The sequence below is a fragment of the Intestinibacillus sp. Marseille-P6563 genome (genome assembly GCF_900604335.1).
GTDB lineage: Bacteria > Bacillota > Clostridia > Oscillospirales > Butyricicoccaceae > Butyricicoccus_B.
This window is the reverse complement of record NZ_UWOD01000002.1, coordinates 1-57,671: the sequence shown is the minus strand read 5'-3', so window position 1 is coordinate 57,671 and position 57,671 is coordinate 1. Positions and strand designations below refer to the sequence as shown.

The window sequence follows — 57,671 nt, the reverse complement described above, 5'->3', positions numbered from 1 at the left end:
GTACGCGCTGGCGAAATTATCTATAAACGATATGAACGCCACTTTTCAAAGGTACGCGAAAAAGCATGCGAAATGTTGCGTGATGCCGCAGGCGTGATTGGGAAGGATACCTTGAAAGCAGCGATCACCGGTTCGGCTGGATTGGGTGTTGCCAAGGCCAGCGGCGTGGATTTTGTGCAGGAAGTTTACGCGACACGCAAGGCGGTCGGTACGCATGTTCCGAAGGCCGATGTCGTCATTGAATTGGGCGGTGAAGATGCAAAGATCGTATTCTTGACAGGTCAGCTGGAAGAGCGTATGAACGGCTCTTGCGCAGGTGGTACTGGCGCATTTATTGACCAGATGGCTGTGCTGCTCAATGTCACCCCGGCACAATTGGACGAACTGAGCTTGGATGCAGAACGTATCTATACGATTGCTTCTCGCTGTGGTGTATTTGCAAAATCGGATATTCAGCCCCTGCTCAATGAAGGTGCACGCAAAGAGGACGTAGCCGCTTCGATTTTCCAGGCTGTCGTCAATCAGACGATCTCGGGCCTTGCACAAGGCCGTGCGATCGAGGGCGACGTTTTGTTCTTGGGCGGTCCGCTCTTTTTCTTTATGGGTTTGCAGCGCCGGTTCCAGGAAACGTTGGGACTGGATAAAGAGCATGCTCATTTTCCGGAGCTAGCGCCATATGCCATTGCGGCGGGTGCAGCGGAGTATGCCAGTGATACCACGAAAGAATATGGGTTTGAACAGCTTTTGGATATTTTAGAGAAAGCAGCTGGCGAACCAGTCATTTCGCAGTATTTGAATCCGCTGTTTACTTCTCAGGAAGAGTATCGGGAATTTACGCAGCGTCATGGCAAACATGATGTGATGACTGAAAATGTAACCGTATATGAAGGCGACGCATTTTTAGGGATCGACTGTGGCTCGACGACGACTAAAATCGTTCTGATTGGTCGTGACCATCAGATTTTGTTCCACCATTATGCACCCAATAAGGGCAATCCGGTGGATGTCATCCATGAGCAGATGCAAAAACTGTATGAGCTATGTGGGGATCGGGTACATATTGTGTCTTCGGCAGTCACCGGCTATGGTGAGGCACTGATCAAGAGCGCTTTTGGTATCGATCATGGCCTAGTAGAAACGGTAGCACATTTCCGTGCCGCGCGGCATTTCTGCCCGGATGTTGACTTTATTATCGACATCGGTGGCCAGGATATCAAATGTTTTAAAATCCGCAATCACTGCATCGATAATATTTTCCTGAACGAAGCCTGTTCTTCGGGCTGTGGTTCCTTTATCGAAACCTTTGCCCGTTCGATGGGCTATTCGATCGAAGAATTTTGTAAGCTGGGTCTGTTTTCACAGCATCCCATCGATTTGGGTTCCCGCTGCACGGTATTCATGAACTCTTCGGTCAAACAGGCGCAAAAGGATGGCGCGGGAATCGATGCGATTTCGGCCGGCCTTTCGGTTTCGGTCGTCAAGAATGCGCTATATAAAGTTATTCGTGCAACATCGCCCGACGATCTGGGTCAGCACATCGTAGTCCAAGGCGGTACCTTCCTGAACGATGCCATTTTACGGTCGTTTGAGCAGGAAATCGGCCGGGAAGTGACACGTCCGGCGATTTCGGGACTGATGGGGGCATATGGCGCGGCTTTGCACGCCATGGACCATCGTCCGGAACAGACCGAGTTGATTTCCGCAGAGGAACTGGCTGGTTTCCAGCACGAATCGCGGAGTGTACGCTGCGGTTTGTGCACCAACCATTGTAACTTGACCGTCAATACTTTTTCGGGTGGCCGCCGGTTTGTTTCCGGTAACCGCTGCGAACGGCCGCTGGGCAAGGGCGAAAGCGAAAAACTTCCGGATCTGTATGCCTGGAAGTTGGAAAAACTTAAAAGTTATGATACTTTGGCTCCCAAGGGCAATGTAAGACTTGGAAAGGTCGGCTTGCCATTTGGACTGAATATTTTCGAACTGTATCCGTTCTGGACGACATTCCTGACAGAGCTTGGATTCGAAGTGGTACGAAGCGATGTGTCCACGCGGGATATGTACCAAAAGGGACAGCACTCCATCCCGTCGGATACAGTCTGCTATCCGGCGAAACTCATGCACGGACATATCGATAATCTGCTGAGCAAGGGTGTAGACGCGATTTTCTATCCGTGCATGACCTATAATCTGAATGAGCATCGCGGCGATAACTGCTACAACTGCCCTGTGGTTGCTTATTATCCTGAACTGCTCGCAGCCAATGTCGCAGAGTTGCAGGATTTCGATTTCATGATGCCGTATTTTGAACTGTCTGACCATAAGGAGTTCATCAAGCAGGCACATCGTTTCTTTGGCAAGAAGTATCCCGCGCTGCACAAAAAACAGATTGCAGCTGCGGCAGAGGCGGCATATCAGGCGCTCGATGATTACTATGCAGCGATTCAGGAAGAAGGTCGCAAGGCTATTGCCTATGCCGATAAGCATGGCTTACAGATTGCGGTGGTCGTAGGCCGTCCGTATCACATCGATCCGGAGATCAACCATGGCCTCAATCAGTTGATTTCTTCGTATGGCATGGTTGTTGTTTCCGAGGATGCAGTCTGGCAGCTGGCAGAAGCGCCCAAGGTACGCGTCCTGAACCAGTGGACGTATCATTCGCGTATGTATTCTGCGGCCAACTATGTCGTTCATAAGGAAAATGCGCAGCTGATTCAGCTGGTATCGTTTGGCTGCGGCATTGATGCGATTACCACCGATGAGATCCGCTCGATCGTAGAGGCGGGTGATAAGATCTATACACAGCTCAAAATCGATGAGATCAATAATCTTGGCGCGGCAAAGATTCGTATTCGCAGTATGATCGCCGCGGTAGAGGAGGGCAAAAAGCTTGCAAAACAGCAATAATCGAGTGGCCTTTACCGAGGATATGAAGAAGGATTATACCATCCTCGTGCCCAATATGCTCCCTATTCAGTTCGGGCTGGCCCTTCAGATCATGAAAAACTATGGCTACAATATGGAACTGCTGACAACCGATGGGCAAGCGATTGTGGAGACTGGTCTGAAAAACGTGCACAATGATACCTGTTATCCTGCGTTGCTGTCCATTGGCCAGTTGATTCATGCCATTGAAAGTGGAAAATACGATACGCATAAAATTGCGCTAATTATGAGTCAGACGGGCGGCGGCTGCCGTGCATCGAACTACATCCATCTATTGCGTAAAGCGCTTGAGAAAAACGGGTATGACTATATCCCGGTCATTTCGCTCAATTTCTCCGGCTTGGAGGACAATCCGGGCTTTAAGCTGACCCCACAAATGATGGTGCAGATTGCCTATGGTCTGCTGATCGGCGACCTGATCATGATGCTACATAATCAGGTGCGGCCCTATGAAAAGATGAAGGGTGCCTCGCAAAAGGCAGTGGACATCTGTATCCGTACCGTTTCCGAGCGCTTTACAGGCAATCGGCTCATTCGTTATGGAGAAGTCAAGCGTCTGTATCAGTTCGTATTGGAGGCGTTCTCAAAGGTACCGGTAGATACTTCGGTGAAAAAGAAAAAAGTGGGTATTGTCGGAGAGATTTACGTGAAATTCTCTCCACTGGGCAATAATCATTTGGAAGACTTCTTGGTGTCCGAAGGCTGTGAACCGGTCTTGCCAGGCTTGTTGGATTTCTGTCTGTACTGCATTTACAATGGCATCATTGACCATAAACTTTATGGGCGTTCGATGAAAACCGCACTAACGAACCAGGGTATCTATAAATTGGTTTTAAGCAAACAGAAAGATTTGATTGCTGCGATTGAAAAGCATGGACGATTCCGTCCGCCGCAGTATTTTGACCATGTGCGAAAATTGTCACAGAATATCATCGGAGAAGGCGTGAAAATGGGCGAAGGATGGCTGCTCCCGGCAGAAATGGTAGAACTCATTACCGAGGGCGTGAAAAACATCGTATGTACCCAGCCGTTCGGGTGCCTACCGAATCATATTGCCGGTAAGGGTATGGTCCGTAAAATTCGAGAGAAATATCCAGATGCCAACATTGTTTCGGTCGATTATGACCCGGGTGCTTCCAAAATCAATCAGGAAAACCGTATCAAGTTGATGCTTTCCACAGCAGAATAAAAGGAAAAGAGCTGGTCGTAGGACCAGCTCTTTTGTTACATAAGTTGCGAAATCAATCTTAAAGAAACCTTAAATGGTTGCGTACTTTATTTTTAAATCATGCCCTGCCATAATGAAGAAAAAGGAGGGGATGATGATGAAAAAACAAATCTCACGTAATACCTTACAAATCATCGCGATGATTGCTATGCTGATCGATCATTTCAACTCAGTCCTAGGTCTGTTTCAGGTGATCTATTTTCGTACGGACAATATCATGTTGGCAGCCCGATGTACCGATTTGCTGTATGGCATAGGGAGAATGGCCTTTCCTATATTTGCTTTTCTCATCGTGGATGGATGCATCCATACAAGAGATATTCGAAAATACGCATTCCGTTTGGGAATTGCCGCGTTTGTATCGGAATTTTGTTTTGATTTTGCATTTGTCGGGTGGAGTTGGACGACGCCGCTGGAAAGCTTCCGTGCGTTTATCGCGCAGTTCAATGCAGGAATACATAATCAGAATAATGTGATTTGGAGCCTTTTTGCTAGTGTGCTGTTGATTTGGGCGATACAGAATTTTCAGAGAAAGACAAAGCATCGAGTGCTGTATGCAATCCGAGTATTTTTGATTTTTATCATTTTGTATCTGGCGTGTATGGTGTTTGGTGCAGAATATTGGGAGATTTGTCTTCCCATGACAGCACTCGTGTATCTTTGCAAGCAGAGATGGGCCAAGGTATCAATTTTAGGCGCTTTCATGTATTTTTTCTATGGTCTGTGGCCCATTTTGCAATCGCTGAGGTGGGAGTCTTTGCAGAGTGCATGGGAAACTTCGTGGCTTGCGAATCCCGATATCGGAGATATTTTTTGGATAGCCGGCGTGGCGATTGCGCTCATACTCATTGCCCATTATCAATATGACGCAACGAGCAGGCCACGCAAGAGCCGACTGATCTATGCTTTCTACCCGGGGCACCTGCTGGTGCTTGGTTTGATTCGAGATTTTATCCGGGCCTTTGTGATTTGAGTAGAATAGGCTGTCTTTTTGTCTGATTTTATGATATACTACGATTTGAGTAGGAATCATAAATCACAAGGAGGAGTCTATGGAGCTGGTACTTTCAGATTTTTCCCATGCGGAAGTGTTACAATATCTGGGCTGGCGAGGAAGTGACATCCCAACAGATGTCGATAAACAAATACAGGTTTGTATGACAGATACCCTGCGCATCGTACAGCCGCGCTTTACCTATCGAGTTCTTGACTTGGTACGGCAGGAAGATCAAATCATGCTGAAGGGAACAGAGATCCCGCTGCCAGGGAAGGATCTTGCAGCGCTGTTGCAAGATTGTAAGCAGTGCGTTCTCATGGCAGCAACCCTGGGAATGCCGTTGGAGGCAGCTATCCATCGGGCTGAAATCGCAGATATGACGCGGGCATTGATTTTGGATTGCTGCGGATCTTCCGCAATCGAAGCGGTCTGTGATCAGGTCGAGCAGATTATTTTACAGCAGCTGTCAGGGACGATTTACCCAACCGACCGGTTTAGCCCTGGGTATGGAGATATGCCACTGGCATTTCAAAAGCAGATGGTTGCTCTTTTGGATACGGCAAGACAGATTGGTTTGTCGATGACCGAATCCTATATCCTCACACCGCGAAAATCGGTGACGGCAATCTTTGGACTGGCACACAAGCCGCAGACCAAACGCTTCCGTGGCTGTGCATATTGTTCGATGTTTGTAAATTGTACCTTCAGAAAGGCAGGAAAGACCTGTGGACGATAAAATTTTATATTTAGATGGTGCGATGGGCACCATGTTGCAAAAAAACGGCTTACTACCGGGACATAATCCCGAGCTTCTGTGCTTGACGGACCCGGACCAGATTACAGCGATTCATACAGCTTATGTGCAGGCTGGTGCTGATGTGGTGTATGCCAATACATTCAGCGCCAACCGATACAAATTGCCGGACGATCAACCGGTGGAACCGGTCATCCAGGCGGCGATTGCCTGCGCCAAAAAGGCGACAGCAGGTACAAGCGTTCGCGTTGCGCTGGACATTGGTCCGATTGGGCAATTGCTCGAACCTTACGGCACGCTCAAATTTGAGGATGCCTATGCAATGTTCCAGCAAATGATGGTAGCCGGAGCGCAGGCTGGTGCGGATTTGATCGTCATCGAAACCATGACCGATCTTTACGAAGTAAAGGCAGCCGTATTAGCAGCCAAAGAAAACACCGACTTGCCGGTATTTGTCACCATGACCTTTGAAGCCAGCGGCCGCACGTTTACCGGATGCTCGGTAGAAGCTATGGCCGCTACTTTGGAAGGTCTCGGCGTAGATGCAATGGGCGTCAACTGCTCTTTGGGGCCGCGGGAGCTGCAGCCGATTGTCCAGCGCTTGTGCGCGGCAACAGCACTGCCGATCATTGTCAAAGCCAATGCCGGTCTGCCCGATCCTGCGACTGGCGCATACAGCATTCAGGCGGATGAATTTGCAGCTTTGATGCAGGACTATTTGGCGATGGGCGTATCCATCTTGGGAGGATGCTGTGGCACAACGCCGGAGTACATTCAAAAAATTTGCGAAATGACGCAGGGCAAGCAGCCAGCAATGCGGTCGGTTGCGCGGCATACCCGTGTATGCAGTCCAACTTGCGTGGTCGATGTGGATGGCGTGCGAGTCATTGGTGAGCGCATCAATCCGACGGGTAAAAAGCGTTTTCAGCAGGCTCTGCGGGATGGGGATATGGATTATATCCTGCATCAAGCGGTGGAGCAGGCAGACGCAGGGGCGGATATTCTGGATGTCAATGTAGGTCTGCCGGGAATCAACGAAGCCGAAATGATGGTACGAGTGGTCAAAGCGATCCAAAGTGTGACCGACTTGCCGCTGCAAATCGATTCCTCCGACCCAGAAGCGATCGAAGCGGGTCTGCGCGTTGTCAATGGTAAGGCAATCGTGAACTCGGTCAATGGTGAGGCCGGTGTGTTGCAACGCGTACTGCCGATTGCTAAAAAATATGGTGCAGCGGTCATTGGTCTGGCAATGGATGAAAACGGAATCCCGGCCACGGCAGAAGAGCGGTTTGCGATTGCCGAACGAATTTTAAAGGCAGCGCAGTCGTATGGAATCGCCAAGGAAGATGTGTTCATTGACTGTCTGACCCTGACCGTATCAGCCGAACAGGATAAAGCCGTGGAAACCCTGCGGGCAATGCAGATGGTACGCGACCGTTTGGGTCTGCACTGTGTACTGGGCGTATCCAACATTTCGTTTGGTTTGCCGTGCCGCGATTTGATTACGACTGGCTTTTTGACCCTGGCCATGGCGCATGGACTCGATTTGCCAATCATCAATCCCAACAGTGCCGCTGTGATGCAGGCCATTCGGGTGTTCCGGGTGCTCTACAACCAGGATAAAAATGCGCAGGATTATATCGAAGCCTGTGCCCATATGCCGCAGGTGCAGACAAGCCAGGCACCCGTAGCACAGGTCGTGTCCGGGGAGGAAGAACTTCCCCCGCTGATTCGCGCGGTGGCCAAAGGCTTGAAAGATGACGCTCGCCGTTTGACCGAGCAGATGCTGGAACAAGGGGAGAGCGAACTGAATATCGTCAATACCTGGCTCATTCCAGCGTTGGATTTGGTCGGGGAGCGCTTTGAACGTGGAGAGATCTTTTTGCCGCAGCTGATCAACTCAGCCGGCGCTGCCCAAGAAGCATTTGAAAAAATCAAAGCATCGATTGCAGCGCATGGCGCTGAGTCGGTATCCAAAGGCAAAATCATTGTAGCAACGGTCAAGGGCGATATCCATGATATCGGCAAAAATATCGTGAAAACGATTTTGGAAAACTATGGGTACCAGGTGCTCGATTTGGGCCGGGATGTGGCGATTGACCGCGTCGTCGAAACGGCAATCGAGCAGGATGTTCACCTGATTGGCTTGTCCGCCTTGATGACAACAACGCTGGGCAGCATGGAGAAGACCATCCAGGCGCTGCGGGAATCCGGACATGACTGCAAAGTCTGGGTCGGCGGTGCCGTCTTGACGCCGGAATATGCGCAAAAGATGGGTGCTGATTTCTACGCACGGGATGCCAAGGAATCGGTGGATATTGCACGGTCGGTTTTGGGCTGATTCGGAGGAACAAATGGACGTAAAAGAGTATATCAAAAATCATGTTTTGCTGTTTGATGGTGCCATGGGCACCTACTATGCGACCCAATATCCAGAGGATACTGCAAAATGCGAATGGGCCAATCTGCGTCACCCAGAACGGATTGAAGCCATTCATCGTGCATATATCGAAGCAGGGGCAAAGGCAATCAAAACCAACACCTTTGGAGCCAATACCCAGGTGTGCGAATGTACCTGGGATGAAGTGAGCCAAGTCATTACAGCAGGGTGGGAGATTGCCAAGCGCACGGCAGGGAATGCCGAGGTTTTTGCCGATATTGGTCCTTTACCGGAGTCCACCGCAGAATACCAGGACATCGTGAAACAGTTTCTGTCATTGGGTGCAACGCGGTTTTTGTTTGAAACCTTTGCGGATGACGAACCGCTTCACGATTTGGCAGCTTATATCAAAAAGCAGAATCCGGACGCGTATGTCATGGTTTCGTTCGCAGCAACACCGGATGGATTTACCCGGCAGGGACTGTCGGTGCGCACGATTTTATCACGGGTCCGGGCTGATCAGAATATCGATGCAGCGGGTCTGAACTGCGTATCGGGCCCTCTTCATCTGTTTACTTTGGCAAAGGAATTGGTGCCCGACTTTGCGGATGGGGAAACGGCGCTTTCGATTATGCCAAATGCAGGGTATCCGACGGTCCAAAATGGCCGTACGGTTTTTGACGGTAGCCCGGCCTATTTTGCAGCCCGTTGCGAGGATTTGATTGCATCTGGCGTACAGATATTAGGCGGCTGTTGCGGAACGACCCCGGAACATATTCGGCAAACAGCGGGCATCTTACAGGGAAAACATCTGCGGAAGACAGACGCCATTCGCAAACCGGCAAAATCGATTTCCACAACGGTACGAAATCGGTTTGCAGAAAAAATGCAGGCAGGCAAACGTGTCATTGCGATGGAATTAGACCCACCCGCAGATGCGAATATCGATAAATTTATGACCGGAGCACGTCATTTAAAAGCTGCAGGTGTCGATGCGATTACAATTGCAGATTGCCCGGTTGCCCGGGTGCGAGTGGACTCTTCCTTGCTCGCGGCCAAATTGCGGCGTGAACTGGATATCGATCCTATTCCACACATGACTTGCCGGGATCGCAACATCAATGCAACCAAGGCATTGCTGCTGGGACTTTCAGCCGAACAGGTACATAATGTGTTGGTTGTGACGGGAGATCCCATTCCGTCCGCTGCACGGGATGAGGTGAAAGGAGTATTCTCCTTTAATTCCGTTGTTTTGGCAGGGTATATTCGGCAATTGTCCGAGGAGGGGCTGGCCGCTCCGTTCCATGTGTATGGTGCATTGAATGTCAATGCCCGCAATTTTGACGCGGAACTGAAAAAGGCTGTTCGCAAGCAAGAAGCTGGCGTCTGTGCCTTTTTGACGCAGCCAGTGTTTACGGACCGTGCATTTGAAAATTTGGCACGTGCCCATGAAACACTGCAAGCAGCTATTTTGGGTGGTGTCATCCCGATTGTCAGTCACCGTAATGCCTTGTTTATGAGCCAGGAGATGGCAGGTATCGACATTCCGGAAGAGATTGTAGAGCAATATCGGGATTTGGATCGTGATGCTGCCGAGGATTTAGCGGTCGAACTGTCGGTGCAGCTTGCACGGCGTATGGAATCCGTCACCGAGGGCTGGTACCTTATTACTCCTTTTCAGCGGGTATCGCTCATGGAACGGATTCTAAATGCTCTACGATAATTTACGATTTTGTGAAAATAATGTACAGTTTGTTAAATATCTTTGGTATCTCTTGCAAGCTTTCTAAGCATTTGGTACAATACAGATAAATCAAAACCACCTTTCCGCTATGAAAACAGAAAGAAGATGCCATATGAATATTATGTTGTTTTTGACGCATAAAAGTGATGTTACATATTTGTATAACGACCAGACGATTGCCGAAGGCCTGGAAATTTTGCGATCGACCAGCTATACTGCCGTACCGCTGATTACGCGGGAAGGGCAGTATGTCGGCACAGTGACCGAAGGGGACTTCCTTTGGGCGCTGAATGAGCCGGAAATCTGGAAAGAACGAGAAACCTTACGCATGGATGCGGTCAAGCGCCACATTTGCAACAAACCGGTGCGTGCAGAGGCACAGATCTATGATTTAATGCATACGGCTTTGCATCAAAACTTTGTCCCTGTAATTGACGACCGGGATTGCTTTGTAGGCATTGTGACGCGCCAACGTATTCTGGGATATTGTCTGAACGAACTGGAGCATTGCCAGAAGGAAAGCGCGAAGGCAAGCAGTCCGATGAAAATGGCGGCAGCAGTTGTATAAAGAAGAACAGAACAAAACCGGCTAGGAAACTAGCCGGTTTTACATTTAATCTTCTATGGGGAGCATCAAATCTGTTTTCGGATACGTTCCAAAGCACCCTTTTCCAATCGGCTGACTTGCGCCTGTGAAATGTGTATTTCATCGGCGACCTCCATTTGCGTGCGTCCTTCAAAAAAACGCATTTGTACGATGCGTTGCTCTCGTTTGCTAAGAGAACGGATGGCCTCACGCAAAGCAATCTGTTCCAGCCAATGTTCATCGGTGTTTTTATGATCGCCTACTTGGTCCATCACGCAAATCGCATCACCTCCATCCGAAAAAACAGGCTCAAAAAGCGAAATGGGCTCGACGATGGCATCTAAGGCAAAGACGACATCTTCTTCTTTCATATCCAGTGCTTTAGCCAGTTCGGTAATGGTTGGTTCCCGCTGGTGCTCTCGAATGAAGGTTTCTTTGGCTTGTAAGGCCTTATAAGCGGTATCTCGCATCGAACGAGACACACGGATCGTGCTGTTGTCCCGTAAATATCGACGGATTTCTCCGATAATCATTGGAACAGCATAGGTGGAAAATTTTACATTCAAATCGCAGTTGAAATTGTCAATCGCTTTGATTAAACCAATGCACCCTACCTGAAAAAGATCATCCACCGATTCTCCGCGGCCGTTAAATCGCTGTATTACCGATAGTACCAGCCGCAGATTCCCGTTGATGAGTCGTTCCCGTGCGTTTGTATCACCTGCAGTGGCCCGGCGTAACAGATGTTCCATTTGATCTGATGGGATCACAGATAACTGAGATGTGTTTACCCCACAGATCTCAACCTTTGTTTGCATCCTGTTTGCCTCCGTTCCAATCGCGTTTTGTAAAAGCATTTTGCCCCAATGCAGGACAAACATACTCGGCGAGGAACGGTATATTTTTAAAAATACGACGATATTCGCGTGCTTTTTTTGAAGGTATGAATAAGTATGCAAAAGGAAAGGGTGCAGCTGCTCGGGATTTGTCATCTTATGCAGTGCATGTTATAATAAAGAATAAACGCAAGACGCTTCAAAAGGAGGGCGCATATGTTATTTGAACATATTGATTTTTTAGATGAACATTTTCAGGTGCAGAAAGATCAGTTCGTTGGCGTGAAAGATGGCAAGATCACCTATGTGGGTGCACAAAAGCCGGAAGGGAATTGGGGGAATCATTATGTAGGCCGGCATCGTTTGCTCATGCCGGGTTTTGTCAATGCGCATTCGCATGCACCCATGGTGATGCTGCGTGGATATGCGGAGAATTTACCGCTCGATCGTTGGCTCAATGAAAAGGTATTTCCCTTTGAAGATTGTTTCACCGATCCAGCGATTCATGCAGCAACGACGCTGGCATGCGCGGAAATGCTGCGATTTGGTACGGTGTCTTTCTCAGATATGTATTTTTATTGCCAAACTATGGCAGACGCGATTTTGAAAAGCGGTATGAAATGCAACCTGAGCCGAGGCCTTACGGTTTTTAGCGATCAGGACTATAAAGATTTGGAAGCATATCGGGATAATGTCGATTTGCTGAAAAACTATCACAATGCAGGAAATGGTCGACTTAAAATCGATCTCTGTATCCATGGGGAATATACCACAACGCCCAAAGTGGTGGAAGCGGTTGCAAGACATGCCAAGGAAGCGGGTGCAAGAGTACATGTCCACCTTTCAGAAACCCAAAAGGAGCATGAAGAGTGCAAGGCAAGACATGGGATGACGCCCGCAGCCTATTTTGAATCGCTGGGCTTGCTGGATCAGCCGACCTTGGCTGCACATTGCGTGTGGGTAGAAGATGCAGATTTGGACATCTTCAAGCGGAAAGATGTTACAGTTGCTTGCAATCCGGTCAGCAATATGAAACTGGCATCTGGATTTGCGCCTGTACCCAAAATGCTCGAGTGCGGCATCCGTATTGCCTTGGGAACCGACGGATGTGCTTCCAATAATAATCTGAACCTGATGCAGGATCTGTATCTGTTTGGCTTGCTGTATAAGGGAGTAACGCACGACCCAACCGTAGTAACTCCGCAGCAGGCATTGGCAGCTGCTACTCTCCATGGCTTCCAGGCACAAGGCCGGGAAGACAGTGGCAAGATTGCTGTCGGACAAAAAGCCGATTTGATTGTACTAGATACCGATGTGCCGTGGATGTATCCGGCAACCGACGTACCCTGCAATCTTGTATTTGCAGCGCAGGGATGTGATGTGAAGCTAACGATGGTAGATGGTGAGGTCTTGTATCAGGATGGGGAATACCGCACTATTGATATTGAACGCGCACAAGCAGAGACGCAGAAGTATACCGATGCCATTATCAAACAAGTGCGGAGTTAAGGGGGCAGACAATGTATCAGAAAATCAAAGAAGCTGCCAACTACATGCAGAGAATTTTGCCGTTTACGCCTAAAATCGGATTGGTTTTGGGTTCGGGCTTACAGCCGCTGGCGCAAGAGATTCAGAATGCTGTAATCGCGGAATATCATCAGGTGCCATATATGCCGCATGCGACCGCGCCGGGTCATGTTGGACAGTTTGTGTGCGGATATATTGAAGAACAACCTGTCATTTGCATGCAGGGGCGGCTGCATGGATACGAAGGGCATACGCCGGAGAGTATCGTATTTCCTATTCGGGTGATGCGAGCCATGGGTGTACAAACGCTTTTGCTGACCAATGCCGCAGGCGGAATCAACACCAGCTTTTCGGTTGGAGATTTTATGCTGATTGAGGATCAAATCAATTTTACAGGGAAAAGTCCGCTGATTGGGCCAAACGATGAAGCGATCGGCCCGAGATTTAATGATATGACATTTGCCTTTGCGCCGGATTTACGAGAGAAGGCCAAGCAGGCAGCACATACTTGCGGGATACCGCTAAAGCAAGGTGTTTATATTGGCGTCAACGGTCCGCAATTTGAAACACCAGCTGAGATCCGGGCTTTCCGTACGCTGGGTGCTGATGCAGTGGGCATGTCTACGGTATTTGAAGTGATTGCGGCGGCGCATTGTGGACTTCCTGTGCTGGCGATTTCCATGATTACCAACATGGCGGCCGGCGTACAGATGCAGGCGCTGTCGGGCGCAGAAGTGAATGCGACGGCAGAAGAACGCAGCCAAGATTTTCGGAAACTGGTACGAGAGATTATTAAGATGCTGTAAGGAGCATAAAAAAATCGGACGATTCTATCGTCCGATTTTTTTATTACTTTGTAGTATCTGGAGTGCTCGAAGGGGGCAGAACAACATTAAGAATAATCGCAATGACGGCTGCCGGTACAATACCCGAGCCGCCGAAGATCAAGCTGACCCATTCAGGCAATCCGCTCAGTGCCTGGCTGTTGGAACCCAAACCAAAACCAAGACCCAATGCGATGGAAATAATCGTAATCGCACGTGCATCAATGGTGTGCTTGGTAATCAGCTGAATACCCGAAACAGCAATGGAAGCGAACATCATAACAGCCGCACCACCCAGTACGCTCTGCGGCATGATCTGCACGAGTGCTGCCAACTTGGGGGATAGACCGCAAAGAATGAGGAAAATCGCGCCACAGGCCAAAGCAAAGCGATTTACAACTTTGGTCATCGTTACCAGACCGACGTTCTGCGAAAACGAAGTGTTGGGAAGCACACCGAATACTGTTGCAAACGAAGAACCCAGACCGTCACAGATAACACCGCCGGACAGTTCCTTGTCGGTTGCTTCGCGGCCAACGCCGCCTTCCATACAGCCCGAAATATCGCCAACCGTTTCTACGGCAGTGACGATAAACATGATCATAATGGGAGCAATCGCCCGAATATCAAAAACTGGCTTGATCGGCATAATCTGCGGGATCGCAAACCAATCGGCCTGTGCGACTTGGCTCCAATTCAATACCCATGCCTTGGTGAATTCAACTGTTTCTCCATCTACAACTACGCTGCCCGTGGTCGGCAGGAAAAGACTCATCAGAAAGGCGACAACATAGCCAACAATAATGCCAAACAGGATACATGCTGTGGAAGCAGTGCCCTTGAAGAAATGCTTAAATACAACGATGGAAATCAAAACAATCGTGGCCAATGCCAGGTTTTCTGCAGAACCGAAGTCATGTACGCTGGTTCCACCGCCGCCAAACGAATTGATACCAACACCAATGAGCGACAGGCCAATCGCCAGAACAACCGTACCGGTTACAATCGGAGGGAAGAACCGGCGCAGTGGTTTTAAGAAAAAGCCAAGCACGGTTTCGAATAAGCCGCCAATCAGCGATGCGCCCATAATGGCACCATAAGCCAAAACGCCGCCGCCCATTTGTGCTACGACGCTATTAAAGACACCCAGGAAACCCGAACTGGTGCCCATGATGATCGGAACCTTACCGCCGCAAGGGCCAATCGAGTAAAGCTGAACTAATGTGACGATGCCGGCAACCAGCATCGCATTTTGAAGGAGGCTGGTCAAAAGCTGAGGATCATCTGATGAGATACCGCATGCACCGCAGATAATCAACAGTGGAGTTAAATTGCCTACGAACATGGCCAACACATGTTGCAGACCCAATGGAATGGCTTGCCGCAAGGGGATGCGTCCCTCAAACGATTGCGGACTTGTGTACTTCTTTTGGTCTTTCATGAGATCCTCCTTCAACCATCTTACCCAATGAGGACAGAAAAGGCGCCATAGCAAAAGCCTTGGTGCCTTTTTTATTATTATAGGGAATTTGGAAAAGTCTTGTCAAGCATTGCAGCGATTTTTAATATAAGAAAATGCAGACTGGTTCCAGAACATGTGAAAACTTTTGAGAATAGAAGTTTTCTCGAAAGCATAATAAAGGATGGAGTGAAAACCGGAAAATGGAATTCTATAAAAATTTTATAAAAATTTAACAATTAATTAACGAAAGCGGGATTGACTCTTGTGCAGGAAAGAAGTATAATGAAGTCAAATAAGGATTGTTCTGGTGACGTGAAAATCGCAATTGTGCTCCCATCTAGAGATTTTATTTCATTGACAGAAAGCGAGGGAAGCCAGATGTTATATTATACGGTTACCGAACAAAAGGCAGATAATTCTTACCAGAAGTCACAAGAACAAATCCTTACCACATTGTTAACGCAAGTTGGCTCAGGATACACAGCAGCGCGTTTGCAAATTATGCTGCGCCATACAAGGGCTTCTATGCCTGCGGCTGCGGTATCAACACGTCCGGTTGGAATGTTCTAAAATATAGGGAAAACGCTTCCGGATCGGGGGCGTTTTGTTTTGAAAAGAATAAAACCCGGCCAAAGCCGGGTTTTACCCTTCGAGCGGACAGTCCTCTTAAAAATCCTGCGTAGTAGCGGAAGTTGTGGCAGAAGTGCGGGTCTTCTTTGATTTGTATGATAAGAAGTGCATATATTCTGCCAGGTTCTGTTGCGCTGCAAACGGGAGATTTTTGAACTCGGCACAGAAAGCCTTTAAAGAGGCTTCGGTTCGTATCTCGGAGTAATCCAACAGGAAATCCGTGGATACCTCGAAATAGTCTGCCAGCTGATGAAGAATTTTTTCATCACGCGGAAAGTGCGCGCCGCTTTCATAGAAGCTGACCATGCGAGGCGATACGCCAATGATGGAACCGAGTTGCTTTTGAGTGATATTCCGCTCTTCGCGCAAAAGTCGAAGACGGCTTCCGAAAGACATGACTAAACCACCTCTATTCATATTATATAGGGGATTCGTTGCAAAAGTATGAAATAGTAGTATTATTGCCCTGCATAATTGAATAAATTTAGTCGCCACTTTTTGTGCAAAAAAATCAAAAAATTTGCACGATTTGAGGTAGAAATACTACGCTATATCATGTTTCGGAATGCTGGCTTCTAAAATCTTGACACAAAAACAGAAATATTTTTACTTTTCTCGCCTTTAATTTTACAAATCTGCTCTGCATCACTGCAAATGATGTGGTAGAAAGTAAAAAAACGCCATAAATGGTGTGAAATCCTCTGTTTTATTCGAAAAAAGCGTCCACAGAACTTTTGCCTGTGGACGCTTTTTTTTAATCGATGACCGAAATTGTTTCGATAATAGGCTGATCTGCGGAGGCAACCGTACCGTTGCCATCCTGTACCGGGGTATTTTCACAGATGGCATCTACAATCTCCATACCTTCTGTTACATACCCGAACGCAGCATAGTCACCATTGAGGTGCGGGGAGTCCTGCTGTACAATAAAAAATTGGCTGCTCGCGCTGTCGTAATTATCCATTTGCCGGGCCATGGACAGTACACCGCGTACATGGTCGATATTATTTTCGGCCCCATTGGCAGAAAACTCACCTTTGATTGTCTGCTCAGAGCCGCCGGTACCATCGCCGTTCGGGTCGCCCCCTTGAATCATAAATCCGGAAATGACACGGTGAAAAGTCAGCCCATCATAAAACCCGTCTTGGGCCAGATTGATAAAATTGGTTACCGTGATCGGCGCGACATCTGCATCCAGTTCGGCTTGGATGGTCCCGTAATCCTTGACTTGAATTTCAATATGATGCTTTCCACTCAAAAGATCGGTGGGAGTAGCTTGCGCACTGGAAGATGAAGCTGCGCCGTCTTCCGCTGTTTTATTTTGGCAGCCAGTCATGGCAGTGGAAAGAAGCAGACAGGACAAAATAAGACAAAGTATTTTTCGCATGAATAAACCTCCAACGTAAGTCGGTATGACTCAAAATTGTTATTATCATAGCACAAACTGCGCAAAAGGAAAACAGAATTTTTGTGTTTTTTTCAAGGATTTTGCTTTCTAAATGGGGAAAGTATGATATACTTACCGTAGGTATTCCGAGAAAGGAGACAGATTATGATTAAGATTATTGCAAAGCAGATTATCAAAAAAGAATGCCTGGATGCTTATCATGCACTGGCCGATGAATTGGTTGCAGCATCCCGTCAGGAAGAAGGATGCATCGCATACAGCAGCAACCAGAGTTTAGCCGATGAACGGGTGCACTGCTTTATGGAGATTTGGAAAGATCAAGCAGCCATCGACAGCCACAATGCAACCGAACATTTTACCCGTATCATTCCGCAATTTGCAGATATGTTTGACGGACCGGAAACCGTTGATCTCTATGTAGAACGTTAAAACGCCCGAAAGGGCGTTTTTTTATGCATCAACAGGACAGGAGAATAAAAGCTCAAATATCTGTCTTTTGGTTTGGATATCACAGACTCCATGGTACTCCTGGGCGATGGACTGCATATTGCGTAGACCAAAGCCATGGGTTTTGGTATCGGTTTTGCTGGTGCGTAAATTGCCCTGCGAGTCGGTTTCAATGGATCGATAGGTATTGGTGACACGCAGCATAAATTGACCATGGCAAACGCGAGCCTGCAAAGAGATTGCGCGCGTTTGGGAAGATGGGATCTTGCAGCAGGCTTCATAAGCATTATCCAGCGCATTGGCAAGCAGAGAGCACAACGCCGGAGCGGAAAATGGCAGCTTCGATGGCAAGGCCAAATCGAGATGCAATTGAATATTCGCTGCCTGAATTTCTGGAACTTTGCTGGACAATACGATATTGACCGTTTCATTATCGCAAAAATGCTGCCCTGATAACATGCCGGGCGCTTCGGTCAGGTCTTCCAAATATGTTTGCGCCTGAATAGTGTCGCCGCGCAGCAGGAAGCCCTGGAGAGCGGCAAAGTGGTTGCGCAAATCGTGACGTAGCCGGCGAAGCTGTAATTGTTCTTCCTCCAGATGGGACCAGTAAATGGAACGAAGCTGATAAAGCTGGTTTTCCTGCGCAATATATTCCTGTTTGGTGAAAATCGCCACAGACAGCAGCAAGACCACCGAAGAAAAGACCGCAAATGGTAAAATGGCAATAGACAGCATGAGGTCTTCCGATTGGTTTAAAATGACCGAGGCCAGTGTTGCCGCCATTGGCAGAATAGAAAGCATGCTCATCAGCATCCAGGTCTGGTGAGACAACGTGTAGTGCGCATCTGGCAGCACTTTGCGGATCAGTAGCCATAAGATACCCCAAAACAAAAACGTTAAAAGGTTTTGGAATACAAAAGGAATCAGGATACAGAGGCAATACCAGAGTGCATTGCTGGCCATCATCATTGGATATAAAACCAGAATCATGGTGCATTTGACATCGAGCGCACCCTGATACAAAAAAAGAATGCTCAAACAGAAAAAGGGAAGCGTGTACAAGATATTGACCGGGTCGGAGATTTGAATGATCATATTGACCGAAACCCAGGCGATGATCACACGCAGTCCCTGCGCCAGTTTTCCGGGACGGGGAACCAAAAATTTTTCTATGAGCTTTAAGATGAAAAATGGGGACAGGAAGAAAGGAAGATAAACGACAATCGCTTGAAAGAGGATATGGACTAACATGGAATATGATCCTCCGGGGAGGAAAATTGTGATAACAAGACACGGGTGAGTGTGAGCAGTGCTTGCTTTTTATAATTGCGGGAAATGGGCAGCGTCTGCGAGCCAATTTGTACATCATGGTCACCGATGCGTGTTACTGCAGGCGCATGAATCAAATACCGCTGATGAATCCGTACAAATTGATCGTCCAGCCCATTTTGCACATCGTCCAGCTTTGCATAAAACGTATACGATCGTTGCGTGGTGACACAGGTGATGAGCCGCTTTTCGGAGAAAAAATATAAGATATCTTTGCGCGGAATGCGATAGAGTCCCTCTGCATTCCGGCATACGTATACCGAGTCGCTGGTTTTTTGCAAAGTAGCAAATACCCGAGTCAGCAGTTGATGGATGTGCTCGGCTGTGGCAGGCTTTAACAGATAATCCAGCGCTCCAACCGTATAACCTTCAAACACATAACGGTCGTAGCCGGTGACGAATACAATTTGTAGGTTTTCGCTTTGGGAACGTAAGCGGTGCGCGGTATCCATGCCATGGATGCCCTGCATTTCAATATCCAAAAAGAGCACGTCGATTTCTCCAATGTGCTTTTCAAACCAATGCAAGAGCCCTTCACCCGAGGAAAACTCAAAAATACAATATGTGGAACCCCGCTCGGTTAAATCACGTTCCAAGAGCGAACGGAGGGCTGTGCGGGAAGCGACTTGATCGTCGCAAATACCGAGATGTAAGATGGGGCATCTCCCTTTCTGCAATCGTTTTCTTTATTATAGCATACGCCGGAAGCCCCCAAATACCGAACTTTACAAAATTCAGACCAAAAATAACAAGAAGTTTCGAAACTTTACAACCGGACTGTCAGATTTGACAGTCCGGTTTGTTTTTGATGTCAGGGATCAGTACACTGAAATCAAGGAAAGACATTTTAGAAAGGATGTATGGATATGTTGCAAGTAAACAATCTCTATAAATCGTATCAAGTGGGGAAGAACACCTATGATGTTTTGAAAGGGGTCTCCTTTCAGGTTGAGCCCAGCGAGTTTGTCGCTGTGATGGGACCGTCCGGCTCGGGCAAGACAACGCTTCTTAACTGCATTTCCTGTTATATTCCAGCTGACCACGGGGAGATCGAACTGGGTGGAGAAAGAATCGCAGCACTGGAAGAACAGGAACTGGCGGTGATCCGCAATCAGAAATTGGGGTTCGTCTTTCAGGACTTTTTGTTGCTCGATGGTCTGACCGTGCGGGAAAATATTTTGCTGCCGCGCATCATTGCCGGAAAGGTCGATGCAGATATGGAGGAATCTGCGGACCATTTATGCGATATTTTCGGCATTGCACATATCAAGAAAAAATATCCGGCCGAAATCTCGGGCGGTGAGAAGCAGAGAACGGCGGTCGCCCGTGCGCTGATCAACCACCCATTGCTGATTTTAGCTGATGAACCGACCGGCAATTTGGATTCCAAATCTTCGCGGGCGGTGATTCAGAGTTTTATGCAGGCACGGGACAGTTTGGGCGCTACCATTTTTATGGTGACGCACGATAGTTTTGCCGCGTCCTTTTGTGACCGCGTGATTATCTTGCGAGACGGGGTCGTTCATCAGACCCTTAAAAATCATGGAGACCGTGGACAGTTCCAGGATGATCTGCTGGATGCCATTCGTGAAATGAGCAAGGAGTGAGTCGCGATGAAAACCTTTTCCGAAGTTTATGCCTGTCTTCGCAGGAAAAACCGTAAGAATTATCTGCTTTTGATGGGCTGCTGCTTTTTTTCCGTTCTATTGATTACTGCGTATGTCTCGATGATGCGTTCTCCAACGGTTTTGACGGTTTTGCCCGAAGGCGGCGATTCCCGCAAGCAGGTAATGATGATTTTTGTTTTGGCGGTTATCGGATGCGCGGTGTTTACCGCTTATGCGTCCGGACTGTTCTTCCGTTCAAAATCCCGTGAAACCGGCGTTTTTCTTGCACTGGGAGCTACCAAGGCGCAGATACGGCGGCTGCTCTTTGCAGACCTGGCCAAAGCATCTTTGAGTTCCTGCGTGGCCGGGACTCTTTGCGGGGTACCACTGGCCTGGGGGATTTGGAAAATATTTCGTCTGGTTGTTGTCGACAGCGAAGAGATGGTGTTACATTTTGACCCAAACGCAATTGGGTTTGCACTGGTGTTTTCCATCTTTGTAATCGCCATGCTTTTTGGAATGGGCATTCGGTTTATCCGGCGGACCAACATTATCGATATCGTCAACGAATCCCGCAAATCGGAACCCATCCGCGCAGTGCCGAATTGGTATGGTCGTGTGGGAATCCTGCTGATGGTGGTCGGCGCCTTTGTGGGATATGAGCTCCCAACATTTTTTGTCCGGATCTTGCACTGGTACGTCCCTGAAGGGCTAAGCGCGATCGGATATGCTCCGCTGTTTGTGGGCTTGTATATGATTTTGCTGCATACAGTCGTCAATGGCTGGGGTAAGCGGAAAAAATATTATCAGAACCTGATTTCCACCAGTATGATGAAATTTCAAGGCCGCCAAACGGTACGTAATATGTTGGTCATCACGGTCTTGCTGGCAGGCGCTTATTTTGGGATGTTTTATGCCCCTATGCTCGGAACCAGTGCAATGGTCAGCTATGCCCAACGTCCGGTGGATTATGTCTATCATTTTCGAAACGATCAGCAAATCCCGCTGGAAGATGAGGTGCGCCAAATGGCGCAGGAAGAGAGTGTAACGCTAACAAGCTGGACGCAGGCACCGATTGCAGTCCTTGGGGTCGATGGGGAGAAACAAATCGAAACCGAAGGAGCAATGGGTGTCACCTGGCATACCGAGTATCGGGAGGTTCTGGAGTGCAATTCGTTTTTGTCGGAAAGTGCATGGAATCAGCTGACAGGCCAGTCCATCGATCTCGCACCCGGTACGGTAGCATCTGTGTTTGACACGAATGGCTCATCGGCATCTAGGACGTCGAACGAGCTTTCCCTGGTGACCAACCCGGTGACCGGAGAACAATTGCAGGTTATACCACAAACGGAAGTCTTAAAATCCGATCTGCTGTTTGGATATAAAGTTTTGGATGATACCGATTATGCTGCAATCACCCAGGGACTGACCGACGAATGGCAGGAAACCATGGTCTTTTTCAATGTAGAGAGCTGCGGGGATACGTACCCGTTCGCTAAACGGCTGTTTCATACCATTGTAGACCGCTCTGGACCAGAGGTAGAAGTTGTGGATGCTTATGATCCCATTCTGCATGCCCAGGAAGGGGATGCGTATCTATTTGCCGCGGAAAACCTCGCGCAATTTGGAGAGACCATCGATTATGACCAGCGGGACAGTTCAAACTTCCGGTTGTATTGGAAATACATGCCGCAATTTCGAGTACTCGATCAAACGGAATTCATTCGGACCATGGCAGTATTTTTGATGTTATTTATTTTCGTGGCAATCGTATGCTTTGCAGCGGTTATCGTCATAGCCTATACACGGTGTATGACCATTGCGCTGACCAATCGGCAAGTGTATGAAGATTTGCGGCATCTGGGGGCGTCGAGGGCGTATCTGCAAAGATCGGTGCGCGGACAAGTCAGCCGGGTGTTCTTTGTACCAGGTTTAGTTGGGACCCTGGCGATCTATGCCCTGTATGCGATGATCATGTATTTCAATGGAGATCCGTTGAGGTATACCATGGATGAACTGGCAGGAATGGCTGCCTGTCTGATTCTGGTTCTGCTGTGCTCAGGTCTTCTGTATCTGACGTATCGGCGAACACTCCACAAAGTTTGGTGCACACTGCAAATCGAATAAAACAGAAAAGGGACGGTGTTTTTACCGTCTCTTTGAGTTGTGTTGCATAAAGATTGTACAGGATAGCCACAATGGATGTATCTGTTAAAAGGGGGGAACCACTTTGGAAACAAAAATCCGAATCACATTAGCAGCTACAGCCATTATCTTAACGCTGTTATGGATTGGCCGGCTTGGAATGCTTCCAGACCGAACGGCCATACCTGATCACCGCATTTCCCTTATGGAGTATCGTCCGGAGGGGATGCTTTGCGTCTGACCGAAGCCAATGGATTGTTTTGCGCCGCCGCGCGGACATTTTCATCCTGGATGTGAGTGTAAATCATAGTGGTATCCACGTTGGTATGGCCCAAGACCGTTTGCAGGGTGCGAATGTCGACGCCGTTTTGATACATGAGCGTAGCCGCGGTGTGACGCAGTTTGTGAGCCGAATATTTTTGTGCATCCAATCCTGCGGCAGTGAGATATTTTTTAACCAGCCATTTGATAGTCGGAATGCTCAGGCGGTTCCGGTTGCGGCTGGTAAAAAAGGCGTTTTGGTCAGCCGGATGCGGAACAATGCGCTCGGGAAGATAGGCTGCAATGGCCTCCAGACAGGCGTCATTGAGATAGATCGTGCGTTCCTTGTTGCCTTTACCGAGTACGCGCAGGGTATCATTTTGGATATCCTGCAAGTTCATGCCCGCCAGTTCAGAAACACGCATGCCACAGTTTAAAAATAGAGTCAAAATGCAGTAATCCCGGGCCGCATACGGGCCGCTCACGCTTTCCAGCAGGGTTTTGGAATCTTCCAGCGTCAAATACCGCGGCAGCTTTTTGGGCAGGGAAGGCGAGTCCAGTTCTGAGACCGGATTGACTTCCAGCACACCAGCTTTGACGGTCAGATATTTAAAAAATGCCCGTAGAGAAGCCACTTTGCGGGCACGGGAGGTAGCACAGAGGCCGTATTCCGTGTGGGGGCTGTTTTGCTGGCGGGGGCGTTCCTGTGCGATATAGCCCAAATAATCATACACATCGGATAACGTGATGGTTTTGAGAAAGTCTACGTCTACGGCTTGAAGGGGGATTTCTTCAAAGGGCATGTCCAGCGGCACAAATTTGCGGCTGTGCAAAAGATACCGCAGGAAAAAACGAAGATCCAAAAAATATTCATAAGCGGTACGCTCGGATTTGCCTTTGATGGTCGAGATATAGACCAGGAAATCGCGCAAAAGCGGAGGTGCATCATGGGCATATTCAGAAATAATGTATCGCTTCATAAGAATTCCTCCTGTTTATTCACAATAGCACATTTTGCAAAGGGCGTCAAACAAACATTGCATTCTAAAAAGGAATCCAGTATAATGCACTCATAAAAGATTGGAGTGTGAAAAACAATGCGCATTGCAACAAGCGTAGTGGATTTGATTGGAAATACCCCTTTGCTGGAGCTGAGACGTGTCGCACAGGCACACAACTTAAAGGCAAAGCTACTTGCCAAAGTGGAAGCCATGAATCCGGCGGGAAGTGCGAAAGACCGGGTGGGTCGTGCGATGATTTTGGATGCCGAACAGCGCGGCATTTTAAAGCCTGGGGCAACGATCCTGGAACCAACGTCGGGCAATACCGGCATTGGCCTGGCTGCCGTAGCAGCCGCGCGGGGGTATCGGGTCATTTTGACCATGCCAGAAACCATGAGCGTGGAGCGGCGCAATTTACTGAAGGCCTACGGCGCTGAGTTGGTGCTTACGGAAGGTGCCAAGGGCATGCAAGGGGCTGTCGATAAGGCGGAAGAGCTTGCAAAAGAAATTCCAGGCAGCTTTTTGGCCGGACAATTTGTCAATCCGGTCAACCCGCAGGCGCATTATGACACCACCGGCCCCGAGATTTGGAACGATACCGATGGCCAGGTGGATGTTTTGGTCGCCACCTTTGGCACAGGCGGTACGATTTCTGGTGCCGGTCGATACTTAAAGGAAAAGAATCCGGCATTACATATTGTGGCAGTGGAACCCGCCGATTCTCCGCTTCTATCCAAAGGCGTGGCAGGCCCGCATAAAATTCAAGGGATTGGCGCGAATTTTGTTCCGAAAACGATGGACACGACCATTTTTGATGAGTTGCAGACCGTTACCACCGAAGAAGCTTTTTCGTTTGGCAAGGAGATCGCACGGCTCGAAGAGTTGCTGGTCGGTATTTCATCTGGAGCAGCTGTCAGCATTGCTGCAAAAATTGCAGCCCGTCCCGAATTTGAAGGGAAGAATATTGTGGTTGTTTTGCCGGATACTGGTGAACGCTATCTTTCTACCCCCATGTTTGATTAAAGGAGGCATGGACCAATGCTAAAAATCGAACGCGGTGATATTACAACTTACTCGGTCGACGCGATCGTCAATGCAGCCAATACTTCCCTGCTGGGCGGCGGTGGAGTCGATGGAGCGATCCATCGAGCGGCTGGACCGGAGCTATTACAAGAATGCCGGCTGCTGCATGGCTGCAAAACAGGGGAGGCCAAGATCACCAAGGGATATAAGCTGCCGGCTAAATACGTCATTCATACTCCAGGCCCTATTTGGTGTGGCGGACAACAGAGAGAAGCCGAACTGTTGGCAAGCTGCTATACCCATAGCTTGCAGCTTGCACTCGAAAACGGATGCAAAACCGTAGCGTTTCCTTCGATTAGCACCGGCGTCTATCATTTTCCACTGGAACAGGCAGCTGCGATTGCGGTCAAGACCATTCATACCTATTGCGATGCACATTCGCAGTTCGATGCCATTTATATGGTTTGCTTTGATGAGCACACCCTGAAAGCCTATCAGAACGCAGAAAAGGATTTCGCATGAATTGGGAAGCCTATGCGCAGTGCAGGTTGTGTCCACGGGCTTGTGGTGTCAATCGGCTGCAAGGAGAACGGGGGTATTGCGGTGCTTCGGCACAGGTCGAGCTGGGACGCGCGGCGCTGCATGCTTGGGAAGAACCGTCCATTTCTGGCGTGCACGGTTCGGGAACGGTATTTTTTGTACATTGTACGTTAGGCTGTATCTACTGTCAAAATCGGCAGATCAGCACACAGCGGGCGAACGGCATTACAGTTGATGCAAGCCGGTTGGCCGAAATCTTTTTAGAACTGCAAGACCAAAAGGCACAAAATATCAATTTGGTCACAGCGACCCATTATGCACCCCACGTGGCAGCTGCTGTGACAGAAGCGAAGCGCCAGGGGCTGAAGATCCCAGTCTTGCTCAACTGTGGCGGCTTTGAGTCCCTTGAAACCCTTCAAATGTTGGAAGGTATCGTTGACATCTATCTGCCGGATTTGAAGTATTACAGCAGTTATTATGCGCAAATGTATTCGCAGGCTGCAGACTATTTTGAAATCGCAGACGCAGCGATCGATGCGATGGTTCGCCAGACCGGAGCGCCGATCTTTAATGCACAGGGGAATATGAAGCGTGGGACACTGATTCGCCATTTGATGTTGCCCGGCCTTGCAGGCGATACCCGGCAGATTCTGCGCCATATTGCAGAGCGATGGGGAGATCGTGTTTTGGTCAGTTTGATGCGGCAGTATACCCCGATTGGGATGGAGAAGTATCCAGAACTGAATCGTGCGATTACAGAAGAGGAATATCAAGAAGCAGTCACTTATTTTACCGATTTGGGGCTGGCTGGATATCTGCAGGAAGGAGAAGCCGCCCAGGAAAGTTTTATTCCTGCTTTTTGCGGCGAAGGGGTAAAAAAGGATTGACGCTATCAAAAGCAAGTGCTATAATCTAGTTAAATTCAGATGGAAAAGACGATGAAAAGAAGAGTAAGCGGTGTTCGAATGCCACAGAGAGCCTTTGTTTGGTGAAAGAAGGCGCAGAGCGGAATCGCTGAAAATGGCCTTGGAGTTGCGTACCGACGTTGCTGTGCAGCTTAGGATACGATGGGTGTGCCCATTATAGCACTAGAGTATCGGGTAAATTCCCTGTACTTGATGAGGTTTGCGCTGTGAAGTGCAAACGAACAAAGGTGGTACCACGAAGCTTTCTGCTCTCGTCCTTTACGAAAGAAGGACGAGAGTTTTTTTATTTTGCGGAAAGGGGCAAAACGACATGGAAGTTACACTGCGCAAATGGCAGGAATCGGATAAAAACAGCTTGGCATATTATGCAAACAATGAAAAAATTTCTGATTGTGTACGCAATACTTTTCCTTATCCGTATACCATTGAGGATGCAGAATTTTTTATTCGGCTGGCCCGGCATGCTCATTCTGACCGAGAATGGATGTTGGCAATCGATGTCGATGGAGAGGCCATTGGCGGGATTACGCTAAACTTCGGAAATGATATTCATGAACGCACGGCGGAATTGGGCTACTGGGTGGGGGAGCCTCATTGGAAAAAGGGGATTGCCACCGAGGCAGTCCGTCAGATTTGTCAGTTGGCATTTGATCAGACGGAAATTGTGCGGATTCAGGCCGAAGTATTTGCCAATAATCCGGCTTCCATTCAGGTGCTTCAGAAGAACCAATTTATCCAGGAAGGATATTTTTGCAATCGCATTTATAAGCACGAAAAATTCCTGGATTCTGTTTTGTTTGCGACTTTTAAATAAGCTGAAAACCATCAAATCCACTGGAAAAAATATGGCCAATCTTTTCCTGAAAATAACGGTTACAGTTTCATTACGTAACCCGGTTGTCGCTTGACATATTTCGACAACTACGGTATTCTTTAAACAAGGAGATAAAGATAATTTCGAAATCTTTTCAAAACTTTTTATGGATTTGAAATTGTTCGGTGTTCCCCACCGGACAATTTTTTGCGCAATTTATGTGGAGTATTTTGGGATTTGAATGGAAAACAAAAGAAAGGATACGGTATGCTTTACTATAAAAAAGTTCTGGTAGGGGCTGCTGTAATGACCCTTGTCTTTACAACTTTGGCGGGTTGTAAGGGCGGTAATGAGGCGGAAAGTTCTGCCATGGTTTCATCGGCAGTTTCCAGTCTGGATGAACAACCTCAAAAGGCAGATTTGTCAAATTCTGCTATGCTGGGAAATTCCTATTTGGATGGCTTTGTAACATATAATGTTTTGCCGGATATGGATTGCTTTTACCGAGTTGGTTTGAACGTGCGCACTGTTTTTACTAAGACCATGCTCAATCATGAAATTCCTGTTATCGATGAACTGCAGAATGGCAAGTCCTATGACCGAGTTTTTCTGATTTTCGGAGAAAACGAACTGGGCTGGCCGAATACGCAAGCGTTTTATGATGGCTATGGCGAGGTGATTGATGCAGTGCGGGAGCGTCAGCCGGAGGCAGCTGTCTATATTCAGTCCATTTTGCCTGTATCACAGGAGGTATCGGAAAAAAATATCGATTGTACCAACAACGAGCAAATTCTGAAATTCAACGAGATGTTGAAAGAGTTGGCAAAAGAAAAAGATGCGATTTACCTGGATGTCGCATCGGTGATGATGGATGAAAACGGAAATCTTCCGGAAGATGCTGCCGTAGACGGAATCCACCCGGGCAGCAAGTATTATAAAATATGGGCGGAATATTTGGAAGACAATGCGATTTTATCACAAGAATGAGGGAGAAATATACCATGAAATGGATGCATTCGTTTCAGATTGCGACTTGCGGCGTAGCAGCGTCGCTGCTTTTGACGGCATGTGGTTCTGAACTCAAAATCGTGCCGGCAGACACCATTGCAAGCATGAAAGATCAAATCACATTTACCGATCAATTCGAAACTTTAGATAAAGAAGGCGCATGCCGGGTTTATGGCGTGGATGAAGAATTGGTAGAAGATAGTGCAGCCTTAGCCGGGTCGGGTGCAACCGCCGAAAGCCTTTCGGTTTGGCAGGCAGTCGATGCCAGCAGCGCGGAGAAAGTAGAAGAGCAGCTACAAGTTTTTGTTGATGGATACATTGAAGGCTATTCCGATTATAAACCGGAAGAAGTTCCAAAGCTGGAAAGCGCGATTATGTCCCGCGAAGGCCAGTATGTTATCCTTTGCATTTCTGCGGATAATGCAGCAGCGGAAGATGTTGTGAATAAAACGCTGCATCCGTAAAGGGAAGAGGATTCAACATTGAGCTTTGCCAGTTTAACGTTTTTGTATTTTTTCCTTCCCTTTACGTTGCTCGGGTATTATATTTTACCTGGAAGACTCAAGAATGGCTTTCTCCTGCTTGCGAACCTGGTGTTTTACGCATGGGGAGAGCCATCTTTTCTGATCGTTATCTTATTGACAACCGTGGTCAATTTTTATGCGGCAAAATTTATGGAAAAGCACCCAACACGAAAAAAGTTGGGTGCTATCGCCGCAATCGTAGTCGATCTAGCTTTGCTACTGGTCTTTAAGTATACCGCGTTTGTAATTGATTCGTTGCGGCCAATCTTGTTTTGGATGGATTTGCCTCATGTGGACATTGCATTGCCGCTGGGCATTTCTTTCTATACATTTCAGGTTTTGTCCTATATCATTGACGTATATCGCGGAGATGTACCGACACAAGAAAAGTTTACCCGTTTTGCAACCTATATGACGTTGTTTCCGCAGCTGATTGCGGGACCGATCGTGCGATATCGGGATTTGGCAGACCAATTGGGAGAACGGCATCAAACACTGGCCCGCTTTGCAGATGGTATTCGGATTTTGCTGATTGGTCTGAGTAAAAAAGTATTGCTGGCCAATTCTATGGGGGCATTATGGGAAAGCCTGAAGATCGATCCAACGCAGAATGGTTTGCTTGAGGCCTGGGTCGGTGCCATTGCATTTACTTTGCAAATTTACTTTGATTTCAGCGGTTATTCGGATATGGCGCGCGGATTGGGAAAATTGTTTGGATTTGAAATCCCGATCAATTTTGATTACCCGTATATTTCGCGTAGCATCACGGAATTTTGGCGTCGCTGGCATATTTCGCTGGGAACCTGGTTCCGGGATTATGTGTATTTTCCTCTGGGTGGCAGCCGCAAGGGAGGCGGACGTACGATTCGCAATCTGCTGATTGTTTGGGCGCTGACTGGGTTGTGGCATGGAGCAAGCTGGAATTTTGTGCTGTGGGGCCTGTATTACTTTGTATTATTGGTCGTAGAAAAACTCTGGTTGGGCCAGCTCCTAAAACGACTCCCAAAAGTGATTTCCCATATTTACGCGATGTTCTTTGTAACCATCGGATGGGTTCTCTTTGCCTTTGACCAGTTTGACGGCTTGGGAGCATATCTGTATAGCATGTTTGATTTTTCCAGCGGTCTGCTGGGTGAACATGCCTTTGTGCTGACGATTTCGTATTTGCCACTGTTGTGTATTTCGATTTTCGCAGCTTTGCCAATCGCAAAAAAATGGGTTTTGACTTGGCGGGAAAGCAAGTTCTGGCCTGTGCTGGAGATGGCGGTAAGCGGCGGTGCAATCGTTTTATGTACAGCATTTTTAGTAGCACAAAGCTATAATCCATTCCTATATTTCCGATTTTAAGGGAGGCCATGCAAGTGAAAAAGCGAGATCTTCCCTTAGTCATTGGGTTTTGTGCTGTGTTGATTGGTTTACAAGCGGCATTTTGGGTTTTGCCGAAACAGGAGTTTTCGGTTAACGAAAAACGTGTACTGCAGGAATTTCCAGAATGGCGTTGGTCAAACTTATGGAGCGGCAAATGGTTTCAATCGATCGATGACTATCTTTCCGACCATTTTGCACAGCGCGATTTTTGGGTCGGAGCCCATGCTTATACCCAACAGGCAGAAGGTCTGAATTCGGCTGGAAAGGTTTACCGTGGAAAAGAAGGATGGCTGATCAATCGGCCGATAGAAGCGGGAGCAGTTTTTGAAAAGAATATCCAAACGATTCGGGAGTTTGCAGAAAAGCATCCGGAAGAGGATTTCTCATTTTTATGTGTCCCGACCACAGGGGCGATTATGACCGATAAGTTGCCTGATTTACATGAATCCTATCCCGATGCTGCGCTATTGCAGCAGATGGAAGCGGAATATGCAGGGACAATGCAATGGATTGATGTCATGGAAGTCTTACAAAATGCGACGGATACTCCCATCTATTATCGGACAGATCATCACTGGACAAGTTTGGGAGCATATGAAGTATATTGTGCGCTTGCACAGGCATGGGGACTGACATCAGCCGAAAAAGAGGAATACTCTATCGATGACTATGATGGATTCTATGGAACGACCTACTCCAAAAGTGGGCTGTGGGCAACAAAACCAGATGAAATATCCCTATGGACCGACACAGAGACACAAATTGATGTGACCGCATACGATGAAAACCGACCGGTACCGATTGAGCAAGAGGGGCCATTTTTTCTGGAACACTTGCAGGAAGCAGATAAATATCCCGTATTTTTGGACGGGAATCATGCCAAAGTAACATTGACCTCCAATGCGCCCGGCGGGAAGTTGCTCATTGTGCGGGATTCCTTTGCCCACTGCTTTGCTCCATTTTTGAGCCGGCATTATCAGACGATCGATTTGGTGGATTTGCGTTATTTTAAAAAGCAAACCGTTTCTGAACTGATCGAAGAAAATGAATATGATCGTATCTTATTTGTCTACGGATTGGAAACTCTAACGAGTGATCGCAGTATCCAATGGTTAGCATGATAAAAAAACGCCGCTAATGCGGCGTTTTTTTATTGCAAAATTCGATGATAGATTTTATGCAATATACAAAGATATAATAAAATCCTTTCACAAGGTTTCCAAAAAAACAACACATGTTTTGTGAGTTTAATCCAAAATTACAATAGAAAATCAGAAGGATATTGACAAATTGATGGAAAAGGACTAGGATAAAGATATAGAAAGAACCTTTTCAAAAGTGTCGGCGTTTGAAGGAGAATGTGGATTATGGAATACTTACTGGGTATTGATATCGGCACATCTGGTACAAAAACAGTTCTATTTGACACAAATGGCGCGGTAATTGCTTCCTGTACTGTCGAATATCCTATGCAGCAGCCGCAAAATGGCTGGGCAGAGCAAAATCCTGATGATTGGTGGAATGCGGTTTGCCAGGGAATCCAAGCGGTTTTAAAGCAGAGTGCAATCGATGCGAAGTCGATTCGCGGTATTGGCCTGTCTGGACAAATGCATTCGCTGGTCATGCTGGACGAAGAAAACAAGGTCTTGCGTCCGGCGATTTTGTGGTGTGATCAGCGGACAGCGGCAGAATGTGAAGAGATTTATGAACGGGTAGGCAAAGAGCGTTACATCGAAATTACCGCAAATCCAGCACTGACTGGATTTACCGCCGGAAAGATTTTGTGGGTCCGCAACCATGAACCCGAAATTTACAGCAAATGCAGGCATATTTTACTTGCAAAAGATTATGTGCGTTTCCGCCTGTGCGGCGTATATGCTACCGAAGTTTCGGATGCATCGGGCATGGGCCTGTTGGATGTACCACAGCGCTGCTGGTCGGATGAGGTCTTAACAAAACTGGAAATTGAGCCGGAATTACTGGCGAAAGTATATGAAAGCCCAGAAGTAACCGGAACGATTACAGAAGATGCTGCCGCCAAAACCGGATTGGCGGTAGGCACGCCAGTTGTTGGCGGCGCGGGAGATAACGCAGCAGCAGCAGTCGGAACAGGGGTTGTCGAAGATGGCAAGGCCTTTGCGACTATTGGCACTTCGGGCGTTGTATTTGCCCATACCAGCCAGCTGTCGGTGGATCCTAAGGGGCGCGTTCATACGTTTTGCTGTGCGGTACCGGGTGCCTGGCATGTCATGGGCGTCACTTTAGCGGCAGGACAGTCCCTGAAATGGTATCGGGATCAATTCTGCGGCTTGGATTGCTTAGAAGCAGAAAAGCAAAATGTAGATCCTTATGTACTCCTGGACAAAGCGGCCGAACAGGTTCCGATTGGTTCCAACCGCCTGCTCTACCTGCCTTATTTGATGGGAGAACGGACACCACATTTGGATCCGGATTGCCGCGGTGCTTTTGTAGGCCTGTCGGGAATGCATACACGATATGATTTACTGCGGGCTGTGATGGAAGGCGTGACATTTAGCTTGCGGGATTGCGCAGAAATTTTGCGTGAAATGCAGGTGCGTCCGACCGAAATTTTGGCTTGCGGCGGCGGTGGCACTTCTCCGCTGTGGCGGCAGATGTTGGCGGATGTTCTAGGCTGCCCGGTTGCAACAACAGTCAGCAAGGAAGGACCGGCTTTGGGTGTTGCAATTTTGGCTGGCGTGGGTGCTGGAGTCTATGCGTCGGTTGAAGAAGGATGCCGGAAGCTAATTGCTGTCAATGCATCGCAAGCACCGATTGCTTCTAATGTAGAAAAATATGAAGCATTTTACAAAGTGTATCAGGCCCTGTACCCTGCACTCAAAGAACAGTATCACGTTTTGGCGGGTCTTTAAGAAAGGATGAGCAATGTTGAAAATCCAATCGGTTTACGATGAAGCATTTGCAGTCTATGGACGGGTTTTATCAGACTTTGATTTTCAGAGCCTGACCGAAACGTTGGAAAAAGAAACCGAACGGCCAACCGATGGTGTTGTATATATCCCGTCGGTGGAAGCGCTGGAAGTAGATGCGGCATATAGCATCCTGCGTGACCATGTATATGGCGGCATGCCGATCCAAATCGGATATTGCAATGGCACTAACACAAAGTTGAACTGCGTGGAATATCACCGCGATAGTGAGATCAACATTGGTGCACAGGAGTTCATTCTTCTGGTTGCCCGGCAGCAGGATCTGGGCCCGGAGTGGCAGCTGCATACCGATCGGGTAGAGGCCTTTCGGGTGCCTGCCGGCGTGGCAGTTGAGCTTTATGCGACAACCTTGCATTATGCGCCATGCGATGCTGCCAAGCAGGCAGGATTCCGTGTTGCCGTGGTGCTGCCGAAGGGAACCAATACCGAAGCGCCGCAGCTAAAACCGATTCAAAAGGAAGACAAAATGCTGCGTGCAAAAAACAAATGGCTGATTGCCCATCCGGATGCATCGGAAGCGCAGGATGGTGCATATATTGGACTGCTGGGCGAGAATATCGATCTTCTGCCGAGCCTTTAAAGGGAGGACAAGAATATGAAAAACATTGCAGAAATCAAAATGGGTATCATTTCGGTCAGCCGGGGATGCTTCCCGATTTCGCTGTCCGAACAGCGTCGTAAAAATGTCGTACAAGCTTATGGCGATGGTTTGTATGAATGTCCGGTATGCGTAGAAACCGAATTGGATGCGAAGAAGGCAGTCGAAGACGTAAAGGCGGCTGGCGTGAATGCTCTGTGCGTATTTTTGGGCAACTTTGGCCCGGAGACCCCGGAAACCATGATTGCTGATTTGTTTGACGGACCGATTATGTATACATCGGCAGCGGAAGGTGACGGCGACCTGCACAATGGACGCGGCGATGCTTACTGCGGTATGCTGAATGCTTCCTATAACTTGGGCCTTCGTGGAAAGCGGGTATACATCCCGGAATATCCTTGCGGTACAGCGGCTGAAGTTGCAGAACAAATCCGGGAGTTTGTACCCATTGCGACTGCTCTGGTTGGCTTGAAGGGACTGAAAATTTTTGCCTTTGGTCCGCGGCCGAACGATTTCCTGGCTTGCAATGCACCAATCAAGGCGTTGTATGATCTTGGGGTTGCTGTGGAAGAACATTCGGAGCTGGATCTTCTGGTTGCCTACAATAAGCACAAAGACGATCCGCGGATTCCGGCCAAGGCAAAGGAAATGGCAGAAGAATTGGGCAGCAATAATCCGTATGCAGGTGTGCTGCCGCGCCTGGCACAGTACGAGCTGACGTTGGAAGACTGGATGGAAGAAAATCTGGGCTGCTCCAAGTATGCGGCGTTTGCCAATAAGTGCTGGCCGGCATTCCAGACTGAATTTGGATTCGTCCCGTGCTATGTCAATTCCCGCTTCACCGGCCGTGGCATCCCGATTTCTTGTGAAGTCGATATTTACGGCGCGTTGAGTGAGTACATCGGTATTTGCGTTTCGGGGGCTCCAGTGACGCTGTTGGACATCAACAACTCGGTACCGGCGCAGATTTATGCAGAAGATATCGAAGGCAAGGCACTGTATCGGCTTAACGAAACTTTTATGGGCTTCCATTGCGGCAATACCTGCTCTTCGCTGCTGAAGAATCCGCATATGGGTTACCAGCTGATCATGAAGCGGCAGCTTGAGCCCGAACTGCCTGAGCCGGATATTACACGTGGTACCATGGAAGGCGATATCAAGGCTGGCGATATTACATTCTATCGTCTGCAATCGACGGCTTCGACGCAGCTGCGCGCCTATATCGCGCAGGGCGAAGTCTTGGATGTTGCAAGCCGTTCGTTTGGTTCCATCGGTGTATTTGCAATTCCGGAAATGAATCGTTTCTACCGTCATGTATTGATTGAAAAACAGTATCCGCATCACGGCGCGGTTGCATTTGGGCATTATGGAAAGGCCCTGTTCGAAATTTTCAAATATCTTGGGGTTCAAGACATTGCTTATAATCAACCGGCAAGCTTGCCGTATCCAGGCGAAAACCCCTTTGCATAAGAAAAAGTGGGCCGCCTTGATTTCGAGGCGGCCCTTTGTTTGAAAAAAGCTTAAAAAATCCTGAATAATTGAGAGCTTTTGGCCTGTTTTGAGCTGTTATCACAAAAAATACACAAGATTTAAATAATGTGAACAAAAAAAAGCAATATTTTGATTGCGACTTGTATATTTGGATGCTATAATAGCCATATCAACTAGGAAAAAGCACAAAAAATAGCATTACTATACGAAAAAAATGTATAGAATGTCTAGTTCTTTTTGGTGGAGTAGGTTGATATAAGCCGGAACAGCCGGTTTATATAGAGAAGAAGATTTCATTTTAAGGAGGAGAAGAAATGAAAAAGAGAAGATTGTTTGCAGCGTTGACAGCGGCTGCACTGGCTGTATCGATGACGGCCTGCACAAGCAGCAGCGATTCGGGCACTGCATCCGGCAGTTCTGGTGGAGAAAAGAAAGACATTTCGGAAATTGTCGTTGGTCTTTCGATCGGTAACACCACCGAGGAACGCTGGAACCGTGAAATCGAAATGTTCCAAGATTACGCGGACGAAAAGGGTTTTGAACTCAATACCCAGATTGCAAACAATGACGCGAACAAGCAGATCTCCCAGTGTGAAAACCTGATCAACCAGGGTGTCGACGTGCTGATCGTTCAGTCGCTGGACGCAGAAGCAGCTGGCCCGATCGTAGATGCAGCACATGATGCAGGCATCAAGGTTATCGCATATGACCGCTTTATCATGAACAGCGACCTGGACTACTACGTAACGTTTGACTCGTACAAGGTTGGTGAAACCGAAGCGAAGTTCGTTGTAGAAGCTGCTCCGAAGGGCAACTACATCTGGCTGAAGGGTGCACCGGAAGACAACAACGCACACCTGGTAGCTGAAGGCCAGAAGGATGTTCTGCAGCCGTACATCGACAGCGGCGACATCACCATCGTTACTGAGCAGTGGTGCAAGGGTTGGGACCCCAACGAAGCTCTGAAGCATACTGAAAATGGCCTGACCGTTGCAAACAACGACGTACAGGGCGTTATCGCTTCCAACGACGGCACCGCAGGTGCAGCAGTCGAAGCTTTGGCAGCACAGGGCTTGGCTGGTACCGTTCCGATCTGCGGACAGGACGCTGACCTGGCAGCTTGCCAGAGAATCGTTGAAGGCACACAGACTGGTACGGTTTACAAGCCGCTGGCTCCGCTGAACCAGGCCGCATGTGAACTGGCTGTCGCAATTGCAACCGGCGAAGATCCGAAGAGCAGTGTTGACTCCAGCCTGGGCACTTGGCAGACCTTGAACAACAATACCAAAGATGTTGATTCGTTCACGGTTGACGTAGAAGCAGTAAACAAGGACAACATTTATGAGATTATTTGTGTTCGTGACCAGTTCCATACGGTAGAAGAAGTTTATGCAAACGTACCGAAGGATCAGTGGCCGACCGAAGCAGACGCCGCAGCTGAATAATGAAAGTCATTCGGTAACAAACAATCTTGATGTGCGGGGTGCATGGCTGCAGCAGGCAACCGTGCACCCCCAACTATTATCCATTTTCCGGTGTTTCACACGTATATAAGCACATAACGCACGTTCTCTTTGAAATTTGGGGGTGTATACTATGTCCGATTATATTTTGCAGTTGCAGGATATAACCAAGATCTTCCCCGGCGTAAAAGCGCTGTCTGAGGTTACTTTCAGCGTTCAACGCGGACATGTCCATGCCTTAGTCGGCGAAAATGGTGCTGGTAAATCGACGCTTATCAAAGTCATTTGTGGCGTATATCCATATGGTACATATGAAGGCAAGGTCTTTTTTGAAGGAAAAGAATGTAAGTTCAAAACGATTCGTGATGTAGAAAAAGCTGGTATCGCTTGTATCCACCAGGAGATGAACCTGGTGCCGGATATGTCGATCAGTGAAAATATCTTTTTAAATAATCAGCCCAACCGTGCCGGTATCATTAACTTTGATGCCATGCACGAACGTTGCTTAAAGCTGCTGCAGGACGTTGGTCTGGATGTCAATCCCGAAGAAATGGTCCGTAATCTCGGTGTTGGTCAGCAGCAGATGGTCGAAATCGCCAAGGCATTGGCGCGTGATGTAAAACTGCTGCTGCTTGACGAACCGACTGCGGCTTTGACTGAGGCAGAAGTCGATATTCTGCTGGAGCTGGTAGACAAATTACGGCAAAAGGGCGTTACCTGTATTTATATTTCGCACCGTCTAGATGAAATCATGCGTCTTTGTGATGACATTACTGTTTTGCGTGACGGCGAAACGATCGAAACCCGTCCGAAATCGCAGATGACCAAGGACGATATGATCTCGTTGATGGTTGGTCGTGAAATGACCAATCTGTTCCCGCGGGTTCCGCATACACGCGGTGAGATTGGGTTTGAAATTAAAAACTTTACGGTACCCCATCCGGATATCCCGGATCGCAACATCATCAACAATGTAAGTCTCAAGGCGTATAAGGGTGAAATTTTGGGAATCAGTGGCCTGATGGGTGCCGGACGTACCGAACTCTTTACAGCAGTTTACGGAGCGTACCGTACCAAGGGTACAGGTGAGATCTATATTGACGGCAAAAAGGTAGAGATCAAAAATCCGCAGGATGCCCTGAAGGCAGGTTACTTTATCGTCAGTGAAGACCGTAAAAAATTGGGTCTGAACCTGATTATGAGCATCAAGGAAAACACAACACTCTCTTCGCTGGACAAGGTATCCAAGTTCGGCATTTTGAATGAAGATGCAGAGGTTGCTTATACGACAAAGTATGTGCAGGAGATCCGCACAAAAACACCAAGCATTGATGTAGCCGTAAACACACTTTCGGGTGGTAACCAGCAGAAAGTCGTTTTGGCGAAAGCATTGATGAGTGAACCGAAGGTCATGATCTTGGATGAGCCGACGCGTGGTATTGACGTTGGTGCGAAGTATGAAATCTACAAGATCATGAATGAACTGGTCGAAAAAGGTGTCGTCATTATTATGATTTCTTCTGAAATGGAAGAAATTCTCGGTATGAGTGATCGCATTTTGACAGTAGCCAATGGTGAAATCACCGGTGAGTTTGATGTCAAGGATGCAACGCAGGAAATCTTGATGCGCGCAGCAGTAGGGAGGAGTTAAACCATGGCAACACAAAACAAAAGTCTGTTGAAAAAAATTGATATACGCGCCTTGACCATGGTGCTCGTATTGGTTATCCTCTGGGTCGCATTTACGGCAGCAACTGGAGGCAACTTTTTAACAACACGTAACTTGTCGAACCTGCTTCGCCAGGCGGCATTTACCGGCATCATGGGTGTCGGCATGACACTGGTTATTGTTACCGGCGGTATTGACCTGGCTGCTGGTATGACAATGGGCTTTATTGGCTGTATGATGGCAGTATGCCAGGTTTGGTGGGGTCTGTCCACACCGGTTACCATTGCAATCGGTTTGATTATTGGCCTGGTTATTGGTACGGTAGAAGGTGCATTGATTGCGTATACCGGCATTGCGCCGTTCATCGTTACGCTGGGTGCACAGCTGATTTTCCGCGGCGGTATGCTGGCGGTAACTGGTGGTCAAACCATCGCTCCTTTCCAGGAATCCTATAAGTTCTGGGGCACGCAGTATGTTCTCCCGTTTGCTGGTTGGATTTTGGCAGTAATCGCGATTCTGGCACTGCTGGCCAATGAACTGGGCAAGCGCCGCGCGAAGAAAAGATATGGTAGCTTGACCGAGTCCATGACTGAAATGCTTGTACGCTGGGGCGTTATGTCGGTCATTATCGTAGTTGCCGTTTGGATTTTGAATGACTTCCGCGGCATTCCGATTCCGGTACTGGTTATGATGCTGGTCGTTGTCATCTTCACCTTTATCTCTCAGAAGACGACCTTCGGCCGCAGCGTTTATGCAATCGGCGGTAACATTGCCGCAGCACGTTATGCTGGTATCAACGTTAAGAAAAACCTGACGCTGGTTTACTGCCTCAATGGTCTGCTGTGTGCAGTAGCAGCAGTTATCTATACCGCTCGTCTGAACGGCGGTACCTCGCAGGCAGCCAACGGTAACTACGAACTGGATGCAATCGCTTCGGCAGTTATCGGCGGTACGTCTATGACCGGCGGTATCGGTAAGGTATCCGGCGCGATCTTAGGTGCGGTTATCATGATGTCTATCGATAACGGCATGTCGATGATGAACCTGGATGCATACTGGCAGTTCATGGTTAAGGGTGTTATTCTCGTTGCAGCGGTTTGGTTCGATACACAGACCCAAAAGCGCCGCAAATAATATTATCTTTTTCATCCTCTAAAAAACGGCTTGGCTTTTTTCAAAAGGCCAAGTCGTTTTTTGTGGTCTTGTATGAAAAGCGAGACTTTTGATACGGGAAAATTTCCGTGTCTTTTTGACAGAAATGTGGTATAATCGTGAAAGAATATGACGAATGCAGTTTAAGGACGTCACAAACGTCCATAGGAGGAAAAATATGCTTGATTCCAAGCTGGAGCGGATCCTGCCCCGTGTGCAAAAGCCGGCGCGCTATGTTGGCGGAGAATGGGGATCGGTTTCTAAGAAGAAAGATGAGGTGGATCTGCGATTCGCCTTTTGTTTCCCAGATGTTTATGAAGTTGGTATGAGCCACCTGGGCTCCCGCATTTTGTATGGTTTGCTAAACAGTCAGGATGGGGTCTGGTGCGAACGCGTGTGTGCTCCGTGGGTCGACATGGAAGAGGAGATGCGGCAGGCTGGAATCGCTTTATACGGTCTGGAAAGCGGCGACCCATTATCCGACTTTGACATCATTGGCTTTACGCTGCAATACGAATTGTCGTTTTCCAACATTCTCAATATGTTGGATTTGGGCAATGTACCGGTTCTGGCAAAGGATCGCACCGAACTGAAAAACCTGGTAGTTGCGGGTGGTCCGTGTGCGTATAACCCGGAACCGCTTTGTGATTTTATCGATTTGCTTATGATTGGCGATGGGGAAGAGATCATGCTCGATCTGGTGTCCCTATACCGTTCGGCCCGCTCGCGTGGCCTGAGCAAGGAGGCTTTCCTCATCGAGGCTGCGCAGATTCCCGGTATGTATGTGCCGTCCCTATATGAGGTGCAGTATCATGCGGATGGAACTGTGCAGTCGGTTACGCCCAAGCATGGCGCGCCGCAGATGGTGCAAAAACGGATCGTAAAAGATCTGGATTCTATGTACTATCCGGAATCGTTCGTGGTGCCGTCGACCGAAATTGTGTTTGACCGCGCGATGGTCGAATTATTCCGTGGTTGTCCGCGTGGCTGTCGGTTCTGCCAGGCGGGACATACCTATCGTCCGCTGCGACGCAAATCCAAGGAGACGATTTTGCGGCAGGCACAGGCGGTCCTTGAAAATTCCGGATATGAGGAAATCTCGCTTTCTTCTTTGTCCACCAGTGACTATGGGGAATTATCCGGTTTGACCGAATGTATGCTGGACTATTGTGAGCCCAGGCATATCAGCTTGTCCCTGCCATCGCTGCGCGCCGATAGCTTTTCCAGTGAACTGATGGAGCGTGTGCAAAAGGTGCGCAAGAGTGGACTAACTTTTGCGTGTGAAGCTGGCACCCAGCGGTTACGAGATGTTATCAACAAGAATATTACCGAGGACGATGTTCTGCATGCCTGCGAGATCGCTTTCCAGGGTGGCTGGAATAATGTAAAGTTGTATTTTATGATCGGGCTGCCGACCGAAACATCGGAAGATTTGGATGGTATTCTGGAAATTTGCAAAAAGGTCGCGTACTGCTGGCGTATGAACACTAACAACCGGGCTCGTGGTGTCAAAATCACGGCTTCCGCTTCTTGCTTTGTTCCAAAACCGCAGACACCCTTCCAATGGGATGCGCAAAATTCTCTGCCGATGCTGCAAGGCAAGCAAGAATATATGAAAACCATCATGAAGACCAAAAATGTGACCTATAATTGGCACGATGCGCAGACATCGGTGCTGGAAGGCGTCATTGCGCGTGGCGACCGGCGACAGGGCAAGGCAATCTATCTGGCTTGGCAGCGCGGCTGCAAATTTGACGGCTGGGAAAAGCTGTTTGATTATGATAAGTGGATGCAGGCCTTTGCCGATTGTGGACTGGACCCCGCATTCTATGCCGCCCGGCAGCGTCCACTGGATGAGGTATTTCCATGGGATCATATCGGCTGCGGCACGACCAAGACCCATCTGATGCGGGAATGGGAGCGTTCCCGCAAAGCAGTCATCACACCCGATTGTATGCAGTCTTGTGCAGGATGTGGTTCCAATGCGTTGCTGGAAGGAGGGAAGTGCTGTGTTTAAAGCCCGTATGCGTTTTGCCAAAGAGAGCCGCGCCAAATATCTTTCCCACCTGGATTTAATGCACACCATGCAGCGTGCTATGGCACGCTGCGAAATGCCGCTCTGGTTCACCGAAGGATTTAACCAGCATGCCTATGTATCGGTTGCATTGCCGCTTTCGACCGGCTATTCTGGAGAATATGAGATCTTGGATTTCAATTTACTCACCGAAACAGTGCCTGAGCATGCGGCAGAATCGTTAAATTCCGTCTTTCCAGAAGGTCTGCGGGCTTTGGAGATCTATCCGTTAGTCGATGGCGGCATGAAGGTTGGAGGCATCGCATGGAGTCGGTATCGCATTACCTGGGGCTTTGAACAACAGGTGCCTACTGATTTAGTAGAGCAGGTGACCGCGTTGTGGCAGCAGGATGATATCCAGATTTTAAAGCGTTCCAAACGTGGAGAAAAGATGGTCAACATGCGGGAGCTTCTGCATGGACAGCCGACCATGACAGCCTTTGACCATTTTGTGATTTGCGATGCTGTCACGGCTGCGGGCACTCAAAATCTAAGCCCGGAATATTTGACCAAGGCCATTCGGCAGTATTTGCCGCAATACCAAATCACCGACGAAGCATATCACCGGCTTTGTGTATACACCGATGATATGACACCGTTCCGGTAAAGAAATCTTTATAAGGAAGGAACTTTCTTTTTCATGAATGTCCAAGCACCTACCGCGGTTTCCCAAGAGCAGATCGATCAGCAGCTTGCCTATATCGATCGTATTGCGGCGCTCAGCCGAGATTTTGAGCAACAACATGGCCGTCGGCCGCGTGCCTATACACAGACCTTTGGATGTCAGCAGAATGAAGCCGATACCGAACGCATTGTCGGGATGCTGCATGAGATGGGGTATGTATCCACAAATCAGACCAGTGATGCAGATGTTCTCATTTATAACACCTGTGCAGTGCGAGAACATGCAGAGTCGCGTGCCCTCGGTAACATTGGCGCCCTGTCACATCTGAAAAAAGAACGTCCAGAGGTCATCATCGGGCTGTGCGGCTGCATGGTCCAGCAGGATCATATTCCAGAGAAGATTCGTCGCAGCTATCCACAAGTCGAATTGTTATTTGGGACGCATGCGCTGTGGCGTTTTCCGGAGTTTTTATATCGAAAGCTGTCAGGCGAAAAACGCGTTTTTGATACCTCGGGTGACGCTCGTGGTGAGATTGCAGAAGGACTGCCGGTTTTGCGGGAAAAAGGTCCGCGTGCCTGGCTGTCCATTATGTATGGCTGCAATAATTTCTGCACCTACTGCATTGTGCCGTATGTGCGCGGTCGTGAGAGAAGCCGCCGGCCGGAAGAGATTGAGAAAGAACTGCGAGAACTGGTTGCGCTGGGGTACAAAGACATCACTCTGCTGGGGCAGAATGTCAATTCCTATGGCAAAGATTTAGAGGATGCGGTGGATTTTTCCGACTTACTTTGTCGACTCAATCAGGTGCCGGGCGATTTTTTGCTGCGGTTTATGACCAGCCATCCCAAGGATGCTTCGCACAAGCTGTTTGATACCATGGCTGCCTGTGACAAGGTTGCCAAGCAACTGCATTTGCCGTTCCAGTCGGGTTCGGATATTGTGTTGAAGCGGATGAATCGGGGATATACGGCGCAGCATTACCGTGAACTCATCGCCTATGCGCGACAGAAAATGCCGGATATTACATTGTCCAGCGATATTATTGTTGGATTCCCGGGAGAAACCGAGGAAGATTTCGCGAAGACTTTGGACTTGGTGCAGCAGGTCGGTTTTGATATGCTGTTCACGTTTTTGTATTCCAAGCGGAGCGGTACCCCGGCAGCCACCTATGAGGACCCGACCAGCAAGGAAGAAAAACAGGATCGCTTCGCGCGTTTGCTGCAGGCGCAGGATGCCTGCGTTTTGCCGCGGCAGCAGGCTTATCAAGATCGAGTTTTACGTGTTCTTGTGGATGGCACCAGCAAAGATCCGCAGTATCCATTGACTGCACGTACCGAAGGCGGCCTTTTGGTATGCTGTGCTGGTCCAGAGAGTAAGATCGGAGAATTTCTTGAGGTAAAGATCGAAAAAACCACTTTGCGTTGCCTGTTTGCGCGAGAAGTAGATAATAGAATGTGAGGCGTATTATGGCAGAACTCACGCCCATGATGAAACAATATTTCGAAATCAAGAATAAGTGCCGCGATTATATTGTGTTTTATCGATTGGGCGATTTTTATGAGATGTTTTTTGAGGATGCTCTTCTGGCATCCCGCGAATTGGAACTTACCCTAACCGGGCGAGATTGTGGGCAGGAAGAACGCGCCCCCATGTGCGGCGTTCCATATCATGCGTATGAAACCTATGTAGGGCGCTTGGTGCGAAAAGGGTATAAGGTCGCCATCTGTGAACAGGTGGAGGACCCCAAGGCGGCCAAGGGAATCGTCAAGCGGGAAATCGTTCGCATGATCACCCCGGGAACCGTCATTGACGCATCCATGCTGGACGAAAACCGCAACAATTTTTTGGGCTGTGCCTTCGGAGATGCGACAGCATACGGCATTTGTTTTTGCGATATTTCGACCGGCGAAGTCTATGTAACCGAAATACAGGGCACGGCTAATCATCAAGAACTGTTCAGCGAGTTTGGACGTTTCGTGCCGCGCGAAGTGTTACTGGGTGGTACCTGTGCCCAGGACACCACGCTGCAGGAATTCATTCAAAAACGTTTGGAAGGCATTTTTTCCATTTTGCCCGAAGAGGACTTTGACATGGAAGCGGCGTCCCAAGCCGTGTGTGCGCAATTCCATCTTGGCGAACTGGAGACTAGCGGCTTGGCCGATGCACCTGTCGCGCTGCGTGCGCTGGCCGGATTGCTCGCCTATTTAAACGAAACGCAGCAGAGCAGTTTGGCGAATTTAAACACACTCAATGTGTATCAGCAGGGCCAGTATATGGAACTCGATTTGACCGCCCGCCGCAACCTGGAATTGTGCGAAACCATGCGCGGACAGGAAAAGCGTGGCTCGCTTCTTTGGGTCATTGATAAGACCAAGACGGCCATGGGTTCGCGCTTGATTCGGCAGTGGCTGGAAAAGCCGCTCTTAAATCCAATCCATATCAAAAAGCGGCAGGAAGCAGTACAGGTTTTGGCAGAGGATGTGGTCACACGCGATGCCTTGACACAAGAACTGCGGCAAGTGTTTGATATGGAACGCTTGATTGGGCGCGTTGTATATGGTTCGGCGAGCTGCCGGGATCTCTGTGCTTTGCAATCGGCGATGACTCATTTGCCGGAGATTCAAAAGCAGACGCAAGGATTTACTGCTCCTTTGCTCCGAGAGCTGCATCAGCGTTTGGATGTTTTAGCCGATGTTTCCGTCCTGATCGAAAGCGCAATTGTGCCGGATCCGCCGGTATCAGTGCGGGAAGGCGGTTTCATCCGTGCCGGATACAGTGAAGAAGTCGATCATTTGCGAGATCTAGCCAGCGGCGGCAAAGGTGAGATCGTAGCCATTGAGCAGCGAGAGCGCGAACGTACCGGCATTAAGAATCTGAAGATTGGATACAACCGTGTCTTTGGATACTACTTGGAAGTCTCCAAGAGCAATTTAAATCTGGTGCCGGATACATACATTCGTAAGCAGACGCTGGCAAACTGTGAGCGTTATATCACCGAAGAACTGAAAAGTTTGGAACGTACGGTGTTGGGGGCGCAAGAGCGTTTGACCGCGCTGGAATATGAATTGTTCTGTCAATTGAGAGAACAAATTGCCGCCCAAGTGCATCGCATTCAGCGCACTGCGCAATCGCTGGCGAATTTTGACGTTTTGTGTGCGTTGGCTGAATTGGCCTGTGAAAATCATTATGTATGCCCGGAAGTGGATTTTTCCGGCCGCATTGATATTCGCGATGGCCGTCATCCGGTGGTTGAAAAAATGCTGGAAGGCAGCTTTTTTGTACCCAACGACACCTCTTTGAACAATAAGAGTGATCGGGTTGCGATCATCACGGGTCCCAACATGGCGGGTAAATCGACGTATATGCGGCAGGTGGCGCTCATTACCATTTTGGCGCAGATGGGGTCGTTTGTGCCGGCGGCATCCGCGCACATTGGCATTGCAGACCGGGTATTTACCCGTGTCGGAGCCTCCGACGATTTGGCCAGCGGTCAATCGACGTTTATGGTCGAAATGAGTGAAGTTGCCGATATCCTGAAGCATGCGACCAAAAACAGCTTGCTGATTTTGGATGAGATCGGCCGCGGAACGTCGACCTATGATGGCATGTCGATTGCCCGTGCGGTGGTGGAGTTTGTTGCGGATAAAAAGAAACTAGGCGCCCGCGCTCTGTTTGCGACACACTATCATGAATTGACTGCCTTGGAAGATCTGCTGGAGGGGGTCCACAACTACAATATCGCTGTCAAAAAACGTGGAGATGATATTACCTTCCTGCGCAAGATTGTGCGTGGCGGTGCGGATGATAGTTATGGTATTGAGGTAGCAAAACTGGCGGGTGTGCCGAATGCAGTCATCAAACGGGCAAAGAGTATTTTGGCCGATTTGGAGCAGCACGCGCCCAAAATCGAGGTCCGCAGCATTGCAGAAGAGGATGAACCGCAAATCTCCCTGACCGATCTCAACCAGGATTCCGTGGTAGAGCGGCTGCGGGCCATGCAGATCGATACCATGACTCCAATCGAAGCGATGAATGCCCTTTATGAACTCAAACGGCTTGTATAAGCAGGAGAAATCATCATGCCTTTGATTCAAGAATTATCGCCTCATTTGGCGGATTTGATTGCCGCTGGGGAAGTTGTCGAACGTCCGGCTTCGGTGGCTAAGGAACTGGTCGAAAACGCAATCGATGCCGGTGCGACCCGTATTCAGGTCGAAATGGAGCATGGGGGAATCTCCTATCTTCGTATTATGGACAACGGGTGCGGCATGGCGGCAGAAGATGCGCCGATTGCATTTCGTCGCCACGCTACCAGCAAGCTCCGTACCGAAGCAGATCTGTCTGCAATCGGTACATTAGGTTTTCGGGGCGAGGCTTTGGCAGCGATTGCAGCTGTTTCCCGCATCGATTTGTTTACCAAGACAAAGGACAGTTTGGCAGGGCAACATCTTCATCTGGAAGCTGGCGATATTCTGTTGCAGGAAGAAGCCGGATGTCCGGATGGTACGACGATTGTTATCCGCGACCTGTTTTATAACACCCCGGCGCGCATGAAATTCCTGAAAAAGGACTTTACTGAAGCCGGATATGTGACCGATGTGGTAGAACATGCTGCATTATCCCATCCAGAAATCGCCTTTACGCTGGTGCGGGATGGGAAGCAGATTTTTGCAACCGCTGGGGACAACAAACTAATCACACCGGTGTTCAGTGTATTTGGCCGGGAAGCAACGGCCAACATGGTGGAAGTGCCAGCCTTTCAGCGAGATTCTTTGCGTGCTTGGGGATATATTACCAAACCGCATTATTGTCGACCAAATCGCAGCATGCAGCACTTTTTTGTCAATGGACGGTATATTAAAAGCCGGTTGTTGCAAGCAGCTGTGGAAGAAGCATACCGAAATCGTATGATTACGGGCAAATATCCAAGCTGCGCGCTCTTTTTGGAAATGCCGTTGAACTTGGTGGATGTAAATGTACATCCGGCGAAAACCGAGGTCAAGTTTGCGCAAGAAAAGATCGTGTTTGAAACGATCTATATTGCATGCAAAAATGCCTTGGAAAAGAACGATAATATCCCGGTGATGCAGCCAACCGCTACGCAGATCCCAAAAGTGATACGGGAGGATCATATAACGCAGGAGCAGCAAAAGATCGAGACCGTTTCGATTCCTAAACCAGTAGCAGCAAAGCAATCACCACCGCTCGAGCAATTATTTGTGCCGCGCAAAGTATCTCTACCTGCTAACTTCCGGCCTCCAATCATTGAGTGCGAAGAAGAGGATGAAGTGGTGTCTTTGGCGTCGCCGGAAATATCAATAGCCGAGAAATCGCCTGGCGGTGTTCAGAAAATGCCGCATGCTGTGCCAGCGATGCGGCCCGAAAAGGTGGAAACCAAGACCGAATCCCCCGTAGAAGCACCGCAGCAACCGGAGGTCTCTATGTTTACGGCGCCAGCGAAGGTGATTGGGGAAGCGTTCCATACCTATATCGTGGCCCAGGACGAGCAGGGACTTGTTTTGGTCGATAAACATGCGGCACATGAGCGATTGCTGTTTAACCAGCTGCGCGTATCGACGCATATGGCGCAGCAGCAACTGCTGAAACCATATATTGCTGAATTGAGCGCAGCAGAGTTCGCCATGCTGCAAGAGCATATGGAAACCATACAAAAGATTGGGTTTGATTTGGCTCCATTTGGAGAAAATAGTTTTGCAGTTCGCGCTGTACCGGCCTATTTGGATGCTGCAGATACCGGGGAAGTCTTGGCGGAGATGGCTGACAAGCTGTCTGCCAGCCGAAATCCGACCCCCGACCGATTGGATGATCTGATTCATACCGTGGCCTGCAAGGCGGCCATTAAGGCTGGAAAACAAACTTCACTCACGGAATTGCAAACCCTGTGTGATCGAGTCTTGGGCGATCCGGAGGTGAGTGCTTGTCCACATGGGCGGCCTGTGACCGTACGTTTGACTAAATATGAAATCGATAAATTGTTTAAACGTGTCAACCAATGAAAGGGGGAATCGCTCTGGAAAATCAACTCATTTGCATTGTGGGACCAACAGCAAGCGGTAAAACAGCCCTTTCGGTCGCATTGGCAAAGCAGCGCAATACAGAAATTATTTCTGTCGATTCCATGCAAATCTATCGCGGCATGGATATTGGCACGGCAAAACCAGATATGCAGGAACGGCAAGGAATTGTACATCATATGTTTGACATCTGTGAGCCGGGAGAGGATTTTTCAGTTGCTCGTTATGTGGAATGTGCGGACCAGTGCGCACAGCAGATCTTGCAGCAGGGGAAAATTCCGATTGTGGTCGGGGGAACCGGACTCTATTTGGATGCGCTGATTGCAGGCAATGATTTTTCGGGCGAGGAAGCCGATACCACTTTGCGCAAAGAATTGGAGCAGTTTGCTGAACAGTATGGCAATGAGGCTTTGCATGCGCGTTTGCAGGCTATTGATCCGGTTCGTGCCCAGCAGTTGCATCCCAACAATCGAAAGCGGGTGATTCGGGCGATTGAAGTGTTTGAACAAACAGGCATGACGCTCGACCAGCTCAATCAGAAAAATCAGCGACCTGCTCCCAAATATCGTGCTGTCAAAATTGGGCTTTGTCCGCAATCGCGTGAAACGCTGTATGAGCGAATCAACCAGCGGGTCGATCAGATGCTGGAGCAGGGGCTTCTGGATGAAGTGCGCGCTTTGGTTTCTTCCGGGCATTTTACGGGGACCGCTGCACAGGCAATCGGGTATAAGGAGTATATTCCTTTTCTGGAGGGTACCGCTTCCTTGGAAGAGTGTACGCAATTATTAAAACAACATTCCAGAAATTATGCCAAACGGCAGCTGACTTGGTTGAAAAGAGATGGCGAAATTCATTGGATTTATTATGAAACGGGAATGGGGCTTGACGAAGTTGTCCGTCATTCGACAGAAATTTTAGCAAGTAAGGGGTTATGATGTTACCATAATTTTCTATTCGCGGAGGGACGTCATGAAAACCGAAATTAATTTACAAGATGCTTTTTTAAATGTTGTGCGCCAGCAGGCGCAGCCGGTGACGGTATTTTTGATGAATGGCTTTCAAATGCGCGGAATCGTTCGCGGCTTTGATAGCTTTGTTGTGATTTTTGATGTCGACGGCCGGCAACAGATGATCTACAAACATGCCATTTCTACGGTTGTACCACAACATAAGGTTGAATTTTATTCACGCAAAGAAGAAAAATAAACAAACATGGTTATTGGATGAAGGATTATGAACGAGCAAACATCAAAAAAGATTTTTCATTCCGGTTCGCTGTTGGCAATCATCGTTGCAATACTTTTTGTTATTTTTCTTGTGCTTCAGATGCTGGGAAGAATTTTGAGTGGTGTCGATACGACACCAGCAATTCGTGTGACAGCAGATGATTCTTTTACGGGAACCGGCTGGTTTTTCCGAAACGAAGTCGTGGCGCAGGGAGTATCCAGCGAAACGGTCAAACATATCGTCCATAGCGGCGAAAAAGTTCAAAAAAATGCAGCACTTGCTGTGGTTTATACCGATACGGCTGCCTTGGAAGCTAGCAAGGAAATGAGCATGTTAGACGATCAAATCGAATTGCTCACATCGGCGATGCAGTCGACAACCAGTGGGGGCGACACCTCCAAATTGGATAAGCAGATCGCATCTCAGATGTCTGCGTTGTCCTCCAAGGCGCAAGATGGTGTTGTCACGGGAATCCAAACGGAGACCGTAGATTTGCGTAATCTATGCTTGCGCCGCAGTGCTAGCGAATTGGATGGAGCGGCGTTATCTGCCCAACTTTCCACATTGACCACACAAAGAAATTCGTTGGAGCAGCAGCTTTCGGGACGAAGCACAACCATTGCATCGCCGGCATCCGGTTATTTCTCTGATATCGTCGACGGTTTAGAAGGCGAACTTACCCAAGAACGTTTGGATGCACTGACGGTAGAGGATATAAAAGAACTGGAGAAATCGTATGCCGAAACCACAGAAAATAGCGAAAAGCAGCTTGGAAAGATCATCCAGGACTTCCGCTGGTATTTTGCGATGGTGGTTCCAGTGGATGAGTTGGAGAATGTGGAAGTTGGAGATTCGCTGAATCTGCGGTTTTCTCAGGTTGAAGACGATATACCGGTCACAGTTTACGATATCCACAAAGAAAAAGGTACAGACGAAGCTGTTTTAATTGTAAGCGGTATGGAAATTACGCCGGAACTGGTTACCATGCGCAGACAAGAAGCAGAGCTGATTTTCAACACCTATACCGGCATTCAGGTTCCCAAAAGTGCGGTAAAAATCAATACCGATGCAGATGGGAATCAGCAGCAGGGTGTATATATCCTTGCAGGCAATATGAGCCGTTTCAAACCGATTGATATCTTGTATGAAGCGGATACATATTATGTTGTCAAGCAGGGAACAAGCAGTGAAGACACCGGATTGGTGGCTGGCGATAATATTATTGTCAAGGCGCGTGGATTGGAAGATTCGAAGGTGATAAAATGACAGAATTGGATGTACAGACCCTCAAGCAGAATATACAGCAAGTGCAGGAGCGCATTGACGCTGCGGCTAAAAAAGCTGGCCGTAGCGCCAGTGATATCCATCTGGTAGCAGCTACCAAAATGAACGATGCAGAACGTGTGCGGGTTGCGATTGAAAACGGGATACAAATTGCCGGCGAGAACCGGGTTCAGGAGCTCTTGGAAAAGTATGATCTGCATGCGTACGACGGGGCATCCCTGCATTTTATTGGGACACTGCAAAGCAATAAAATTAAATATTTGATGGGAAAAGTCTCTTTGATTCAGTCGGTGAGCTCGGAGCGCCTAGGACAGTTGATCTCCAAAGAAGCACAAAAACATGAAATCTGTCAAGATGTTCTTTTGGAGATAAACATTGGAAATGAAGCGTCAAAAAGTGGAATAGAGCCACAAAATCTGGAACAGACGGTTGCAAATCTGTGTAAACTTCCGGGTATACATATCCGAGGCTTGATGGCAATTCCTCCAATTGCGCATGTCAGCGGTGGAAATTTGCATTATTTTGATAGAATGCGCCAACTATTTATTGACATATCGCAAAAAAAATACGATAATGTATCTATGGACTATTTATCGATGGGAATGTCCGGTGATTTCGAGGACGCTATTTCATGCGGCGCGAACATGGTTCGTGTCGGTACTGCGATTTTTGGCTTGCGTCCATATATGACGAAATAAGGAATTAAGAATATCCGTAAGGAGGAAATACAGCAATGGCATCATTAAAGGGATTTTTGGACTGGGTCAAGGGCGAGGATATGGAAGAAGATTACGAGGAATTCGTTCCAAGATCCCAGCCGGCGGCCGCAGCTCCGTCGCCATCCGCTGCAGCGCCAGAGGACTCCCTTTCCTATACCGCAGATACACAGCGTTCCAGCAATAAAGTAGTCAATATTCATGCAACCACGCAGTTGGCTGTTGTTTTGGTGAAGCCGGATCGTTTTGAAAACGCCGCGGAGATTGCAGATCATTTAAAAGATAAGCGCACAGTTGTACTGAATCTGGAACAGACCAACAAAGATGTGGCTCGACGCTTGGTGGATTTTTTAAGTGGAGTGGCTTACGCTAACGAAGGAAAAATCAAGCGGGTAGCCAACAGCACCTATATTATCACACCGTATAATGTGGATATTTTGGGCGACTTGTTGGATGAATTAGAAAATAACGGTCTATACTTATAATAATTAAGAACTGCTGTGACATATTTATTGATTCAACTGGTATCTACGATTATTCGGATTTTGGAATTTTTAATGTTTGCGCGTGCTATTTTTTCATGGTTTCCGCAAATGCAAAATTCGTCTATCGCTGAATTTTTGTATATGGTAACCGAACCGATTATCTTACCATTCCGAAGTCTGCTGGATCATTTCCGTGGGATTCGTATGATGCCAATCGATTTATCGTTTTTGTGCGCGTTTCTAGCTCTTGAATTTCTTCGGATGCTGTTATATTACAGTTTATACTGATGAATTGCTGACTGGCCGGGGCTGATCCCCCGGCCATTTACCGTATCCGAGCGAATCAAATTTACCAAATCAAATTGGAGGGATATTGGATATGCTAACGGTTCAGGAAATACAAGCGGTCAATTTTGAAAAAGCGGTTTTTGGCGGCTATGACATGAAGGCCGTTGACGAATTCCTTGAGCATATCACAGAGGATTTTGCTGCCTTGCAGAAGGAGAATGCTGCGCTGAAATCGAAGATGAAGGTATTGGTCGATAAGATCGAAGAATACCGCAGCGTAGAGGATGGTATGCGCCGGGCGTTGGTGTCTGCGCAGAGCATCGCTCAGGAAACCTTGGATAAGTCTAAGACAGAGGCAGAACAACTGCTTTTGAAGGCTCGTACTGAGGCAGAATCTCGAATCGAAAACTATCGGATGCAGATCGCTGCAGAGGGCAAAAAACTGGAAGAAGCGAAAACGAAGAATGCAGAATTTGTCGCACAGCTGTCCGCAGTCTATGAAGAACAGCTGAAGTCGCTGGTGGCACTTTCGGCGTCGGATGTTTTTGAAAATGAATCGGCTTTTCCAACTGAGCCCATTTCGATGACCACAGGTCCGATCAAGCAGCAGCCGTCTCTAGATGATACCCAGCAGTTTGCGCGCGAGCCGCAAGTAGATGTTGCTGCACCGGAAGATACGAAAAAGGAATCGCGGTTTAAGATTACCGAGGTTGCTCTTTCGAGCAGCGATGATACCAAGAGTGGGGAAAAGGTTCCGTTTGAAATGGATGATCTTCACTTAGAAGATACCAAAAGAAATAGATAATTGTTAATCACGAAAGGACGGATACGGTACAATGCCGCAGGATTATAATTCAACCATCAATCTACCGAAAACCGATTTTCCAATGCGAGCCGGGCTACCGAAGCGCGAGCCGGGCTTCCTGGCAGATTGGGATCAGGACAGTAACAAATTATACCATGATATGATGAAGAAAAATGAGGGGAAACCTCTCTTTGTTCTTCACGATGGACCGCCGTATGCGAATGGCAATCTCCATATGGGGCATGCCCTCAATAAAGTTCTGAAGGATTTTATTGTGCGCTATAAAAATATGGCGGGCTTTTGTGCGCCTTATGTTCCTGGTTGGGATACGCATGGTCTGCCGATTGAGCGCCAGGCGATTAAGGCATATGGGATGGACCGCGATAAGGTTTCGATCTCTGAGTTCCGCCATAAGTGCGAAGAGTTTGCGCAGGAGCATGTCAATACTCAGCGCGAACAGTTCAAGCGGTTGGGGGTTCTGGGCGATTGGGAGCGTCCCTATCTGACTTTGACTCACGACTTTGAGGCAAAGCAGATTGAGATCTTTGGCGAAATGGCCAAAAAGGGCTATATCTATAAGGGTCTCAAGCCTGTGTATTGGTGCCCGCACGATGAAACCGCTTTGGCCGAAGCCGAGATTGAATATCAGGACGAAAAGTGCTCCTCGATTTACGTAAAGTTTGCTGTAACAGAAGATAAAGGTGTTTTCTCCAAGCTGATTGGCAGCGCAGAAAATGTATACTTTGTCATCTGGACAACCACGACTTGGACCCTGCCGGGTAACTTGGCAATTTCGGTCAATCCGTTCTTTGAATATGATCTGGTAAAGGTTCCGAGTGGTGAAGTCTATGTTCTGGCGAAGGAACTGGTAAAATCGGTCATGGCAGCCGCGAAGATCGATTCTTGGGAAGTCTTGGGCACTGTCCTTGGTTCGGACTTAGAGATGATGAAAACCAAGCATCCGATCATGGATCGTGAGAGCGTGATCATCTGCGGCGAACATGTTACCTTGGATGCTGGTACTGGCTGTGTTCATACGGCACCGGGCTTTGGTGCAGAAGACTTTGTTGTTTGCCAGAAATACAATATTCCGATTATTGTACCGGTCGATGGTAAGGGTTATGCGACCAAGGATGCCGGCAAATATGCAGGCATGTACTATGAAAAGACTACACCGGTTATTTTGGATGATTTGCGCGACTGTCAGGCGTTGCTGGCCATTGAAGAAATTGAGCATAGCTATCCGCACTGCTGGCGTTGTAAGAATCCGATCATCTTCCGCGCAACGGAGCAGTGGTTCTGCTCGGTGGATGCTTTGAAGGATGATGCAGTGAAGGCTTGCCGTGAAATCACCTGGCTGCCTGGTTGGGGCGAAGAACGCATGACTTCGATGATTCAGGAGCGTTCGGACTGGTGCATTTCTCGTCAGAGAATTTGGGGTGTACCGATCCCGATCTTCATCTGCAAGAAGTGCGGAAAGCCTCTAGTCAATGAACAGACGATTCGAATCGTATCTGATCTGTTCCGTGAAAAGGGCGCCAATGCGTGGTTTGAACTGGATGCTGCACAGATTTTGCCGGCAGATGTTCAGTGTGAATGTGGCTGCCATGAATTTGATAAGGAAACCGACACCATGGACGTATGGTTTGACTCGGGTTCCAGCTGGGCAGCTGTCATTGAACAGCGCGAGAAGCAGTCCATTCCGGTGGATGTATATCTGGAAGGTAACGACCAGTATCGTGGCTGGTTCCAGTCGTCCATGCTGACTGCGATTGCAACGATTGGCAAGGCACCGTATAAGACTGTCATTACCCATGGTATGATTGTGGACGAAGAGCGCCAGAAGATGTCCAAGTCGGCAGGCAATGGCATCAGTCCGCAGGAGATTATGAAGGAATATGGCGCAGATATTCTGCGTCTGTGGGTTGCTTCTGCCGATTATCGACAGGATATGCGTATTTCCAAGGAAATGTTCAAGCATCTGTCGCAGAATTACTTGAAGATTCGCAATACGGCACGTTATATCTTGGGCAATCTGAAGGGCTTTGACATGGGGCATATGGTGGCTTATGACGATATGCCGCAGCTTGATCAGTGGGCGCTGATGAAGCTCAATGATTTGGTAGCCCGTGTTCGCAAGGGTTATGATGCCTATGAATTCCATACGGTCATGCATGCGATTCATAATTTCTGTGTTGTTGATATGTCCAATTTCTATTTGGATGTAATCAAGGATCGTTTGTACTGCGATGGTCCGGATAGTTTGAGCCGTCGGTCGGCACAGACTACAATCTATTACATTTTGGACGCGTTGGTTCGTATGATTGCCCCGATTCTTTGCTTTACTGCAGATGAAATTTGGAAGGCTATGCCGCATAGAGAACAGGACGATTTGAATAATATCGCTCTGAATGATATGCCGTCGGCATGTGAGCAATTCGATCTTTCGGAGGAAGAACGTGAAAAGTGGAATCGTCTGATTGCATTGCGTGACGAGGTCAATAAGGCTTTGGAAGCTGCACGTTCGGAGAAGATCATCGGTAAGCCGCTGGAAGCTTGGGTAACGGTATCGGCCAGCGATTCCATGGCAGATTTCTTAGATCGTTGTGGTTTGACAGCAGATGAATTGGCTGCTTTGTGCATTGTTTCTAAGCTGAAGGTTGTTCGTAATGCAGAGCTAAATGATGCAGAAAAGGATTTGGCCGTGACGATTGAACGTGCTTCGGGCGATAAATGTGAGCGCTGCTGGATGTACTGCGATACTGTGGGACAGGATGCTGATCATCCGACCCTGTGTCATCGTTGCGCATCGGTTGTACGTGCGATGTAAGATTTCAAAAAAGGGACAGTCTATTTATAGACCGTCCCTTTTATATCATGGGGAGAAATGGATTGATATGCTAGGAATTCTTTTTGTTGTGTTGGGTGTTATACTAGATCAAGTGGTCAAGTATTGGGCGACCCAGGTTTTAACGATTCAATCGATTGTATTGATCCCGGGAATTTTTGAGTTGACCTATGTTGAGAACCGGGGCGCTGCGTTTTCGATTTTGCAGAATCGTATTTCCCTTTTTGTCATCATTACCTTGGTTGTTTTGTGCGGTATTGTTTATGCTTTATATAAGCATTTGGTACTAACTCGTCTAGGACAAGTCGCTCTGCTTATGGTGGCAAGTGGTGCTCTTGGTAATCTGGTCGATCGTATTATCCGGGGATATGTTGTAGACCTGTTCTATTTTAAGCTGATTGACTTCCCAGTATTTAATGTTGCAGATATTCTAGTGGTATGCGGCGGGATTTTGTTTGTGTATTACGTGCTGATACAGCATGATAAAGTTGTGGCACAGAAAGAAGCATTGAGCAAAGCGATAGAGGATCAGGAAAATGAATAAACAAATCATCTCGCGTCCGGAGGACAAAGGGAAGCGACTGGATACATTTTTAGCCGAGCAATGTGAAGACTTGACTCGGAATATGGCACAGATTATGATAGAGAGTGGTCGTGTTACGAGCAATGAAAAAGTTTTGAAAAAAAACTACAAGCTGAGCGGCAATGAAGTTATTGACATCGAAGTAGTTGAGCCGCAATCTACCGAAATTGTGCCAGAAAATCTACCGCTGGATATTGTATATGAAGATGCAGATATTATTGTTATAAACAAAAAAAGAGGCATGGTTGTACATCCAGCAGTTGGAAACTGGACTGGGACCTTAGTCAATGCGCTGATGTATCATTGCGGAGATCGACTTTCCGGTATCAATGGAGAGATTCGACCAGGCATTGTACATCGAATTGATAAAGACACCAGTGGATTGCTGGTCGTAGCAAAAAATGATTTTGCGCATCAGCATTTAGCCGATCAAATAGCTCGTCATGAGGTCAAACGGGATTATGAAGCGGTTTTATATGGCATTTTACGCGAAAACTCAGGCACAATCAATCAACCAATTGGGCGCCATAAAACCGATCGCAAAAAAATGGCTGTCATTGCAGATGGCAAACCAGCCATTACACACTATAACGTCCTAAAACGTTACACGGGATATACACATACAGCATTTGCGTTAGAAACCGGCAGAACGCATCAAATCCGTGTCCATGCAGCGTTTATTGGACATCCCATTATTGGTGATCCTGTATATGGCGTCAAAAAAGATCGATTCACTTACTTAAATGGTCAATGTCTGCATGCAAACCATTTAACACTAATGCATCCGCGAACAAATATTATTATGGAATTTGATGCGTCACGGCCAGATTACTTTGAGTCTGTGATTGCAAAGTTAGAATCAATGTCATAATGTCATAAGGTTTATGCCTTATGATTCCTGCCTCTAACTATACAAAATTTTTATTTTGTATAGTTTCCTATGCCGCAGATTCGGCCAGCTTGACAGCCCCCTCCGGCTGCTGCCGGCGCAGCCGATCTGCGGCATACAGCCAGCGCTCACGGTAAGTATACAAAATAACCGTTGTTGTC

The 57,671-nt window shown here is 48.1% G+C and carries 49 protein-coding genes and 1 other annotated feature (1 of these 50 running past the window's edge); of the genes, 42 read left to right on the top strand and 7 right to left on the bottom strand.

Annotated features, from left to right (window positions below; genetic code table 11):
- The 7 genes from EFB11_RS08345 to EFB11_RS08315 all read left to right on the top strand — a co-directional run.
- Nucleotides 1-2,901, top strand: partial view of an acyl-CoA dehydratase activase gene (locus tag EFB11_RS08345; RefSeq protein WP_122789789.1) — the 3' portion only. Its footprint begins 57 nt before the window's first position; 2,901 of the gene's 2,958 nt are visible here — the last part of the coding sequence; the start codon falls outside the window, past its left edge; the stop codon is at nucleotides 2,899-2,901.
- Nucleotides 2,885-4,129 (top strand): 2-hydroxyacyl-CoA dehydratase, encoded by a 1,245-nt coding sequence (locus EFB11_RS17360; RefSeq protein WP_122789788.1) that lies wholly within the window; start codon nucleotides 2,885-2,887, stop codon nucleotides 4,127-4,129. The genes EFB11_RS08345 and EFB11_RS17360 overlap by 17 nt, the downstream gene beginning before the upstream one ends.
- 136 nt (nucleotides 4,130-4,265) lie before the next feature.
- A complete protein-coding gene (locus EFB11_RS08335) occupies nucleotides 4,266-5,141 on the top strand; it encodes a TraX family protein (RefSeq protein ID WP_164706676.1) in 876 nt (291 codons plus the stop codon).
- Between the two features lie 79 nt (nucleotides 5,142-5,220).
- Entirely contained in the window at nucleotides 5,221-5,901 is a 681-nt protein-coding gene (locus EFB11_RS08330) for a vitamin B12 dependent-methionine synthase activation domain-containing protein (protein WP_122789786.1), read from the top strand.
- Between the two features lie 22 nt (nucleotides 5,902-5,923).
- A complete protein-coding gene (locus EFB11_RS08325; protein WP_122791265.1) occupies nucleotides 5,924-8,260 on the top strand; it encodes a homocysteine S-methyltransferase family protein in 2,337 nt (778 codons plus the stop codon).
- Nucleotides 8,261-8,273: 13 nt separating this feature from the next.
- Nucleotides 8,274-10,022 (top strand): bifunctional homocysteine S-methyltransferase/methylenetetrahydrofolate reductase, encoded by a 1,749-nt coding sequence (locus EFB11_RS08320; protein ID WP_122789785.1) that lies wholly within the window; start codon nucleotides 8,274-8,276, stop codon nucleotides 10,020-10,022.
- A 133-nt stretch (nucleotides 10,023-10,155) separates the two neighbouring features.
- Complete coding sequence (locus EFB11_RS08315) at nucleotides 10,156-10,611, top strand: CBS domain-containing protein (protein ID WP_164706675.1); 456 nt, start codon at nucleotides 10,156-10,158, stop codon at nucleotides 10,609-10,611.
- A 65-nt stretch (nucleotides 10,612-10,676) separates the two neighbouring features.
- On the opposite strand, the gene sigG is transcribed toward EFB11_RS08315, so the two are convergent.
- The gene (gene sigG, locus EFB11_RS08310; protein WP_122789783.1) at nucleotides 10,677-11,447 is read right to left on the bottom strand and encodes an RNA polymerase sporulation sigma factor SigG; all 771 of its coding nucleotides are present in this window, start codon (nucleotides 11,445-11,447) and stop codon (nucleotides 10,677-10,679) included.
- Between the two features lie 234 nt (nucleotides 11,448-11,681).
- On the opposite strand from sigG, the gene EFB11_RS08305 reads away from it, so the two are divergent.
- Both EFB11_RS08305 and EFB11_RS08300 read left to right on the top strand, forming a co-directional pair.
- Nucleotides 11,682-12,974, top strand: coding sequence for an amidohydrolase (locus EFB11_RS08305; RefSeq protein ID WP_122789782.1), 1,293 nt, complete (start codon nucleotides 11,682-11,684; stop codon nucleotides 12,972-12,974).
- 11 nt (nucleotides 12,975-12,985) lie between these two features.
- Nucleotides 12,986-13,798 carry a purine-nucleoside phosphorylase gene (locus EFB11_RS08300; RefSeq protein WP_122789781.1) on the top strand — a complete coding sequence of 271 codons (813 nt, stop codon included), beginning with the start codon at nucleotides 12,986-12,988 and terminating at the stop codon, nucleotides 13,796-13,798.
- Between the two features lie 43 nt (nucleotides 13,799-13,841).
- Here EFB11_RS08300 and EFB11_RS08295 read toward each other — a convergent pair whose 3' ends face one another.
- A complete protein-coding gene (locus EFB11_RS08295) occupies nucleotides 13,842-15,257 on the bottom strand; it encodes a uracil-xanthine permease family protein (protein WP_122789780.1) in 1,416 nt (471 codons plus the stop codon).
- A gap of 303 nt (nucleotides 15,258-15,560) precedes the next feature.
- Here EFB11_RS08295 and EFB11_RS08290 point away from each other — a divergent pair, with 303 nt between their 5' ends.
- Nucleotides 15,561-15,848, top strand: coding sequence for a hypothetical protein (locus EFB11_RS08290; protein WP_122789779.1), 288 nt, complete (start codon nucleotides 15,561-15,563; stop codon nucleotides 15,846-15,848).
- Between the two features lie 96 nt (nucleotides 15,849-15,944).
- On the opposite strand, the gene EFB11_RS08285 is transcribed toward EFB11_RS08290, so the two are convergent.
- A complete protein-coding gene (locus EFB11_RS08285; protein ID WP_164706674.1) occupies nucleotides 15,945-16,304 on the bottom strand; it encodes a helix-turn-helix domain-containing protein in 360 nt (119 codons plus the stop codon).
- A gap of 358 nt (nucleotides 16,305-16,662) precedes the next feature.
- Nucleotides 16,663-17,295 (bottom strand): peptidylprolyl isomerase, encoded by a 633-nt coding sequence (locus EFB11_RS08280; RefSeq protein ID WP_122789777.1) that lies wholly within the window; start codon nucleotides 17,293-17,295, stop codon nucleotides 16,663-16,665.
- A 165-nt stretch (nucleotides 17,296-17,460) separates the two neighbouring features.
- On the opposite strand from EFB11_RS08280, the gene EFB11_RS08275 reads away from it, so the two are divergent.
- Nucleotides 17,461-17,745 (top strand): putative quinol monooxygenase, encoded by a 285-nt coding sequence (locus EFB11_RS08275; RefSeq protein ID WP_122789776.1) that lies wholly within the window; start codon nucleotides 17,461-17,463, stop codon nucleotides 17,743-17,745.
- Nucleotides 17,746-17,766: 21 nt separating this feature from the next.
- Here the strand turns inward: EFB11_RS08275 and EFB11_RS08270 are convergent, their stop codons facing one another.
- Both EFB11_RS08270 and EFB11_RS08265 read right to left on the bottom strand, forming a co-directional pair.
- A complete protein-coding gene (locus tag EFB11_RS08270) occupies nucleotides 17,767-19,014 on the bottom strand; it encodes a sensor histidine kinase (RefSeq protein ID WP_122789775.1) in 1,248 nt (415 codons plus the stop codon).
- On the bottom strand, nucleotides 19,008-19,769 hold the full coding sequence (locus EFB11_RS08265; RefSeq protein WP_279220540.1) for a LytR/AlgR family response regulator transcription factor: 762 nt from the start codon (nucleotides 19,767-19,769) through the stop codon (nucleotides 19,008-19,010). The genes EFB11_RS08270 and EFB11_RS08265 overlap by 7 nt, the downstream gene beginning before the upstream one ends.
- Before the next feature lie 189 nt (nucleotides 19,770-19,958).
- Here EFB11_RS08265 and EFB11_RS08260 point away from each other — a divergent pair, with 189 nt between their 5' ends.
- Both EFB11_RS08260 and EFB11_RS08255 read left to right on the top strand, forming a co-directional pair.
- On the top strand, nucleotides 19,959-20,699 hold the full coding sequence (locus tag EFB11_RS08260; protein ID WP_122789774.1) for an ABC transporter ATP-binding protein: 741 nt from the start codon (nucleotides 19,959-19,961) through the stop codon (nucleotides 20,697-20,699).
- A gap of 6 nt (nucleotides 20,700-20,705) precedes the next feature.
- Nucleotides 20,706-22,826 (top strand): FtsX-like permease family protein, encoded by a 2,121-nt coding sequence (locus tag EFB11_RS08255; protein WP_122789773.1) that lies wholly within the window; start codon nucleotides 20,706-20,708, stop codon nucleotides 22,824-22,826.
- A 221-nt stretch (nucleotides 22,827-23,047) separates the two neighbouring features.
- Here EFB11_RS08255 and EFB11_RS08250 read toward each other — a convergent pair whose 3' ends face one another.
- Complete coding sequence (locus tag EFB11_RS08250; RefSeq protein WP_122789772.1) at nucleotides 23,048-24,085, bottom strand: tyrosine recombinase XerC; 1,038 nt, start codon at nucleotides 24,083-24,085, stop codon at nucleotides 23,048-23,050.
- Nucleotides 24,086-24,202: 117 nt separating this feature from the next.
- Here EFB11_RS08250 and cysK point away from each other — a divergent pair, with 117 nt between their 5' ends.
- The 29 genes from cysK to EFB11_RS08105 all read left to right on the top strand — a co-directional run bounded on the left by cysK (nucleotide 24,203) and on the right by EFB11_RS08105 (nucleotide 57,492).
- The gene (cysK, locus tag EFB11_RS08245; protein WP_122789771.1) at nucleotides 24,203-25,129 is read left to right on the top strand and encodes a cysteine synthase A; all 927 of its coding nucleotides are present in this window, start codon (nucleotides 24,203-24,205) and stop codon (nucleotides 25,127-25,129) included.
- 15 nt (nucleotides 25,130-25,144) lie between these two features.
- Entirely contained in the window at nucleotides 25,145-25,651 is a 507-nt protein-coding gene (locus tag EFB11_RS08240; RefSeq protein ID WP_122789770.1) for an O-acetyl-ADP-ribose deacetylase, read from the top strand.
- Complete coding sequence (locus EFB11_RS08235) at nucleotides 25,648-26,556, top strand: radical SAM protein (RefSeq protein WP_122789769.1); 909 nt, start codon at nucleotides 25,648-25,650, stop codon at nucleotides 26,554-26,556. The genes EFB11_RS08240 and EFB11_RS08235 overlap by 4 nt, the downstream gene beginning before the upstream one ends.
- 42 nt (nucleotides 26,557-26,598) lie before the next feature.
- Nucleotides 26,599-26,857 (top strand) — a binding site (T-box leader).
- A 48-nt stretch (nucleotides 26,858-26,905) separates the two neighbouring features.
- On the top strand, nucleotides 26,906-27,409 hold the full coding sequence (locus EFB11_RS08230) for a GNAT family N-acetyltransferase (protein ID WP_122789768.1): 504 nt from the start codon (nucleotides 26,906-26,908) through the stop codon (nucleotides 27,407-27,409).
- A gap of 237 nt (nucleotides 27,410-27,646) precedes the next feature.
- Nucleotides 27,647-28,396: a GDSL-type esterase/lipase family protein gene (locus EFB11_RS08225; protein WP_164706673.1), complete on the top strand. Its 750-nt coding sequence runs from the start codon at nucleotides 27,647-27,649 to the stop codon at nucleotides 28,394-28,396.
- Nucleotides 28,397-28,410: 14 nt separating this feature from the next.
- On the top strand, nucleotides 28,411-28,881 hold the full coding sequence (locus EFB11_RS08220; RefSeq protein ID WP_164706672.1) for a DUF4358 domain-containing protein: 471 nt from the start codon (nucleotides 28,411-28,413) through the stop codon (nucleotides 28,879-28,881).
- A gap of 18 nt (nucleotides 28,882-28,899) precedes the next feature.
- Nucleotides 28,900-30,288, top strand: a complete 1,389-nt coding sequence (locus tag EFB11_RS08215) for an MBOAT family O-acyltransferase (RefSeq protein ID WP_122789765.1) — start codon at nucleotides 28,900-28,902, stop codon at nucleotides 30,286-30,288.
- A gap of 14 nt (nucleotides 30,289-30,302) precedes the next feature.
- Complete coding sequence (locus EFB11_RS08210) at nucleotides 30,303-31,430, top strand: DHHW family protein (RefSeq protein WP_164706671.1); 1,128 nt, start codon at nucleotides 30,303-30,305, stop codon at nucleotides 31,428-31,430.
- A 246-nt stretch (nucleotides 31,431-31,676) separates the two neighbouring features.
- Complete coding sequence (xylB, locus tag EFB11_RS08205; RefSeq protein WP_122789763.1) at nucleotides 31,677-33,200, top strand: xylulokinase; 1,524 nt, start codon at nucleotides 31,677-31,679, stop codon at nucleotides 33,198-33,200.
- A 13-nt stretch (nucleotides 33,201-33,213) separates the two neighbouring features.
- Nucleotides 33,214-33,858 (top strand): DUF4867 family protein, encoded by a 645-nt coding sequence (locus EFB11_RS08200; RefSeq protein ID WP_442906852.1) that lies wholly within the window; start codon nucleotides 33,214-33,216, stop codon nucleotides 33,856-33,858.
- Between the two features lie 15 nt (nucleotides 33,859-33,873).
- Nucleotides 33,874-35,346, top strand: coding sequence for an L-fucose/L-arabinose isomerase family protein (locus EFB11_RS08195; protein WP_122789762.1), 1,473 nt, complete (start codon nucleotides 33,874-33,876; stop codon nucleotides 35,344-35,346).
- A 335-nt stretch (nucleotides 35,347-35,681) separates the two neighbouring features.
- The gene (locus tag EFB11_RS08190) at nucleotides 35,682-36,812 is read left to right on the top strand and encodes a sugar ABC transporter substrate-binding protein (protein WP_122789761.1); all 1,131 of its coding nucleotides are present in this window, start codon (nucleotides 35,682-35,684) and stop codon (nucleotides 36,810-36,812) included.
- Nucleotides 36,813-36,963: 151 nt separating this feature from the next.
- Complete coding sequence (locus tag EFB11_RS08185; protein ID WP_122789760.1) at nucleotides 36,964-38,481, top strand: xylose ABC transporter ATP-binding protein; 1,518 nt, start codon at nucleotides 36,964-36,966, stop codon at nucleotides 38,479-38,481.
- A 3-nt stretch (nucleotides 38,482-38,484) separates the two neighbouring features.
- Nucleotides 38,485-39,633, top strand: a complete 1,149-nt coding sequence (locus tag EFB11_RS08180) for a sugar ABC transporter permease (protein ID WP_122789759.1) — start codon at nucleotides 38,485-38,487, stop codon at nucleotides 39,631-39,633.
- 196 nt (nucleotides 39,634-39,829) lie between these two features.
- Nucleotides 39,830-41,668, top strand: a complete 1,839-nt coding sequence (locus tag EFB11_RS08175; protein ID WP_122789758.1) for a TIGR03960 family B12-binding radical SAM protein — start codon at nucleotides 39,830-39,832, stop codon at nucleotides 41,666-41,668.
- Nucleotides 41,661-42,332 carry a TIGR03936 family radical SAM-associated protein gene (locus EFB11_RS08170; protein ID WP_164706670.1) on the top strand — a complete coding sequence of 224 codons (672 nt, stop codon included), beginning with the start codon at nucleotides 41,661-41,663 and terminating at the stop codon, nucleotides 42,330-42,332. Before EFB11_RS08175 ends, EFB11_RS08170 begins: the two co-directional genes overlap by 8 nt.
- A 33-nt stretch (nucleotides 42,333-42,365) precedes the next feature.
- A complete protein-coding gene (miaB, locus tag EFB11_RS08165) occupies nucleotides 42,366-43,808 on the top strand; it encodes a tRNA (N6-isopentenyl adenosine(37)-C2)-methylthiotransferase MiaB (RefSeq protein WP_122789756.1) in 1,443 nt (480 codons plus the stop codon).
- Nucleotides 43,809-43,816: 8 nt separating this feature from the next.
- Nucleotides 43,817-46,414, top strand: coding sequence for a DNA mismatch repair protein MutS (gene mutS, locus EFB11_RS08160; RefSeq protein ID WP_122789755.1), 2,598 nt, complete (start codon nucleotides 43,817-43,819; stop codon nucleotides 46,412-46,414).
- A 15-nt stretch (nucleotides 46,415-46,429) separates the two neighbouring features.
- Entirely contained in the window at nucleotides 46,430-48,367 is a 1,938-nt protein-coding gene (gene mutL / locus EFB11_RS08155) for a DNA mismatch repair endonuclease MutL (protein ID WP_122789754.1), read from the top strand.
- Nucleotides 48,364-49,320, top strand: coding sequence for a tRNA (adenosine(37)-N6)-dimethylallyltransferase MiaA (miaA, locus tag EFB11_RS08150; protein WP_243115195.1), 957 nt, complete (start codon nucleotides 48,364-48,366; stop codon nucleotides 49,318-49,320). Before mutL ends, miaA begins: the two co-directional genes overlap by 4 nt.
- Before the next feature lie 34 nt (nucleotides 49,321-49,354).
- Nucleotides 49,355-49,591, top strand: a complete 237-nt coding sequence (hfq, locus tag EFB11_RS08145) for an RNA chaperone Hfq (protein ID WP_122789753.1) — start codon at nucleotides 49,355-49,357, stop codon at nucleotides 49,589-49,591.
- Between the two features lie 27 nt (nucleotides 49,592-49,618).
- Nucleotides 49,619-50,878: an HlyD family efflux transporter periplasmic adaptor subunit gene (locus tag EFB11_RS08140; protein WP_122789752.1), complete on the top strand. Its 1,260-nt coding sequence runs from the start codon at nucleotides 49,619-49,621 to the stop codon at nucleotides 50,876-50,878.
- Nucleotides 50,875-51,594 carry a YggS family pyridoxal phosphate-dependent enzyme gene (locus EFB11_RS08135; protein ID WP_122789751.1) on the top strand — a complete coding sequence of 240 codons (720 nt, stop codon included), beginning with the start codon at nucleotides 50,875-50,877 and terminating at the stop codon, nucleotides 51,592-51,594. Before EFB11_RS08140 ends, EFB11_RS08135 begins: the two co-directional genes overlap by 4 nt.
- Nucleotides 51,595-51,629: 35 nt before the next feature.
- Nucleotides 51,630-52,097: a cell division protein SepF gene (locus tag EFB11_RS08130; RefSeq protein ID WP_122789750.1), complete on the top strand. Its 468-nt coding sequence runs from the start codon at nucleotides 51,630-51,632 to the stop codon at nucleotides 52,095-52,097.
- A gap of 15 nt (nucleotides 52,098-52,112) precedes the next feature.
- A complete protein-coding gene (locus tag EFB11_RS17545; protein WP_442906851.1) occupies nucleotides 52,113-52,385 on the top strand; it encodes a YggT family protein in 273 nt (90 codons plus the stop codon).
- A gap of 91 nt (nucleotides 52,386-52,476) precedes the next feature.
- The gene (locus EFB11_RS08120; protein WP_122789748.1) at nucleotides 52,477-53,190 is read left to right on the top strand and encodes a DivIVA domain-containing protein; all 714 of its coding nucleotides are present in this window, start codon (nucleotides 52,477-52,479) and stop codon (nucleotides 53,188-53,190) included.
- 31 nt (nucleotides 53,191-53,221) lie between these two features.
- On the top strand, nucleotides 53,222-56,020 hold the full coding sequence (ileS, locus tag EFB11_RS08115) for an isoleucine--tRNA ligase (protein ID WP_122789747.1): 2,799 nt from the start codon (nucleotides 53,222-53,224) through the stop codon (nucleotides 56,018-56,020).
- A gap of 67 nt (nucleotides 56,021-56,087) precedes the next feature.
- Nucleotides 56,088-56,582, top strand: coding sequence for a signal peptidase II (lspA, locus tag EFB11_RS08110; protein ID WP_122789746.1), 495 nt, complete (start codon nucleotides 56,088-56,090; stop codon nucleotides 56,580-56,582).
- On the top strand, nucleotides 56,575-57,492 hold the full coding sequence (locus EFB11_RS08105) for an RluA family pseudouridine synthase (RefSeq protein ID WP_122789745.1): 918 nt from the start codon (nucleotides 56,575-56,577) through the stop codon (nucleotides 57,490-57,492). The genes lspA and EFB11_RS08105 overlap by 8 nt, the downstream gene beginning before the upstream one ends.
- Nucleotides 57,493-57,671 lie beyond the last annotated feature (179 nt).

Excerpts from the sequence above, each read along its gene's own strand:
- EFB11_RS08335 (WP_164706676.1), top strand. The coding sequence starts at position 4,266 with ATGAAAAAACAAATCTCACGTAATACCTTACAAATCATCGCGATGATT.
- EFB11_RS08330 (WP_122789786.1), top strand. The coding sequence starts at position 5,221 with ATGGAGCTGGTACTTTCAGATTTTTCCCATGCGGAAGTGTTACAATAT.
- EFB11_RS08325 (WP_122791265.1), top strand. The coding sequence starts at position 5,924 with ATGGGCACCATGTTGCAAAAAAACGGCTTACTACCGGGACATAATCCC.
- EFB11_RS08320 (WP_122789785.1), top strand. The coding sequence starts at position 8,274 with ATGGACGTAAAAGAGTATATCAAAAATCATGTTTTGCTGTTTGATGGT.
- EFB11_RS08315 (WP_164706675.1), top strand. The coding sequence starts at position 10,156 with ATGAATATTATGTTGTTTTTGACGCATAAAAGTGATGTTACATATTTG.
- sigG (WP_122789783.1), bottom strand. The coding sequence starts at position 11,447 with ATGCAAACAAAGGTTGAGATCTGTGGGGTAAACACATCTCAGTTATCT.
- EFB11_RS08305 (WP_122789782.1), top strand. The coding sequence starts at position 11,682 with ATGTTATTTGAACATATTGATTTTTTAGATGAACATTTTCAGGTGCAG.
- EFB11_RS08300 (WP_122789781.1), top strand. The coding sequence starts at position 12,986 with ATGTATCAGAAAATCAAAGAAGCTGCCAACTACATGCAGAGAATTTTG.
- EFB11_RS08295 (WP_122789780.1), bottom strand. The coding sequence starts at position 15,257 with ATGAAAGACCAAAAGAAGTACACAAGTCCGCAATCGTTTGAGGGACGC.
- EFB11_RS08290 (WP_122789779.1), top strand. The coding sequence starts at position 15,561 with ATGAAGTCAAATAAGGATTGTTCTGGTGACGTGAAAATCGCAATTGTG.
- EFB11_RS08285 (WP_164706674.1), bottom strand. The coding sequence starts at position 16,304 with ATGTCTTTCGGAAGCCGTCTTCGACTTTTGCGCGAAGAGCGGAATATC.
- EFB11_RS08280 (WP_122789777.1), bottom strand. The coding sequence starts at position 17,295 with ATGCGAAAAATACTTTGTCTTATTTTGTCCTGTCTGCTTCTTTCCACT.
- EFB11_RS08275 (WP_122789776.1), top strand. The coding sequence starts at position 17,461 with ATGATTAAGATTATTGCAAAGCAGATTATCAAAAAAGAATGCCTGGAT.
- EFB11_RS08270 (WP_122789775.1), bottom strand. The coding sequence starts at position 19,014 with ATGTTAGTCCATATCCTCTTTCAAGCGATTGTCGTTTATCTTCCTTTC.
- EFB11_RS08260 (WP_122789774.1), top strand. The coding sequence starts at position 19,959 with ATGTTGCAAGTAAACAATCTCTATAAATCGTATCAAGTGGGGAAGAAC.
- EFB11_RS08255 (WP_122789773.1), top strand. The coding sequence starts at position 20,706 with ATGAAAACCTTTTCCGAAGTTTATGCCTGTCTTCGCAGGAAAAACCGT.
- EFB11_RS08250 (WP_122789772.1), bottom strand. The coding sequence starts at position 24,085 with ATGAAGCGATACATTATTTCTGAATATGCCCATGATGCACCTCCGCTT.
- cysK (WP_122789771.1), top strand. The coding sequence starts at position 24,203 with ATGCGCATTGCAACAAGCGTAGTGGATTTGATTGGAAATACCCCTTTG.
- EFB11_RS08240 (WP_122789770.1), top strand. The coding sequence starts at position 25,145 with ATGCTAAAAATCGAACGCGGTGATATTACAACTTACTCGGTCGACGCG.
- EFB11_RS08235 (WP_122789769.1), top strand. The coding sequence starts at position 25,648 with ATGAATTGGGAAGCCTATGCGCAGTGCAGGTTGTGTCCACGGGCTTGT.
- EFB11_RS08230 (WP_122789768.1), top strand. The coding sequence starts at position 26,906 with ATGGAAGTTACACTGCGCAAATGGCAGGAATCGGATAAAAACAGCTTG.
- EFB11_RS08220 (WP_164706672.1), top strand. The coding sequence starts at position 28,411 with ATGAAATGGATGCATTCGTTTCAGATTGCGACTTGCGGCGTAGCAGCG.
- xylB (WP_122789763.1), top strand. The coding sequence starts at position 31,677 with ATGGAATACTTACTGGGTATTGATATCGGCACATCTGGTACAAAAACA.
- EFB11_RS08200 (WP_442906852.1), top strand. The coding sequence starts at position 33,214 with ATGTTGAAAATCCAATCGGTTTACGATGAAGCATTTGCAGTCTATGGA.
- EFB11_RS08195 (WP_122789762.1), top strand. The coding sequence starts at position 33,874 with ATGAAAAACATTGCAGAAATCAAAATGGGTATCATTTCGGTCAGCCGG.
- EFB11_RS08190 (WP_122789761.1), top strand. The coding sequence starts at position 35,682 with ATGAAAAAGAGAAGATTGTTTGCAGCGTTGACAGCGGCTGCACTGGCT.
- EFB11_RS08185 (WP_122789760.1), top strand. The coding sequence starts at position 36,964 with ATGTCCGATTATATTTTGCAGTTGCAGGATATAACCAAGATCTTCCCC.
- EFB11_RS08180 (WP_122789759.1), top strand. The coding sequence starts at position 38,485 with ATGGCAACACAAAACAAAAGTCTGTTGAAAAAAATTGATATACGCGCC.
- EFB11_RS08175 (WP_122789758.1), top strand. The coding sequence starts at position 39,830 with ATGCTTGATTCCAAGCTGGAGCGGATCCTGCCCCGTGTGCAAAAGCCG.
- miaB (WP_122789756.1), top strand. The coding sequence starts at position 42,366 with ATGAATGTCCAAGCACCTACCGCGGTTTCCCAAGAGCAGATCGATCAG.
- mutS (WP_122789755.1), top strand. The coding sequence starts at position 43,817 with ATGGCAGAACTCACGCCCATGATGAAACAATATTTCGAAATCAAGAAT.
- mutL (WP_122789754.1), top strand. The coding sequence starts at position 46,430 with ATGCCTTTGATTCAAGAATTATCGCCTCATTTGGCGGATTTGATTGCC.
- miaA (WP_243115195.1), top strand. The coding sequence starts at position 48,364 with ATGAAAGGGGGAATCGCTCTGGAAAATCAACTCATTTGCATTGTGGGA.
- hfq (WP_122789753.1), top strand. The coding sequence starts at position 49,355 with ATGAAAACCGAAATTAATTTACAAGATGCTTTTTTAAATGTTGTGCGC.
- EFB11_RS08140 (WP_122789752.1), top strand. The coding sequence starts at position 49,619 with ATGAACGAGCAAACATCAAAAAAGATTTTTCATTCCGGTTCGCTGTTG.
- EFB11_RS08135 (WP_122789751.1), top strand. The coding sequence starts at position 50,875 with ATGACAGAATTGGATGTACAGACCCTCAAGCAGAATATACAGCAAGTG.
- EFB11_RS08130 (WP_122789750.1), top strand. The coding sequence starts at position 51,630 with ATGGCATCATTAAAGGGATTTTTGGACTGGGTCAAGGGCGAGGATATG.
- EFB11_RS08120 (WP_122789748.1), top strand. The coding sequence starts at position 52,477 with ATGCTAACGGTTCAGGAAATACAAGCGGTCAATTTTGAAAAAGCGGTT.
- ileS (WP_122789747.1), top strand. The coding sequence starts at position 53,222 with ATGCCGCAGGATTATAATTCAACCATCAATCTACCGAAAACCGATTTT.
- lspA (WP_122789746.1), top strand. The coding sequence starts at position 56,088 with ATGCTAGGAATTCTTTTTGTTGTGTTGGGTGTTATACTAGATCAAGTG.
- EFB11_RS08105 (WP_122789745.1), top strand. The coding sequence starts at position 56,575 with ATGAATAAACAAATCATCTCGCGTCCGGAGGACAAAGGGAAGCGACTG.